This is a genomic window from Grimontia kaedaensis, from assembly GCF_023746615.1.
Classification (GTDB): domain Bacteria; phylum Pseudomonadota; class Gammaproteobacteria; order Enterobacterales; family Vibrionaceae; genus Enterovibrio; species Enterovibrio kaedaensis.
The window spans coordinates 1,380,795-1,438,465 of the sequence record NZ_CP082275.1; the positions used below are offsets into that span (position 1 = coordinate 1,380,795).

At 45.8% G+C, this 57,671-nt stretch carries 46 protein-coding genes and 3 pseudogenes (2 of these 49 cut by a window edge); 22 read left to right on the forward strand and 27 right to left on the reverse strand.

Going from position 1 to position 57,671, the window contains the following annotated elements:
• Positions 1-33 carry the end of a glycerophosphoryl diester phosphodiesterase gene (locus K6Q96_RS06445; protein WP_251878781.1) on the forward strand. The gene continues 705 nt to the left of window position 1, outside the view, so only the last 33 of its 738 coding nucleotides appear in the window; its start codon lies off the left edge, out of view; it ends in the stop codon at positions 31-33.
• Positions 34-178: 145 nt separating this feature from the next.
• Entirely contained in the window at positions 179-655 is a 477-nt protein-coding gene (locus K6Q96_RS06450) for a Dps family protein (RefSeq protein WP_251878783.1), read from the forward strand.
• A 526-nt stretch (positions 656-1,181) separates the two neighbouring features.
• Here K6Q96_RS06450 and K6Q96_RS06455 read toward each other — a convergent pair.
• Entirely contained in the window at positions 1,182-3,161 is a 1,980-nt protein-coding gene (locus tag K6Q96_RS06455) for an ATP-dependent nuclease (protein ID WP_251878785.1), read from the reverse strand.
• 496 nt (positions 3,162-3,657) lie between these two features.
• Complete coding sequence (locus K6Q96_RS06460) at positions 3,658-5,796, reverse strand: helix-turn-helix domain-containing protein (RefSeq protein ID WP_251878787.1); 2,139 nt, start codon at positions 5,794-5,796, stop codon at positions 3,658-3,660.
• Between the two features lie 817 nt (positions 5,797-6,613).
• On the opposite strand from K6Q96_RS06460, the gene K6Q96_RS06465 reads away from it, so the two are divergent.
• The 6 genes and pseudogenes from K6Q96_RS06465 to K6Q96_RS06490 all read left to right on the forward strand — a co-directional run bounded on the left by K6Q96_RS06465 (position 6,614) and on the right by K6Q96_RS06490 (position 12,891).
• Entirely contained in the window at positions 6,614-7,552 is a 939-nt protein-coding gene (locus tag K6Q96_RS06465) for a transposase (RefSeq protein WP_251878789.1), read from the forward strand.
• Between the two features lie 95 nt (positions 7,553-7,647).
• Positions 7,648-7,860: pseudogene (locus K6Q96_RS06470) on the forward strand (alpha-amylase family glycosyl hydrolase); the annotation flags it as partial.
• 160 nt (positions 7,861-8,020) lie between these two features.
• Positions 8,021-8,248, forward strand: a pseudogene (locus K6Q96_RS06475) (transposase); the annotation flags it as partial.
• 681 nt (positions 8,249-8,929) lie between these two features.
• Positions 8,930-9,193: pseudogene (locus tag K6Q96_RS06480) on the forward strand (transposase); the annotation flags it as partial.
• Between the two features lie 166 nt (positions 9,194-9,359).
• Complete coding sequence (locus K6Q96_RS06485) at positions 9,360-10,322, forward strand: transposase (protein WP_251878791.1); 963 nt, start codon at positions 9,360-9,362, stop codon at positions 10,320-10,322.
• Between the two features lie 526 nt (positions 10,323-10,848).
• A complete protein-coding gene (locus tag K6Q96_RS06490; protein ID WP_251878793.1) occupies positions 10,849-12,891 on the forward strand; it encodes a GGDEF domain-containing phosphodiesterase in 2,043 nt (680 codons plus the stop codon).
• Between the two features lie 158 nt (positions 12,892-13,049).
• Here the strand turns inward: K6Q96_RS06490 and K6Q96_RS06495 are convergent, their stop codons facing one another.
• The gene (locus tag K6Q96_RS06495) at positions 13,050-13,574 is read right to left on the reverse strand and encodes an RNA methyltransferase (protein ID WP_251878795.1); all 525 of its coding nucleotides are present in this window, start codon (positions 13,572-13,574) and stop codon (positions 13,050-13,052) included.
• 300 nt (positions 13,575-13,874) lie between these two features.
• On the opposite strand from K6Q96_RS06495, the gene K6Q96_RS06500 reads away from it, so the two are divergent.
• On the forward strand, positions 13,875-14,318 hold the full coding sequence (locus K6Q96_RS06500) for a VOC family protein (protein WP_251878797.1): 444 nt from the start codon (positions 13,875-13,877) through the stop codon (positions 14,316-14,318).
• A 61-nt stretch (positions 14,319-14,379) separates the two neighbouring features.
• Here the strand turns inward: K6Q96_RS06500 and K6Q96_RS06505 are convergent, their stop codons facing one another.
• Together K6Q96_RS06505 and uvrB are read right to left on the reverse strand one after the other, a co-directional pair.
• Positions 14,380-15,414, reverse strand: coding sequence for a Tle-like phospholipase domain-containing protein (locus K6Q96_RS06505; protein ID WP_251878799.1), 1,035 nt, complete (start codon positions 15,412-15,414; stop codon positions 14,380-14,382).
• Positions 15,415-15,935: 521 nt separating this feature from the next.
• Complete coding sequence (uvrB, locus tag K6Q96_RS06510; protein ID WP_251878801.1) at positions 15,936-17,918, reverse strand: excinuclease ABC subunit UvrB; 1,983 nt, start codon at positions 17,916-17,918, stop codon at positions 15,936-15,938.
• A gap of 488 nt (positions 17,919-18,406) precedes the next feature.
• Between uvrB and K6Q96_RS06515 the strand changes: the two genes are divergently transcribed.
• Positions 18,407-18,976 (forward strand): hypothetical protein, encoded by a 570-nt coding sequence (locus K6Q96_RS06515; protein WP_251878803.1) that lies wholly within the window; start codon positions 18,407-18,409, stop codon positions 18,974-18,976.
• Positions 18,977-19,062: 86 nt separating this feature from the next.
• Here K6Q96_RS06515 and fhuB read toward each other — a convergent pair whose 3' ends face one another.
• From fhuB to K6Q96_RS06540, 5 genes are all read right to left on the reverse strand, one after another.
• Positions 19,063-21,042, reverse strand: a complete 1,980-nt coding sequence (gene fhuB / locus K6Q96_RS06520) for a Fe(3+)-hydroxamate ABC transporter permease FhuB (RefSeq protein WP_251878804.1) — start codon at positions 21,040-21,042, stop codon at positions 19,063-19,065.
• On the reverse strand, positions 21,039-21,974 hold the full coding sequence (locus K6Q96_RS06525) for an iron-siderophore ABC transporter substrate-binding protein (protein WP_251878806.1): 936 nt from the start codon (positions 21,972-21,974) through the stop codon (positions 21,039-21,041). The genes fhuB and K6Q96_RS06525 overlap by 4 nt, the downstream gene beginning before the upstream one ends.
• Complete coding sequence (locus tag K6Q96_RS06530) at positions 21,968-22,735, reverse strand: ABC transporter ATP-binding protein (protein WP_251878808.1); 768 nt, start codon at positions 22,733-22,735, stop codon at positions 21,968-21,970. Before K6Q96_RS06530 ends, K6Q96_RS06525 begins: the two co-directional genes overlap by 7 nt.
• Before the next feature lie 62 nt (positions 22,736-22,797).
• On the reverse strand, positions 22,798-24,948 hold the full coding sequence (locus tag K6Q96_RS06535; protein ID WP_251878810.1) for a TonB-dependent siderophore receptor: 2,151 nt from the start codon (positions 24,946-24,948) through the stop codon (positions 22,798-22,800).
• Positions 24,949-25,081: 133 nt separating this feature from the next.
• On the reverse strand, positions 25,082-26,005 hold the full coding sequence (locus K6Q96_RS06540; RefSeq protein WP_491899752.1) for a GyrI-like domain-containing protein: 924 nt from the start codon (positions 26,003-26,005) through the stop codon (positions 25,082-25,084).
• A 178-nt stretch (positions 26,006-26,183) separates the two neighbouring features.
• On the opposite strand from K6Q96_RS06540, the gene K6Q96_RS06545 reads away from it, so the two are divergent.
• The 4 genes from K6Q96_RS06545 to K6Q96_RS06560 all read left to right on the forward strand — a co-directional run bounded on the left by K6Q96_RS06545 (position 26,184) and on the right by K6Q96_RS06560 (position 29,451).
• Positions 26,184-26,960, forward strand: coding sequence for a siderophore ferric iron reductase (locus K6Q96_RS06545; protein WP_251878814.1), 777 nt, complete (start codon positions 26,184-26,186; stop codon positions 26,958-26,960).
• Positions 26,961-27,062: 102 nt separating this feature from the next.
• The gene (locus K6Q96_RS06550) at positions 27,063-27,821 is read left to right on the forward strand and encodes a hypothetical protein (protein WP_251878816.1); all 759 of its coding nucleotides are present in this window, start codon (positions 27,063-27,065) and stop codon (positions 27,819-27,821) included.
• Between the two features lie 108 nt (positions 27,822-27,929).
• Positions 27,930-28,460, forward strand: coding sequence for a hypothetical protein (locus K6Q96_RS06555; RefSeq protein ID WP_251878818.1), 531 nt, complete (start codon positions 27,930-27,932; stop codon positions 28,458-28,460).
• A 793-nt stretch (positions 28,461-29,253) separates the two neighbouring features.
• Positions 29,254-29,451, forward strand: coding sequence for a hypothetical protein (locus tag K6Q96_RS06560; RefSeq protein ID WP_251878820.1), 198 nt, complete (start codon positions 29,254-29,256; stop codon positions 29,449-29,451).
• A gap of 444 nt (positions 29,452-29,895) precedes the next feature.
• On the opposite strand, the gene sodN (K6Q96_RS06565) is transcribed toward K6Q96_RS06560, so the two are convergent.
• The 7 genes from sodN (K6Q96_RS06565) to yccS form a co-directional block, all read right to left on the reverse strand.
• Positions 29,896-30,396, reverse strand: coding sequence for a superoxide dismutase, Ni (gene sodN, locus K6Q96_RS06565; protein WP_251878822.1), 501 nt, complete (start codon positions 30,394-30,396; stop codon positions 29,896-29,898).
• A gap of 5 nt (positions 30,397-30,401) precedes the next feature.
• On the reverse strand, positions 30,402-30,596 hold the full coding sequence (locus K6Q96_RS06570; protein WP_251878824.1) for a hypothetical protein: 195 nt from the start codon (positions 30,594-30,596) through the stop codon (positions 30,402-30,404).
• Between the two features lie 16 nt (positions 30,597-30,612).
• A complete protein-coding gene (locus K6Q96_RS06575) occupies positions 30,613-30,978 on the reverse strand; it encodes a DUF2753 family protein (protein ID WP_251878826.1) in 366 nt (121 codons plus the stop codon).
• A gap of 1,566 nt (positions 30,979-32,544) precedes the next feature.
• Positions 32,545-33,045 carry a superoxide dismutase, Ni gene (sodN, locus tag K6Q96_RS06580; RefSeq protein ID WP_251878828.1) on the reverse strand — a complete coding sequence of 167 codons (501 nt, stop codon included), beginning with the start codon at positions 33,043-33,045 and terminating at the stop codon, positions 32,545-32,547.
• 5 nt (positions 33,046-33,050) lie between these two features.
• Positions 33,051-33,245 (reverse strand): hypothetical protein, encoded by a 195-nt coding sequence (locus K6Q96_RS06585; RefSeq protein ID WP_251878830.1) that lies wholly within the window; start codon positions 33,243-33,245, stop codon positions 33,051-33,053.
• A 232-nt stretch (positions 33,246-33,477) separates the two neighbouring features.
• Positions 33,478-34,656, reverse strand: coding sequence for a methyl-accepting chemotaxis protein (locus tag K6Q96_RS06590; protein WP_251878832.1), 1,179 nt, complete (start codon positions 34,654-34,656; stop codon positions 33,478-33,480).
• 157 nt (positions 34,657-34,813) lie between these two features.
• Positions 34,814-36,988 carry a YccS family putative transporter gene (yccS, locus tag K6Q96_RS06595; protein ID WP_251878834.1) on the reverse strand — a complete coding sequence of 725 codons (2,175 nt, stop codon included), beginning with the start codon at positions 36,986-36,988 and terminating at the stop codon, positions 34,814-34,816.
• A gap of 253 nt (positions 36,989-37,241) precedes the next feature.
• On the opposite strand from yccS, the gene helD reads away from it, so the two are divergent.
• Complete coding sequence (helD, locus tag K6Q96_RS06600; RefSeq protein WP_251878836.1) at positions 37,242-39,326, forward strand: DNA helicase IV; 2,085 nt, start codon at positions 37,242-37,244, stop codon at positions 39,324-39,326.
• Here the strand turns inward: helD and K6Q96_RS06605 are convergent.
• Positions 39,323-40,774, reverse strand: coding sequence for an HD domain-containing phosphohydrolase (locus tag K6Q96_RS06605; RefSeq protein ID WP_251878838.1), 1,452 nt, complete (start codon positions 40,772-40,774; stop codon positions 39,323-39,325). The two genes, helD and K6Q96_RS06605, sit on opposite strands and share 4 nt — an antisense overlap.
• Positions 40,775-41,116: 342 nt before the next feature.
• Positions 41,117-41,611: a hypothetical protein gene (locus tag K6Q96_RS06610; RefSeq protein ID WP_251878840.1), complete on the reverse strand. Its 495-nt coding sequence runs from the start codon at positions 41,609-41,611 to the stop codon at positions 41,117-41,119.
• A gap of 534 nt (positions 41,612-42,145) precedes the next feature.
• Here K6Q96_RS06610 and K6Q96_RS06615 point away from each other — a divergent pair.
• The 3 genes from K6Q96_RS06615 to K6Q96_RS06625 all read left to right on the forward strand — a co-directional run bounded on the left by K6Q96_RS06615 (position 42,146) and on the right by K6Q96_RS06625 (position 44,421).
• Positions 42,146-42,877, forward strand: a complete 732-nt coding sequence (locus K6Q96_RS06615) for a PilZ domain-containing protein (RefSeq protein WP_353621779.1) — start codon at positions 42,146-42,148, stop codon at positions 42,875-42,877.
• Between the two features lie 158 nt (positions 42,878-43,035).
• Positions 43,036-43,653, forward strand: a complete 618-nt coding sequence (locus tag K6Q96_RS06620; RefSeq protein WP_251878844.1) for a chemotaxis protein — start codon at positions 43,036-43,038, stop codon at positions 43,651-43,653.
• 33 nt (positions 43,654-43,686) lie between these two features.
• Entirely contained in the window at positions 43,687-44,421 is a 735-nt protein-coding gene (locus K6Q96_RS06625; protein ID WP_251878846.1) for an oxygen-binding di-iron domain-containing protein, read from the forward strand.
• Between the two features lie 69 nt (positions 44,422-44,490).
• Here the strand turns inward: K6Q96_RS06625 and K6Q96_RS06630 are convergent, their stop codons facing one another.
• Both K6Q96_RS06630 and K6Q96_RS06635 read right to left on the reverse strand, forming a co-directional pair.
• Positions 44,491-44,901, reverse strand: coding sequence for a BLUF domain-containing protein (locus tag K6Q96_RS06630; RefSeq protein WP_251878848.1), 411 nt, complete (start codon positions 44,899-44,901; stop codon positions 44,491-44,493).
• 81 nt (positions 44,902-44,982) lie between these two features.
• Positions 44,983-46,605, reverse strand: coding sequence for a VRR-NUC domain-containing protein (locus K6Q96_RS06635; protein ID WP_251878850.1), 1,623 nt, complete (start codon positions 46,603-46,605; stop codon positions 44,983-44,985).
• Positions 46,606-46,656: 51 nt separating this feature from the next.
• Here K6Q96_RS06635 and K6Q96_RS06640 point away from each other — a divergent pair, with 51 nt between their 5' ends.
• The 3 genes from K6Q96_RS06640 to K6Q96_RS06650 all read left to right on the forward strand — a co-directional run bounded on the left by K6Q96_RS06640 (position 46,657) and on the right by K6Q96_RS06650 (position 51,909).
• Positions 46,657-48,126 (forward strand): bifunctional NUDIX hydrolase/phosphatase PAP2 family protein, encoded by a 1,470-nt coding sequence (locus K6Q96_RS06640; protein WP_251878853.1) that lies wholly within the window; start codon positions 46,657-46,659, stop codon positions 48,124-48,126.
• 158 nt (positions 48,127-48,284) lie between these two features.
• Complete coding sequence (gene ydiJ / locus K6Q96_RS06645; protein ID WP_251878855.1) at positions 48,285-51,338, forward strand: D-2-hydroxyglutarate dehydrogenase YdiJ; 3,054 nt, start codon at positions 48,285-48,287, stop codon at positions 51,336-51,338.
• A 157-nt stretch (positions 51,339-51,495) separates the two neighbouring features.
• Positions 51,496-51,909 (forward strand): VOC family protein, encoded by a 414-nt coding sequence (locus K6Q96_RS06650; protein WP_251878856.1) that lies wholly within the window; start codon positions 51,496-51,498, stop codon positions 51,907-51,909.
• A 48-nt stretch (positions 51,910-51,957) separates the two neighbouring features.
• On the opposite strand, the gene aqpZ is transcribed toward K6Q96_RS06650, so the two are convergent.
• A complete protein-coding gene (aqpZ, locus tag K6Q96_RS06655) occupies positions 51,958-52,647 on the reverse strand; it encodes an aquaporin Z (protein WP_434802165.1) in 690 nt (229 codons plus the stop codon).
• Positions 52,648-52,981: 334 nt separating this feature from the next.
• Between aqpZ and K6Q96_RS06660 the strand changes: the two genes are divergently transcribed.
• The gene (locus K6Q96_RS06660; protein WP_251878860.1) at positions 52,982-53,137 is read left to right on the forward strand and encodes a YhcB family protein; all 156 of its coding nucleotides are present in this window, start codon (positions 52,982-52,984) and stop codon (positions 53,135-53,137) included.
• Between the two features lie 55 nt (positions 53,138-53,192).
• Here the strand turns inward: K6Q96_RS06660 and K6Q96_RS06665 are convergent, their stop codons facing one another.
• The 5 genes in view from K6Q96_RS06665 to K6Q96_RS06685 are tightly spaced (at most 59 nt apart) and all read right to left on the reverse strand, a layout consistent with a single transcriptional unit that may run on beyond the window.
• Positions 53,193-55,472, reverse strand: coding sequence for a YgiQ family radical SAM protein (locus tag K6Q96_RS06665; RefSeq protein ID WP_251878862.1), 2,280 nt, complete (start codon positions 55,470-55,472; stop codon positions 53,193-53,195).
• A 7-nt stretch (positions 55,473-55,479) separates the two neighbouring features.
• The gene (locus K6Q96_RS06670) at positions 55,480-56,715 is read right to left on the reverse strand and encodes a site-specific integrase (protein ID WP_251878864.1); all 1,236 of its coding nucleotides are present in this window, start codon (positions 56,713-56,715) and stop codon (positions 55,480-55,482) included.
• Positions 56,716-56,724: 9 nt separating this feature from the next.
• On the reverse strand, positions 56,725-56,988 hold the full coding sequence (xisR, locus tag K6Q96_RS06675; RefSeq protein WP_251878866.1) for an excisionase family protein: 264 nt from the start codon (positions 56,986-56,988) through the stop codon (positions 56,725-56,727).
• The gene (locus tag K6Q96_RS06680) at positions 56,985-57,368 is read right to left on the reverse strand and encodes a hypothetical protein (protein WP_251878868.1); all 384 of its coding nucleotides are present in this window, start codon (positions 57,366-57,368) and stop codon (positions 56,985-56,987) included. Before K6Q96_RS06680 ends, xisR begins: the two co-directional genes overlap by 4 nt.
• A 59-nt stretch (positions 57,369-57,427) precedes the next feature.
• On the reverse strand, positions 57,428-57,671 hold the 3' end of the coding sequence (locus K6Q96_RS06685) for an Atg14 domain-containing protein (protein WP_251878870.1). 749 nt of this gene lie beyond the right edge of the window; only the last 244 of its 993 coding nucleotides appear in the window; its start codon lies beyond the right edge, outside the window — the gene reads right to left on this strand; it ends in the stop codon at positions 57,428-57,430.

A 57,671-nucleotide genomic window follows, 5' to 3' on the forward strand; every position in this document is an offset into this window, starting at 1 on the left:
CACCAATTCCCGTCGCGATACCGCAACGGCTAAAACCCCCACGCTCAGTGATAGGTATGACAGATTGAATCTATAAACACCAACGATTATACCTATCACTTCTCACGTCATAAGATATCTCCATAGACATTAAGGCGACGCACCATTTGCGGAAGCCAACACAAAAGGGGATAGGGTTATGACAAGCATTAATATCGGCATTCAAGAACAAGACAGAATTGAAATTGCAGAAGGGCTAAAACGCCTATTGGCGGATTCATACACCCTGTACCTGCAAACACACAACTTCCACTGGAATGTTACGGGTAAACAATTCCGTGAACTGCACCTGCTGTTTGAAGAGCATTACAACGCGCTGGCACTGGCGGTAGATGAAATTGCAGAGCGAATTCGTACCCTTGGCGTTGCTGCACCGGGCACGTACAAAGCGTTTGCAGAACTGAGCGCGATTGAAGAAGTAGAAGGTGTACCAAGCGCTGATGACATGGTGGATATTCTCACCAAAGGTCACGAGCAAGTGGTACGCACTGCAAGAAGCGTGTTGAAAGTAGCCCAAGACGCAGACGACGAATCTTCCGCATCACTGGTCTCAGACCGTATGCGAGAGCACGAGAAAACCGCCTGGATGCTCCGCGCCATGCGTGAAAACGGCTAAGCCGTAAAGATTAAAAGCAAGCAATGTTGTGTAAGACAAAAGACCGCCGGGAGGCGGTCTTTGTGTTTTGTTGGGGCGTTTGGTTCCTCCAACTTTTTAAGGGGGAGGTTAGGAGAGGGGTTGGGTTTAGAAGTCCTTTGGGACAGAAGTAAGTTGGAGTCTGTACCCGCAGCAGCCCAATTCGGATATCCTCAGATTGGGCAAAACGAAGCAGACGATTTTGTTCTTCGAGAGCATTGGCTGCTGAGGCAGCCAAAAAAGAATGCTATTGCCTATTAACCGGAGCAGGGCTCATATGTGTTAGTTACCTTGCCCTGAAATGTTCCACTGTTTAGCTTTCTGAGATTCTCCAGTCTTCATAAATCCTAAGCACGCCTAAATTTCGGTCCACATGAGGTCAGCGTTGTCTTTTACTACTTTTCTAAAAAGTCTGTCCATTTACCAATTGAAGCCATCTAATGCTCCGTACTGCAGCATATTTGGTGTGCAATGAAAGTTTTTCCGACACCTGCGCCTTGTTAGCTTTTTACACGTCAAAATCCAGGATCGTAGAAAATGTTGTAATTAGATCTTGAGGTAATAAATCAGGATAATCCCCTAATATAGATGTCACAATATGCTTCATTAATCCTCCTGCATGATGATTTTTGGGTCGTAGAAAGGCAAATTCTGATATCACACGTTCTTCCAATGCATGGTCATCCATGTGTAAATACTTTCTATTAACATCCAAACTCATGCCGTTGAGATACGAAATGTTCTCATAATCATCTGGTAGGTTTTGATTAAAAATTATATCTTGAACTATGTTAATAGTGGATTGCCATTTAGACTGTTCCCATGCCCCTATATGAGTATAACGGTCGCCTTCGTTAATGATTTTCTTATCAACACAAAATTGGTGATTTTCCTTTATAACGGTAGCTGTAAGTAACACAGGATCGAGAACCAGCGTTTCGATGCCATCCCTAATTCCGGGAGATAAAACTTGAATCCTTTCGCAGGGCTCTCTATTGCCATCCCAATCAACCAGACCGAAAACACTAGAATTGCCATTTTCAATTAGAGCGGTAACAATACGCTCTACTTGAGCGCAACCAGAGTTCTTCTCGACTCCTGATGAGTCTGTTCTTCCAATTTCAATAAACGAAAGAGACCTTTCTGTGTTTAGCCTTTGTTTATATGCTTGATAGAGTTTTTCATAGATGAACGCATCTGTTTTGCTTTCAACAAATATTTGCCTGCGACCATCAAATGATATAGACAGTGTCGGCACACCAGCAGTTAAAATAGATAATGCTCTAGATCGAGGAATTTTCTCTACTAAAGGTCCAGATGGATTCATTTCATACAATGTTTCTTCTGGAGCAAGAGCGACCGTAGAAGGACTATGTGTGGTTAGTATTACAGACACCCCTTTACCGTCAACCAGTACATCCTGGATAGTTTTAAGCAAAGAGACCACCATAGAAGGATGAAGTGGCGCATCAACTTCATCCAAAAGTAGCAATTTAGGGAAATGCTTTTCTTGGCGTTCATCGCTAGCATTGTAAAGGCACAATGCGAAAGACATTAATACCTTTTCACCCGAAGACAAATCTTGAAACCTCATTTCGACATCTTTTGAGAGCTTATTAAGTTTTGGCTCATATGATGAAACTTCATGTAGAGGTGGTGGCTCTACACGAAAATCAAGGTTGCAAACCTCCAGTATTCTATTTACAAAGTCCCATGGTGGCTCTCCGTGCTTATCAACAAACTGCTCTTGATTTAAATACTTGAGGCCTTCGTCATTTTTTGGCGGGTATTTTTCTAGTCTATCATTAAGATGAATTAGGTCTCTATATGTTGAAAATAATCGGCCGAAAGCTTGTTGAAATGCATCAACCTCACCCCATAATAGCTTCCTGTTACTAAAAAATTTTGACTCTGAGGTTTCCAGGAATATATCAGGGGTTTCTTGGGAGATTTTTTGAGCGGCTTTTTTCCACTGTTCGTCACCAATATTTCTCAGGGTTTGACTGTAGATTTTCTGAGCACTTTTATTTAGCAATTTCTTTAAACTCTCATATACGGTAGAGGCTTTTTGTGAATTAGCTAGTAAACTCTGTAACTTTTCCTCGTCAAGCGATCGAATCTTGGTGAGGGTAGTACAGTGTTCGGCAGGGATTCCCCAGGAAATCAATTGTTGCTGGACTTGCTTCAGACTGGTTTCTTGATGGGCTCTAATTTGTTGAAACCAATTAGAGCGCTGAGTTTGATGCTGAGACGGGTGAAACACTCCAGTATCCTTTGGAATAATGGTATTCCAATCAAACAGTAGTACATCTGACTGAAAATTTGGTGCTAAAGTAGACCGAACATATCCTTCATTTATTGCCTGCAATAAGTGGGTCTTACCCGAGCCATTACGTCCAGTAAGAACGACTAACTTCGGTAAAGTGGTTTCAGGTAGGCCAGTTATTGATTTATGAACACCATTGAAAGAAATCTTATTATTGGTCAATTTCAAATACTCTTATATTTGGGTGCTAACATTTTTTCAATCCCAAGGTGGGATGTAAACATATCACTCTGGAATATTTCACACATCTGCGAGACACAATGGTTAAATGTAACCTCATGTTTTTAATATAGTATCATGATTTATTACTAAATCATGAACATGAAGGTGCGGCTAATTTGGATATTTCAACACACCTCACGTTGCCATACGGAAATCTATCGAAAGCTATTGAGGCGAGACTTATGTGGTTTGCTGTCGCCAACTCAGTTTGGAGCAGAAATGAATTAGGGTCTAAGAGCTAAGTAGCGTAGTTTGAATTAGCTGGATGTAGGTAAATGACTTTGTAGTTCGAAAGTATTGACTAAAGGTGCGGTACTCCGGCTAATTATATGTAATGAAGAAATTAACGATTCAGCTATTCCGGCAGTAAGACTAGACTAGCTGAATCACTCTTTGTTAGTAGGGCTTGGCTTGAACTAATTACTCCCTGTTAACCTTAGTTAGTATTAAAGTATTCCCTCATAGCCTTTTTAGATATAGAGTATTTGATTAGATTCTCACTTCTATCTCTATCTATCAAACCCTTATCCTCATCTAACTTCTTGGCGCGTTTGGCGATAAGGTGCGAAGAAATATCAAGCTCTTCTGATAAGTCTCTAGCGTATTTCTTTTCGTTACTACTATTGAGTTCATGTAACACTCCAAGATCTATCGCAGGTAGTAACTTTGCCTTATCAATTTTTTCCAACTCAGTTTTAATGTCATCAGATACAGACTTAACTTTAACTTCACTATGACACTCATTACATCTCATTTTGTTAAACTCTAGGAAAGGTAATTGGTCATATGGATAAGATTTCCCACATACAGGGTTTATGCACTGTATGTGCTTTGACTCTCTTAAGAACTCTTCAAAGATACTGTCAAAGCTAAAAGGACGAGCAATAAAGTATTTTCTGAATTCGCTACCAGAAGGTTTACCCCACCTCATGTTCTCAAGCAGCGCTAAGCCATAATTCAAGCAATAAACTGAAACTTTTTTCCCATCACGATCACTCATTTCCGTATACTTTGATATAAAGAAGTTTAGTTCTAACGTCCTTACAAACTTTTCTAAGTTAGGAGAAAAATTAAAATGGCTTGTATACGGATTTTTTTTGTCTGATTGGTAAACGGCACCTTTGAGCTCACCGATTACAATCTGTTTTCTAATGTTTTTAAGTTGACCTATAAAAATATTAAGTAAGTCTTTTTGCTGTAACTCTGAAACTTTTTCATCGAATGACAATAAACTATTCGTTGTCATGTCAAAGAATGAAGATATAACCTTTTCGTAATATTTTTGAGCGGCACTTTCAATGGATGATTTGTTTATTTTTCTTCCTGTTGAAACATGTGTCTGATGGCAATAATAAAGAATGTAACCAATAATCCTAGGAACATTCATAGTGCATTTGAACAATAGATCCATGTAGTCATCTAGACTATTAGAGTTATTAATCTCAAAAAATTCCTCAATTGATTTAGTACTGAAATATTTTATTCTATTTGTAATTAGCCTCTTAGTAAAATCTAGAGATAGCGACTCCATTGTATTCTTGTCATAGTTTGAGTAAAGGTTATAGAAGTCTAAATCAATGATATCAACTTTGCCTTTGTCAATATCACCAAAGTAGATACGATTTGGATATGCAGCCACCTTGAAGCAAATAAATTCATCTCCCCAGTTGTTTAAGGGAGCTAATACAACATTTACAAAATTCTTAATTGTTGATTCATCTACTTCTGAAAAGTCATCTAAGAATATAACTAACTTCTTTATTTTTAGATTTCCTAGAACATCTCTCACTTCGTCTAGAACATCTTTTATCTGGAATACCTTCAGTAAGGTTCCTGAGATTTGCTTCTCCCAAGACTCAATCTGTTTTGCTCTCTCCGAATGGTTAATTCCGCCACCTACTTTTATCTCAGCATTTCCACCCTTATTGTCAACCATTAACCTTGAGTCAGAATTTAATCTGTTTGAAGTCGATGTTTCCTGTTCCCCTCCCATTGAAAAAGTACTAACGAAGTCATTAATTACAGGTAGCTCAATTGATTTAAGGTGTTCGTTATTTTCGATTTTACCAAGAAGGTTACGGACTCTTTCCTTTACATTATTTGTTTTGCTTAATCCAAACTTATTCGCAATCTTACTAACATAAGAGTCAGCTTTTATTTCTAATTCTTTTACTATGGACTTCAATATGCTTTGTATAAACGCTCTTTCTACTAGGTATTTTCCAATGACCTCTTCAGGAATTTTTCCTTTTAAATAGTCTAAGTTCTGATAGTCACTTTTAGTGCTTTCGAAAACAGTCTTAGTGTCTATGTAACAAGGAAGGTAATCGTTTCTTTTTCTATATTCACTTTCCAACCTAAGAATAATCGTGGACTTTCCTGTTCCTTTTCTTCCAACTAAGAAAGTGGTGTTATCGGAAAGCATCATTTTATAAACTTGATTTTCAGGTAGAAGGTCGGTGTACAGAGTCTCGATTAAAGATCTGTCTTGTTCATCTCTAATCTCAGCTCGCTTGAACCTTTTTAAGGAATCGGCTGCTTTGTAGAATTCATCGCGATTCGTCTCAGTTAACATATTCATCAAATCCTAGTCTCAAAGTAAAGCACATACTTAACCCAACAACTGCAATTTATATCTGGACAAAAAATAACCCAAACTTAGTATTAAAACCCAAATAAAGGGCAAAGGTAGCCTAAATCACTATTCCACATCAAAGTCGTACAGATACCGGTCGATAATATGAAGTCAACCTCATAATGATCTACTGTACTTTTAGAGGATTCAATCGAAAAAAATACCCTAATGTTTAGAGTTTTCAAGGACTCCATCTATCTGCTTCTGACTTTAGAACATATTGGTCAATATAAATATTTGTTTAGTGAAGAGTAACTAATCTAAGTGGTTTAGGGGCACTATTGATTTACAGGTTCAATACCAAGCATTTAAAAAGTGCTTCTCCTAATTACAGAACGCATCACCCAGCTCCCTACCTGCCTCAACACCCAAACACTTCACAAAGCTATATACATAAACATGGACGATATTCTATCCATAAGGCCGTACAAATACTGCGACTCCTATCAATAAAACCAACAAGTTGCATATTGAGAGGTTGGTTCAGGGAAGGCATAAGCAGGCGAGGGCATAAGAGCCAAACCCTATCTTGTCCTTCCCCTTAGGAGGGATTTAGAAGGACATATATGGAGAGGTTTAGAAGGACAGACACTTTAAGAAAGGGATTTAGAAGGACAGACACTTTAAGAAAAGTCAAAATTGTCAGTTTCAGCCCTGCGTGAACGTCACCCCATACCTGTATATTTATCCAGCGATAAAAGGCTGACTAAGTTAGGGTATGTGAATACGACGCCGATCTGAAATATCCGAATTCCTTATGACAACTGCACGTGCCTCACTGATTAATGTTGATGCCACACCTTACTATCACTGCGTATCCCGTTGTGTCCGGCGCTCTTTTCTTTGCGGCTTCGATGACGCACAGGGAAAGTGCTTTGAACACCGTCGCGGATGGATAGAGGAACGACTTCTAGCATTAGCCGATGCCTTTTGTATTGATGTGTGCGCTTACGCAATTATGAGCAACCATTACCATGTCGTTCTGCATATCAACATAGAGAGTGCCAAAGCGTTATCACCGCTAAATGTCGCAGAGCGGTGGTTAGTGTTTCATCAAGCTCCTGTCCTTATCCAACGCTTTATGCGGGGTGAAGCAATGTCTGAGGCAGAAAATGAACGATGTATGGAATTCATTGAAACATGGCGAGAGCGCTTGACCTCCATCAGTTGGTTTATGCGCTTGTTGAATCAATACATTGCGGCAGAAGCAAACCGTGAAGACCAGTGCACCGGCCACTTCTGGGAGGGGCGTTTTAAGAGTCAGGCATTGTTGGATGCAAAGGCGTTGGCGGCAGCGATGGCTTATGTTGACCTCAATCCCATTCGTGCAGATATCGCTGATTCGCCTGAGTCGTCTGAGTACACGTCGGTCAAAGCCCGAATCGAAGCACTGAGAAATAACCAGGTTAATGCTGAAGGTTTACATGTATTCGCGGGATATCCGCGTAAAGACCAGCCAGACGGTATCCCCTTTCGATTATTGGACTATCTGGAGTTGGTTGATTGGACGGGCAGGCAAGTTCGTGATGATAAGCGTGGGCAGATAGACGCGAAACTGCCGCCGTTACTGGAACGCCTTGGTGTTGATCGGTCCCTTTGGCTGAGAAGATTTAGAAGGACAGACACTTTAAGAAACGGATTTAGAAGGACAGACACTTTAAGAAAAGTCAAAATTGTCAGTTTCAGCCCTGCGTGAACGTCACCCCATGCCTGTATATTTATCCAGCAATAAAAGGCTGACTAAGTTAGGGTATGTGAATACGACGCCGATCTGAAATATCCGAATTCCCTATGACAACTGCACGTGCCTCACTGATTAATGTTGATGCCACACCTTACTATCACTGCGTATCCCGTTGTGTCCGGCGCTCTTTTCTTTGCGGCTTCGATGACGCACAGGGAAAGTGCTTTGAACACCGTCGCGGATGGATAGAGGAACGACTTCTAGCATTAGCCGATGCCTTTTGTATTGATGTGTGCGCTTACGCAATTATGAGCAACCATAGCGAGGATTTAGAAGGACAGACACTTTAAGAAAAGTCAAAATTGTCAGTTTCAGCGCTGCGTGAACGTCACCTCATGCCTGTATATTTATCCAGCAATAAAAGGCTGACTAAGTTAGGGTAGGTAAATCTGACGCCGATCTGAAATATCCGAATTCCCTATGACAACTGCACGTGCCTCACTGATTAATGTTGATGCTACACCTTACTATCACTGCGTATCCCGTTGTGTCCGGCGCTCTTTTCTTTGCGGCTTCGACGACGCACAGGGAAAGTGCTTTGAACACCGTCGCGGATGGATAGAGGAACGACTTCTAGCATTAGCCGATGCCTTTTGTATTGATGTGTGCGCTTACGCAATTATGAGCAACCATTACCATGTCGTTCTGCAAGGATTTAGAAGGACAGACACTTTAAGAAAAATCAAAACTATCAGTTTCAGCCCTGCGTGAACGTCACCCCATACCAAGGATTTAGAAGGACAGACACTTTAAGAAAAGTCAAAATTGTCAGTTTCAGCCCTTCGTGAACATCACCCCATACCTGTGTATTTATCCAGCAATAAAAGGCTGGCTAAGTTAGGGTAGGCAAATCCGACGCCGATCTGAAACGATTTAGAAGGACAGACACTTTAAGAAAAGCTGGATAAATCATCTAAGTCTCTATTGCCTCAATAATCAAATATCGATAAAAAATATGTATATAAATGTGGGCTATATTCTATCCATAAGTCCGTACAAATATTGCGACTTCTATCAATAAAACCAACAAGTTGCATATTGAGAGGTTGGTTCAGGAAAGACATAAGCAGGAGATAGCATAAGAGTGAGAGGATTTAGAAGGACATATATGGACGCTCCCCGAACGTCAAGCCAAACAGAGGATTTAGAAGGACAGACACTTTAAGAAAAATCAAGGTTTAGAAGGACAGACACTGTAAGAAAAGTCAGAATTGTCAGTTTCAGCCCTGCGTGAACGTCACCCCATACCTGTGTATTTATCCAGCAATAAAAGGCTGACTAAGTTAGGGTATGTGAATACGACGCCGATCTGAAATATACGAATTCCCTATGACAACTGCACGTGCCTCGCTGATTAATGTTGATGCTACACCTTACTATCACTGCGTATCCCGTTGTGTCCGGCGCTCTTTTCTTTGCGGCTTCGATGACGCACAGGGAAAGTGCTTTGAACACCGTCGCGGATGGATAGAGGAACGACTTCTAGCATTAGCCGATGCCTTTTGTATTGATGTGTGCGCTTACGCCATTATGAGCAACCATTACCATGTCGTTCTGCATATCAACATAGAGAGTGCCAAAGCGTTATCACCGCTAAACAGAAAGGATTTAGAAGGACAGACACTTTAAGAAAAGTCAAAATTGTTAGTTTCAGCCCTTCGTGAACATCACCCCATACCTGTGTATTTATCCAGCAATAAAAGGCTGACTAAGTTAGGGTATGTGAATACGACGCCGATCTGAAATATCCGAATTCCCTATGACAACTGCACGTGCCTCACTGATTAATGTTGATGCTACACCTTACTATCACTGCGTATCCCGTTGTGTCCGGCGCTCTTTTCTTTGCGGCTTCGATGACGCGCAGGGAAAGTGCTTTGAACACCGTCGTGGATGGATAGAGGAACGACTTCTAGCATTAGCCGATGCCTTTTGTATTGATGTGTGCGCTTACGCAATTATGAGCAACCATTACCATGTCGTTCTGCATATCAACATAGAGAGTGCCAAAGCGTTATCAGCGCTAAATGTCGCAGAGCGGTGGTTAGTGTTTCATCAAGCTCCTGTCCTTATACAACGCTTTATGCGGGGTGAAGCAATGTCTGAGGCAGAAAATGAACGATGTATGGAATTCATTGAAACATGGCGAGAGCGCTTGACCTCCATCAGTTGGTTTATGCGCTTGTTGAATCAATACATTGCGGCAGAAGCAAACCGTGAAGACCAGTGCACCGGCCACTTCTGGGAGGGGCGTTTTAAGAGTCAGGCATTGTTGGATGAAAAGGCGTTGGCGGCAGCGATGGCTTATGTTGACCTCAATCCCATTCGCGCAGATATCGCTGATTCGCCTGAGTCGTCTGAGTACACGTCGGTCAAAGCCCGAATCGAAGCACTGAGAAATAACCAGGTTAATGCTGAAGGTTTACATGTATTCGCGGGATATCCGCGTAAAGACCAGCCAGACGGTATCCCCTTTCGATTATTGGACTATCTGGAATTGGTTGATTGGACTGGCAGGCAAGTGCGTGATGATAAGCGTGGGCATATAGACGCGAAACTGCCACCGTTACTGGAACGCCTTGGTGTTGATCGGTCCCTTTGGCTGAGAACATCCTCAAACATTGAAACTGGCAACATGGTAGGGACAGAAAACGCCATCAAAGCGGCATTACCATTTTTTCAGCGCCAAAGAGTCTCAGGGATACGTTTACCTGACAACTGATCATCCTCTCTCTATTCCATCTTTTAATAATCAGGCCGTTGCCTGATGTTTTTGCTGACTATGACAGAGCTAAATCAAGCCAAACGTCGGTTTAGGCTTCGAAGCTAAGTCAGAACGTCGTAAATATTCGTTCATTTAAGCGGTTAACCTAATCATGGAGGCACTACTTTTTATTATTCTTAAGATGTCTGTCCTCTTTTCTCTCCGTCTTTTCTCTCCTTTAAAGCATGTGTTAAAAAAGCACCTTTAAAGATGACGAAATAAATCAAAATACTCAAAAACAATGCATACCAGATATGTTGAATTCTCATTAATTGAACGCCTTATTTCTCGACGTGATTTAACATTCAAGAGGTTGGCTTAACTCAGGACGAGACTTGATCAATTTATGATCTCCATAAAAAAAATAGTGCTTCTTCAGAGCTTTTCAATGCTTTTCATGTACCTGTTCTTTGCGAGCCAGACATGGGAAGAACTGTACATATCCCTTACTTTTAATGCGGCTGTTTTTAGCATCGTGTTCAGCATGACCTTCTACAGATACAAAAGGGCAGTGCACGATATCTGGTTAGTCCTTTCTGGTTGGTCTTATTGTCTGTCTCATCTTTCATGGTGGCTCTACTATGAAACCTTGAATGAGAGTTTTGAATACCTGGCATATTTCTTAATGTTAATGATGCTTGCTTGTGTTCTTCTTTTTGTATTTAGTGAAACGAGATATATCGAGGGTATTCATCGGATGCAAGGATACCTAAGTAATGTATTTTTTATCTTAGTATCTATTGTTATTTTCCTTTTTACTGTCTTTCATGATCTATTTTATAGTATATATTCAAGAAATGGACTGATTGAATTAACGCTGGTCATTGCATTAACAACTTCAGTCATTTCTGTTTTAGCTGGTGCAATATCTCTTTTTATTAAAATGTCACCGTCTACATATGGTGGCTTATATATTGGAATGGCAGTTTTAATGGCTCTCTATGCTACCGCATTATCTGTGCCATACTTTACTAATTTTGATGAGTTTTATTATTCAAAAGTGTCTGAAATGTTACTCAATCAGGCAATTGTTTTAGTTTGTATTTTCCTCCATAGAAAAAGTATACCTTCAAAAATAGGAAATACGAAAAATAGATGGGATATATTATTCTATTCTTCAACAGGAATGTTGATTATCGCAATGCCATCAGCATTCATTTTTAACTATATCCATAATAGGGAGCAACCAAATAATGATGTAATGATCGCTATTATAACAATAACAACGATTATATTACTTTATAGAATAATTAAACTACTTTTCTCTTTAGTTAAGTCTAGAGATGCATATCTCTATGATTCTCATCATGATGATCTCACCAAGTCCTACAACCGAAGAGGACTCTTTCATCAACTGCAATGCTCTAATGCACACTACGTATCCGTTTTGTATGTTGATATAGATGATTTCAAATCAATCAATGATGAATACGGACACACGTCTGGAGACGAGCTTCTCATTTATATCTCACAAAGAATCAATGAGATTGTTAAATTGAACGTGAAAGATAGTGAAAGATATATATTCTTATCAAGAATGGGCGGCGATGAATTTGTCATTGCTAGTATCAATAAATCATTCAATTTAGGGGGAATAGCAAAAATACTCCATACAGAACTCAGGGGATGGTTTGAAATAAACGGTTATAAACTCTACTCCTCAGTAAGCGTTGGTGTGAGTGATTGGTATGACTTTGACGATATAGATAAAGCTTTTCGCGCTGCAGACTTAACAATATACGAGGCGAAAAAGCGTCGACTAGGCTTGTTGCATGAAAGTGAAATTGAAGACCAGTCTTCACGTCAAATCAAGCGTGAGTCGTTACAACATGCATTTTCAAATAAACAGCTATTGGCATATGCACAACCTATTTATCATCTTGATTCAGGTGCCATTTCAAGTATTGAAATACTTGCCAGGATGCGAAATACCAGCGGTGATATATTATCCCCGCAGCACTTCCTTCCTCAGGTCTACGAAAATGAACTTGAAGCGACACTAACCAGTTTATTACTCGAGAGAATACCGACTAAAGATATAAAAAATGTCTATGTGTCGGTGAACATCCCACCAAAGCTGTTGAAGGATATCTCTGCCGGTAAGCGGCTCAATGAACTGTTCGAGAGCGTGGGGCTTGAGCCCAACATGGTCATTCTGGAAATACTGGAAGAGTCTATCGATACCGAGCAAATGTCTTCTTCAGTAAAGTGGCTTAAAGAACAGGGGTATACCGTGGCGCTTGATGATTTTGGTACAGGATTTTCCAATATTTCCCGACTCAGCAAACTGCCACTCGACATTGTTAAGCTCGATAAATCGCTCTTCGATGTGCTGGATGAAAAGACAAAGGTCCTTGCCAAAGACGCGACAACAATGGCACACCATATGGGATTGAAGGTTACGGCAGAAGGTGTCGAAAACATCGAGCAGCTCAACTTTGCGCGAGAAATTGGTGTTGATTATGTTCAGGGATTTTACTTCAGTGAACCATCTCCTATTGATAAGTGCCTGATGCATATGACTTAGTCAACTTCATCAATTCCTGAAAATTCCTGTCCAACACTCAGAATTAAGTGGCACAAAAAAGCGAAGAGTTCCTCTTAGAGTTTTAGAAAGACATATATGTCCTCTTTCCTCTGGAAAGGCCGTCCTGTAACGGCCTTATTGCTATCTGAACGGGTGGTTTATGCCGTCTCGGCAGAAGATTTCACCTGTAGGCGATTGCGGCTATCGCGGCTTTGACGAATCAAGTCATCCCCGGCCTGTGTGGTGTCTGACTTGGCTAAGCGGTCATACAACACCACGTTTACGGTTGCGGCGAGGTTCATACAACCTACTGTTGGCACATAAACTACATGATCAGCGCGGTCTGCAATAGATTGATGCAGAGAGTGATCTTCAGGGCCGAAAACGTAAATGGCTTTCTCTGGATGTTCAAACTGAGGCAGAGGCGTCGCGCCCAATGCCAGCTCCACACATACCACTTTCATGTCTGATGGCAGGTTATCGAACACACTGTCGACATTGGTCAGTGGAATGTTTTCCATTGCGTCTTGCGTGTCGGTATAGAACCTTGCTGCGCGGTCATATCGCTCTCCCGTGTAAACGACACTGTCTGCCTGATAGCATCCGGCTGCACGCATCACGCCTCCCACATTGGTTGGGCTTTTGGGATTAATAAGGCCAATGATTACGCGCGGTTCTGTCATGGAATGCATCTCTCTGTGCAAGTTTGTATTTCTGGTAATGTCTGAAAGGGCAGCATTCTAGCAAATATTCGAGAAGGATGGCGATGAGGGGGTAATCAGTGATTAACCCAAGCCAAGCTATGCCAAATATCGTTAGCAAAAGTTACGATCTGGCAGGACGACAAAAAGACGTGCTACAGACTCTGCAACAGGCACAGTGATTGTGAAGTCCGCATCGCATCATGGTCTGACTAAGTTGTGAGGGCAGGGCAATTTCCTATGATTAATGAGCTGTCACTCAATATCGAAAGGAGCTGTACGATGATCCAAGTGTTGGCCATCGACCACATTGTTTTGCGAACCACCAAACTGGCAGAGATGTTGCGGTTTTATACCGAGGTGTTGGGCTGTGCGGTTGAACGTGAAACCCCGCCGGAAACTGGCTTAACGCAATTGCGTGCGGGCAATGCACTCATCGATATCGTGGTGGTAGACAGCAGGTTGGGTAAAATGGGCGGCGGTGCGCCCACACAATCAGAACGCAACATGGATCATTTCTGTCTTCAGATCAAATCGATGACTGAACAAAGCATTCTTGATCACCTCGACGCACATGGGATTGCCCACGAAGACTTTGCCAGCCGATATGGCGCGCAAGGTTACGGCAATTCCATCTACCTTGAAGACCCAGAGGGCAACGTGGTGGAACTGAGATGCCAGCTTGAGCAATTCAACGCCGCACTACCCAGCCAATCTAGGGTCTGATGATTAGCGCCAGCGCTTCCCTTACAAAGGTTTTTGTTCCAGGGCGCTGGCGTTAAGGTGATTACTTTTCAAAGATATCCGCGTTTAAGCTTGCTAACGAGCTCCCGGCATAGTTGATCAAGAAAAAAATCACGTCAGCCGTATCATCCGTCCAGTCAAAATAAACCAGTGATCGCACGCCATCGATATCGTTGTCGATACTGTTGTGATCATAGATGTCACGTCGATAGAAAGGTTCAGCGAGAAACTGTAGCTCTTCTTTTAACGGTACGGTGAAGTGCATTGTGAAGGAGTTTCTCGCAATCGGTAGTGGCAAGAAGCGGTCTGAAGAAAGGTAGAAAATGGTGCCATATTGTTGTGTTGTGGTACCTGCTGTATCGGCGTCCTGCTGTAAGTCCATGTCGGAGACAAATTCCCCTTCAAGGTTGTAGTTGATAATGCCTTTGGCATTATCGCGCCACTTGCTTCTGGGATATCCGTCGCTTTCAATGGCATTTTTAATTTCCTTGATGACCGCTTTGTTGACACCTGTGGCGTCAAAGACGATGGCTGGTTTTCCCGTTCTTATGGCGGCCGCTGTTGCTAATCCTCCGCCTAGAGAGTGCCCTGTAAAACTGACGTTATAGCCACTGTATTTGTTGGCGAGATAGGCAGATTCACGAATCACGGTTTCAAATTGAGGCGGCACATAGCCAATGGAAAGCAGTCCGTCGTTTACCCAATCAGAGCTGCCGACTTCACTGCCTCTTAATGCCACGACGGCTTTATTTGCCTGTATATACACCGCCAAATGAAAACCAATGCTTTGGTCTTGGATGATTTCGCGTAACTGCCAGCCGGATGGTGCGCCGTGGGATTGGTAAACATGTTCAGACAGTTCCATGTAGGGCAGCGCCTCTCTGGCGAGGTTGACCGAAGGGGGTTGGTCGGTTTTATACAGTGTGGTCGTGGCGTTTGTTGTGTGCGTATAGTTGGGGGAAAATACGCTTATCCAAAAAGCGCCGATGGCACCGAGCTCTTCTGCGGTGGTGGCATTAACTGCCGGTGAAGCAAGTCCCAGGTAGATGGCAACAGTTAACACAATATGCCTTTTCATCTTGTTAGTCCTTCCTTTTTGCAAGTTAAGTTCAACTGACGATGGTGCTTGTGTTTTTATTGTTGCGAAAAAGTTAATGTTAAGTTGTGGATCTAATCTGTCTTAATCCTGTGACGCTATTCTAAGGTCGTACACTTTTTCTGAAAGCTGGTTAGGTGGAGGCTCTTTTAAAACAGTGGATTAAGTGATTATTCGGACGTCGCTTCATACTGCTGACTAACGGAATGACAGATGGAAGTAGCAAAATCGACTGAGATAGAGGAATGTCTGGGCGAGTGTATGGGTTATTCTTTGAATGAATATCTTTAGCTTATTCATTCAATATAGGTGGGATGCGCCTTAACGGCGCATCATGGCTTCTCACATTGATAAAGGATGTTTAAATTCAGCTGATAGACCTTGGTCGATACTGGTGCCATTCCAAGCAATGTGTGGAAGAGGTTGTCCTGTGAGAAGGGGATGTCTTTGGCATTCTCTTTCAAGCAGGTTTGATCGACCTTGTTTTCGTTTTAGATCGAAGGCTACATAAAAATATATTGTCGATACAGGGCATCAAGCTCTTGCCTTAGCGCATCGGTGTCAGCACGTTTTTGTGCATCTTTTTCCGAGCAAAGCCTGAATAGCTCTCGCTCAGTGTGCGTGATGCGATGGCAAAGCTCTTCAAGCGTGGCGCACATGGACGGGTCTTTGTTTTCTATGTGGACGTTTATTGTCGGGTCAATCGTCCGGTTTGAGCTCTTAGGCTGCAGTTGATGTGCTTTGTTATAGGCGATCTGTTTTACCCGGCGGCGGTTGGATTCATCCATCGCGCTTTTCATCGCAGGGGTGATTTTGTCGGCATAGAGCACGGCTTTACCATTGGCATTACGGGCCGCGCGGCCAATGATTTGGATGAGCGCCTCTGTGGAACGCAGAAAGCCTGCATGATCCGCTTCAAGTATTGCAACCAAAGACGCTTCCGGAATATCCAGTCCCTCTCTCAGTAAGTTAATACCAATCAGCACATCCAATTCGCCGCGTCGGAGTTGTCGAATGATCTCAACGCGATCTTCGGTTTTGACGTCGCTGTGAATGTACTGGCAGCTAATGCCTTCTTCTGTGTATCGCTGATAAAGGGCTTCTGCACTCTGCTTACTGAGGGTAGTCACTAACACCCGCTCTTTGCGTTCAATACAGATTCGAATGCGGCGCAGCAGGTCTTCCTGAGTCTGTGCCAATGGCACTATCTCGATTTCAGGGTCTAGCAATCCGGTTGGCCGTATCACCTGATCGATGACCACACCACCGGAGCGTTTTACTTCATAGTCGCCGGGTGTTGCTGACACAAAAATGGTCTGCGGCTTTATCTTCTCAAACTCTTCAAAGGCGAGAGGGCGGTTGAATTTGGCAGAAGGCAGGCGGAAGCCATAATCAATCAGTGTGTCTTTTCGGCTTTGATCGCCTTTATACATGGCGTGGATCTGCGGCACCATAACATGGGATTCATCAATAAACAGCAGGCCTCCCTTGGGGAGATAGTCCATCAGGGTGGTGGGAGGAAGGCTGGGGTCACGACCAGTCAGATACGACGCATAGTTTTCAATGCCTCCGCAGTAACCTTGTAACCGCAGCATCTCCAAATCCCGTGTGGTGCGCTCATAAAGTCTTGCTGCTTCTGCGACTTGATGGTTGCGACTGAGTTCGGCAGTGCGTTGTTCAAGCTCAGCTTCTATCGCTTTACAGGCGCGGGCAATTTGTTCCGGCGAGGTGGAATAGAGGGTCTTTGGCGAGACATGATAATGTTCCAGGTCACCCAGAATTTCGCCCGTGGCGTTGTCCACTCTCAGCAGTTGAGTGATGGTTTGGGTATTGTCCAGCATCACCACTATCGCGTCTTTTTCAGAATCCGCCGGGAAGATATCCACTTTATGCGGACTGATGCGGTAACTCCCACGAGAAAGAGGCTCACCGCCGGGTTCGTAGTGAAGTTTGGCTAACTGGTTCTCCAGTGTAGTGAGGTTCAACCGTTCTCCGGGTTGAAGCGGAATCTGGAGCGCGCGGTAGTCATCTGGTGAACCTAAACCATAAACGGAAGAAACCGACGCTACCACAATCACGTCTTTTCGCTCAATCAGCGCTTTGGTAGTGGAAAGCCGAAGCCGCTCAAGTTGTGCGTTGATGGCGGAGTCTTTTCTGATAAACCTGTTACTGCCCGGAATATAGACTTCCGGCTGATAGTAATCGTAATAGGAGACGAAATACTCCACCGCGTTTTTGGGAAAGAAGGCCAACATCTCATGGTAGAGCTGCGCAGCCAGTGTCTTGTTGTGGGCAAGGATAAGGGTAGGGCGCTGCAAACGGTGAATAATGTTTGCCATGGTGAATGTCTTGCCAGACCCTGTAACACCTTGGAGTGTTTGGTGGGTTTTCCCTTCCTCAATGCCGGCGATGAGTTTGGCAATGGCTTCCGGCTGATCACCGGCCGGTGCGTTCTTTGAGTGGAGCAAAAAGATTTCCTGACCCATGCCTGATTCCTTAGTCAATAAAGGTAATCATCAAGTAAAGAGCGGCGTGCAGGGAACTGTCAAACCGTATGGTGTGCTAGGTTTGGGAATGTTGATTGGAATGGGTCTCTGTTCGGGGTGTGGATTGTCTGACGTGTAATTTCTGGCAAAGCCGCTCAGATTTTTGTACATCCTCGCGTAAATATCTTAGATGTGTAGTCAGTGTTTGATTTGATGTATCGATACACCAATGCCTGTCTGATTGCCTTTCCTTTACTGTTTTCCTTCATTAGCTTATTCACTGATTGAACACTTGGTGAGGTCAGAGTGGGGAACCGTCTTCGTGTCAATGCGGTGCCTTCGAAGTATGAAAGACAGTCAGTCTGCCAACGCTTCAATGTATCTAGCGCAGCCGGATTCGCTGGTTGTGTGTCTGATTCATGCGGGAATGCAGGCCTATTTTTCATTTCTACCTGTCTGCATTCTCTGCACTGTAAAGAGGAATGAATATGCGTCCGTTTTCGGGCTTTACCCAATCATTAAAAACCAGGAAAAGTTGTTGTGTCTTGGCGGCAGGTTTCTCTCTGTCGATCCTATTCAGCCATGCCGCTAGCGCTGAAGAAAAACTTCCTTTCTTAATGTTTAACCCACCAAGCTATGTGACGAGCATCATGACGGGCTCTACTAACTTTGTGGGTGAAGATGTCAGTGACATGAGCTTTTTGGTGTTTGTCGGTGAAATTAATGACATCGACAGCAATGGCGTCCACCCGGTGAAATTTACCCTTCCATCAGGCGATTACTTTGGGGTGGAATATGACTCAACACTGACAAGCTTGAATGGTCGTAGTGTGAGTAATGCGGATTGGGAATACAGTTCAGTCGGGGGGCTTCATACGTTCACTTACATAGGAAACGGCGGCATTTTCCCTGGCAACACGTATTCCTTTGTGGGTATAAACGCGACCTTTGTCCGCCCGCAGCGAGAAGAAGTGACATTGCAGGTCGACCTGGACCCAAGTGCAGGTGGTCAGGTAAGTTCACCAAGGCCTAGCGATTCGGATGTGCTTTATTACTGATACTTCCAAATAATTGCCATGGAGGAAGTGATAACACAATGTTGATGGCTTGAACGAGAACCAAGCCATCATTACGTTTGCGAAGTTCAGCGCCTTATCGATTTGTTCCTAACTAATATATAAATGAAATAGCTTCCTCCCAGCACTGATACCAAGGTTCCCGCTGATATTTGCGCGGGGTAAACAACGATTTGTCCCAGAAAGTCAGCCAGCAACAACAACACTGCACCCACCGCACCAGAAAAGTAGATTTGCTGTGTTACCTGCCTTGCACCAAGCATAACGGCGATGTGCGGGGCGAGCAGGCCAACAAAGGAAACTGGTCCCATGGTTGTGGTGACAATGGCACAGAGGAAGGCTACGAGGATCAGCAAAGTGATGTAGGCAAGGTTTAGGTTTAACCCACGTGCAGCGGCAAATTGTCTTCCTGATGAAATCAAGGTGATCCAACGTGAAAGTACCAATACCAGTGCCATTGATACTGCAACACAAACTACCAGCGTAATGGCTTGGTTGCTTTCTACACGGTAGGTTGAGCCAGAGAGCCAGCCAAGCAGGACATATTTGTCGTCGCCGACACGGGTCAACGTAAATTGAACCAGCGCCTCTAACAAAGCGGTAAGTGACAAACCGGTCAAGATGAGAATAGAGGGGGCGAACTCATGTTTTTTCCCAAGAAAAAGTAGTACGACAAGCGCGCCAACACTACCCAACATCGCCACCCAGGGACTCATACCATGGATTGAGTAACCAAACACCAAGCTGGCAAGGACTAACGCCAACACTGCCCCGGCCGATACCCCCAAAATATCTGGACTTGCAAGAGGGTTAAATACCAGCCTCTGAAGCACAACGCCCGCAACAGCCAAGCTTATGCCAGAGGCAATGGCGGTGAGTAGTCTTGGCCACTTCAGTGTCCATTCAAACCCATCTGGTATTTGTAATGCGTATCCTGAGGGACTGGAAGCCCAAAAAACGCTCAGTAAGATAAGGAAAGTCATGGCGAGTCCCAGCCACTGTAATGCACCATTTTTTAACTTATCTGGGCCTGTTGGTAAGGTCAGCGAAAGTTGATCCTGTGCAGATAAACGGCGGCGGGCAAGTATGACAAGAGCTGGTGTTCCAATTACCGCTGTTGCTGTACCTGTGGGTATCATGTCCAGCGACCATTGCCCTAAATACGTTGCTAATGTATCGGTCAAAGCAAGAAATGCTGCGCCGAGTATGAAGCTGGCAACCAATTCTGTTCTCGGACGGGTGAATCCGATATAACGCGCGATGTTTGGGGCAATTAACCCAACAAAGCTGATCACTCCAACAGCGGTAATGGAAACCGCCGCGAGCCAAACACCTAAGGATATCAGGAGAAAGAATGCCCAACTGACATTCAATCCTCTCGCTGCCGCTCCTTTACCACCTATACTGAGAAGCTGCAAAACGCGTGGAGCAAAGAAAATCAGCAAGAAAATAGGCGTAAGCCTGATAAGAAGCCAGTCAAATACTTCCCAGCCGTTTTGCCCTAAGTCGCCCGCGCCCCATACGAAGAGATTTTGAGCGTATTGATCGTTGAGAAGGATGATAGCCGTAGCTATTGCACCTAACAGTAAATTGACTGCCATACCTGCTAGGACGATAGGAATGCCGCTCAGGTTGTTGATACCCACTATGGTAACGACCAGCACCATGGCTAAAAGTGCCCCAAGCAATGCCATGAGCAGAGAGTAATCGCCTGCCAATGAAGGGGCCAATATGCTGAGCAGTACAAGCCCCAACCAGGCACCTGAAGAGGTGCCAAAAGTGAGGGGGGACATCATGCGGTTTTGCGTTAACTGTTGAAACAGACTGCCGACTAATCCTAGCGCTCCACCTACGGTAATGGCCATCATCAACCTTGGAAGGGAGGCTTCAACAAATGCCAGCCATTCGAAGGAGTCTTGCTTATCAAGGGTGCCGTTAAACCATTCTGTGTAGAGCTGACCAACAGAGCCAAACTGGTGTTGTCCAACGCCTAGATGTAATAAAGCAGCGCCAATAAACGCTGCCATTAAATAACCCCATCGTTTCATGGGCGTTCTGATAACGTCAACAATGCCTCTGCAAGTGCTTCAGCATTATATAAAATCGACATAGCGCCGCCGTAGCTCCAGCTTGCAGCAACAGGCGCCACATCATTGCGTTTAACAAATGGCATATTTTTCCAGATGGGAGAGCGGTTTAACCTTGCCTGCTGGTCAAAAGGTTCAAAATACAGAGCAATACCATTTCCTACTTTCTTGAGGTTGGTAATACGCTTCTGCGTAATTCCCCATTGTGTGCTTTCCTGAGGCATGGCGTTGTTGAAACCCAGCTGCTGCAAAGCAAATTGTGGGATGGAGTTATCGCCATAGACGTAAACAGAGGTTGCGCTGGCAAATCGAAAAGAGGTCACATCAGGTTTACCGTTTGGGTAAGCATCAGAAAGCTGTTGATTGAGCTCTTTGAGCCTTTTTTCCATGCTTGCTAGCTTCTGCGTTGCTAACTCGTCTTTGCCGAGCAAGTGCGCGATACGTTTGAAGTTCTCAATGGCTGCTTCGGCGTTATTATGGTCTTCACTGTAGGTCTGAAAATGAAGTACAGGCGCAATCTTTTCCAATCGTCTCTGCAAATCTTTTTGCGGTGAAGCAATTAATATAACGTCAGGTTTAAGGTCACGCAGTAGGGTGAAATTGGGCTCTACTCTTGTCCCGATATCCACGGATGTTTCTGGAATTGAAGGTTGTACTACCCATTCCTCATAGCCTTTGATATCAGGCACGGCGATAGGTGTGACACCGAGCTCTAATACCTGTTCGGTAATATCCCAATTCAATGCCGCAACACGTGTTGGCACTGCAGGAAGGGTCTTTTCACCATCACTGTCGGTGACTTTATGATCTGCCCAGACAGCAGTAGAAGTGATGAGTGTTAACACCAGTGCGGTGAGGTTTGGTTTTTCCAATAAAAATTTAAAATTCAGCATACTACTGCAACCTTTGTTGTTTTTGATGGGTGGTCTAACAGGCGAATATTGGTATCAAAAAGCGTGGAAAGTGAGGCTTCATCTGTTAGCGTCCTTGTATCTCCGCTGTAAACGACGTTTCCCTCTTTCAGCGCCACGATATGGTCGGCATACCTTAGGATTAGATTGATGTCGTGAAGAATAACGATCACCCCTTTTTCCTGTTCACGATTAAGCGACTGGAGCATATCCATTACATGGTATTGGTGCTGCACATCAAGTGCTGAAGTGGGTTCATCCAAGACCAAAAGGGGGGATTGTTGAGCGAGTAACATGGCGATCCAGGCTTGTTGGCGCTCTCCGCCTGAGAGTTTCTCCGCTGGGTGATCGGCGTACTGCCCAATCTGCGTGGCGGCCATTGCAGCTTCAATAAACTGGATATCTTCCGCTTTCATGCGGCCAAAAGTGCCGCGCCATGGGAAACGTCCAAGCTTAACCAGTTCGCGTACTGACAGCCCCGAAGCTTGCGGCAGGTGTTGAGGCAAAAAGGCGATTTCTCTTGCCAGTTCCCTGCTGGTGTAACCAGTGAGACTGTTTCCATTAAAATCGATTGTTCCTGCGGACGGCTGGGTTTGCCCTGCCAACAAATCTACCATTGTCGATTTACCTGATCCATTGTGCCCCATAATGACGGTCAGCTTATCGCTAGGAATAGAGAGGGAAGGAATGTTGAGAATATCTCGACACTCTCTTGTCACTTTTACATGGTTTAGTTGATACATATTTCTGAGAACCGTAGAAAGCAACTCACGAAGAGTTGCTTCTACTTTGTTTAAAGACGTCGTTAAAATTCGTATTTAACGTTCAGTTCAACCGTTTGTTCAGCACCGAACCAGCAGTTGGTTTGGTTGTAGCAAGAGTAGTATTCCTTATCGAACAAATTGTTCACTACCAAATTAGCCTGTGCGCCATCCAGTGAGGTGCTTGCGCTACCAAGGTCATAACCTAGAGATAGGTCTGCCACGGTATAGGATGGAACTTTACCTTGCGTGTTGTTGGCATCCATTTGCATTTCACCCACATAGCGAACGCCACCACCGATACGTGCACCATCCAGCGCACCGGATGTGACGTAATAGTTACTCCAAATGTTGGCACTGTGCTCCGGTACATAGATAGGTGTGGTGCCAACAAGGCTCGTATCAGAGGCTTTTTTTACTTCCATATCGAGGTAGGTATAAGAGGCCAGCACATCCCAGTTTTCAGCGAGATAGGCCTGTCCTTCTATTTCTATACCTTGAGAAGTCACTTCTCCCAGTTGGATCTTTGCCCTAAATGTTGGGTCATTTGGATCAGCAGCAATTGAGTCATTCTTCGTGATGTGGAAATAGGATGCAGTCAGGGTATTCGACATGTCTTCTGACATATATTTAACACCGACTTCGAACTGTTTACCGGTTTGAGGCTTCAGGCTGTCGCCATTAATGTCTGTGCCTGCGGCGGGTTCAAAGCTGGTGGCATAACTGGCAAAAGGTGACAGTCCATTGTCAAACTCATATAAGGCACCTAGACGGTAAGAAAACTGATTATGATCTGAGGTGTCTTTGCCATCATAGGTAGGCGAAGAGCTTGTCTTATCGTCATGTGATTTGAAGAGGTCATATCGTCCACCTGCCAACAGAACGAGTCGGTCATAGCGCATTTGATCTTGGAAATAGAACCCCAGTTGTTCAAAGCCAATGTCATGGCTTTCTGAGTAAGCTTCGGTGACTTGGCTTCTGTCCAATAGGTTGTTGTTCGGGCGATAAGCATTAAAGGTGTAGAACGCGGCGTTGCCCGCATACTCTTTGTAGACAGAGTCGCCCTCTAAATCTTGATAATCCAAACCTAATAGTAGGTTGTGCTCCAACACACCCATGGCCACCCAGCCAGAGAGCTGGTTATCAATGACGTAGCTTTTGTAGTCTTCATCGGTGGTGTAGATATTTCGAGTCAGCAGTCCTGTTGATGCTGTAAAAGCGGTGTCGCGGTGGTATGTGTTTTCTTGATACAGAGATGCATCGGTGTATCGTGCGTTTTGTAGGAATGACCAATTATCGTTGAACTCGTGATGCAGCTTGTAGCCAAGCATGAGGACATCGCGTTCGAAAGAGCTCCAATTCACATCACCCATAGAAACGGATGGTGACTGTCTTTCCAGTACAGCTAGCGGCATGGATGAGTTGATACCCATTTCAGGGTCATTCTGATAGTAGAGATTGAAATTAATCAGGGTGCGATCATTAACCTGCCAGTCCACCGAGGGGGCGATAACGTAACGCTCTTCTTCAGCACCATCCACCTGACTGTCTTGCTTACGAGCCATTGCTACCAATCGGTAAGAGAGGTTGCTGTCACCAATCTGACCGGTTGAATCCACCGAGGCTTCAAGCAGGTTACGCGAGCCCGTTGCTGCATTGACAGATGTGCTGTCTTCTTGCTGTGGTGACTTGGCGATAATGTTGACCATACCACCCGGTGGCATTGAGCCATAAAGAACGGAAGTGGGCCCTTTGAAAATTTCGATTTGCTGAATAGCGGAGGGATCAATTTGCGGATGTAGGTTCCAGCCCGTTAGGTATGGCAGGATTAAACCGTCGTAATAGTTCTGGTTATTGTTGCTAAAACCACGAATAGAGAAGTTGTCATACATGGTAACAGCAGCGCCTTTTTGCTCTGTTACAACGCCAGGTGCATATCTTAGCGCCTCATTGACCGTTTTAACGCCTCGTTGCTCAAGCAGCTCGTTATCAATTACCGTTATGCCCTGGGGCGTCTCCTCTGGCTCTAAAGCGGTTTTAGTTGCTGTGTTTCGGTAAACCTGTCCAAGAACGGTGATGGTCTCTAGTTCCGCGCTATCAACAGTATTCTGTGCATCTGCGTAAAGTGGGGCAGAAAAGGCAGTTAAAAGTGCGACAGCGATGGATGAATGCTTAAATTGAGTCGTGGTGTCCATATTATCCTCAAATACCAATGCCAATTAATGGTAATAATTCTCATTTGCATTGTATGGAGAGGCGAAAAAGATAGTTAACAATTTGGTGCAACTTAAACACAAATTAAGGGCGAAATACGCTTTGGGTCTGCCGCTAAACTTTCTGGATAGGTACCCAATATTCCATGTCTGCGTGAGGTGATAGAGGCTCATAATTGCTCGGATAAACCTCTAATTCATAGCCATCTATGCCTCGATATCCAGAGCTGGGCAACCAATGAAGAATAAACCACTCCAAGGTATGAGGAAGGCGTTCAATCGGCCCTTTGTGTCGAACTGCCGCGTATGTTTGTTTCGGCACTGTCAGCGCTTCCAACCTTTCAGAAATGAGGCTAGGTAACTCTGGGATAGGAATATGAGGGTCAAGCTCAACACCAGCCCAGTATTGAATCTGGCTACCGTCGAAATTGGCTTTAGTGATATCTACAACACCGAGTAATTGGCCTACCGGTTGGTGAATACCGCTGGATTCAGCTTCTAAACTTGCCCAAAGCTGAGGGACAACCTCAGCAAAATTGGGGGCGAGTGAAAATAGTCCGTTTATTTCACCTCGAACGCCTTTCAGCAAAAACGTATCTTTGGTGTCGATCCTTACTTCAACAAACGAATATGTATTCTTTCCCGGGTAGTGAATTTCGGAAACTTCGATAGGTTTTTTTAACCCGATGCGTTGTGATTGCTTTCGATAAACACTTGGGCTTTGACCGAAGAGTTGTTTGAAAGCGCGGCTGAACGCAATTTCGGAATTAAATCCAAGGGAGAGGGCGATATCGATGACGCGTTGTTCCGTGTCCAGCAGCATTTCGGCTGCGACACTCAGTTTTAATTCTCTGACATAATGTGCAACGGTTAACCCGGTTTCAGACTGAAATACACGTTGAAGCTGCCATCGCGACCAGCAACTCTGTTCCGCAATTTCCTCTAGAGATAATGTCGCATCGAGGTTGTTATGTATGAATGACAGCACCTTGCTGATGCGATTAAATGTCGATACAGACCTTTCTTTACGTTGTTCCACCGCCACGATAACTACCAACAATGATGATTGAGTTGCACCTTGACCGATGAGGGGTAACAAGTGTACAAGTAAACTAATCGTAATGAGAATTATTATTATTTTGCACCATATTGTTAGGTTTCTCAATTGTTATTGAGCTACCGTGTTGACCAATTCGCCCCCAAGATTTGTATTGTGTATGTTTCCTGACTGGCTAAAGCTTTTTTGGTTTCGCCCTCAATCACCTGCTATTTATCAACTGATCTTTACTCATTCAAAACAGGTCTCTCCTTACTTGAAAGGATCGTTTGGAGACTTACCCCAAAGCTGCATATCTATTGAGAATCCTACGAGTAGTGCATCTATTCGGGAGGTTTATCGAGAAATTGAAGGGTCGAATCCAGAGGCCGGCGGAAGTTACTGGCTGACACGTACTTGGGATCTGCTTTGTTGGCAGCCCATTTACCTGAGTTTTCTCTCGATTTACGGATTGAAGTCATTGCCTGATTTCACGCAATTCGGCCAGTTCAAACGAAACCGTCTTGTGGCGGGCTATCGTTTTGCTTCTGAGGAGCATTGGCACGGAGAACCTGAAGAGTTGATTCCGCTGGCGGCAGAGCAATTGTCTGAATTGTTCGAACAGTATCGCGCGCAAATCAATGATTGGGCGAGAATTAGGCCGGGGTTTACTAACCACCTGTTGGCTGATTTGATTTTAAGTTGTTTGATTAAACTACAAACGCTAAGACCCGAACTGGAAAGTGATTACATAGAAGAGCAAGCGGCACTCTGGCTCGACGCTTTTAAGTTGCCTAAAAAGCACTTGATAAGTCTTAGTCGAGACGAAGCCACGGGAAAGCTTAGACATATGCGAATCAGTTGTTGCTTGGTTTATAAGTGCAAGAAAGGAAGCCTCTGCTCGGACTGCCCTAGGCGAAATACTCGCCAAGCATTAACTCGCGTTAAAGAAAGCTAGTGATACCGCTCAGGCGGCATCTTAGAAGTGGTTTTCACCGTAACGTCTTATTTATGAACGATAGTTGTAATAAGAATTACGATAGTTTGGTGAAAGGATGCTGTGGCTCGCTACAGTGGCGAGTTTATTCAATGGATTGAAAAGGATGATGCAATGTTCGGACACGTGCTTTCTTCGTCATTTAACTTTGCTTTCAATCATTTAGGGGTACTTTTCCGCGTAACAATCATTCCTGTTATTTTAAGCGTGGCGCTGGAATTGGCAGCGTTCTCCTTCAACAGCGAGAGTATGGTGTGGGTTGATTATGCATTATGGAGCGTGCTCAACACTATTATTGCCGTCAATGTGCATCGTCTTGTGTTGATGGGGCCAAACTCAGTGCCGACGTTCGGCCGCTTTACGATTGGCAAAATTGAGATTTGGTTTTGGCTTCATTACATCTCGCTTGGTATTCCTGTTCTGCTTGGTTCTTTTCTGTTTGCTTGGATTGGCCCGCTTTTGAGCTTGTTGGTGATTGTCGCCATGGTAGTCGGTTGTCGTGTCAGTCTGGTTTTCCCTGCCATTGCAATGGGAAAAGGCGTGTCTTTTCCTTATGCCTGGAAACAAACGGCGCAAAAAACCTTGTTTATGATTTTGGTCGTGGCGGTTGCACCCATTGTCTTCGCCATCATATTTGTTCCTGTGATGGCGCTGGTTGTATTCATTGCGCCAGATTCCTCGCCAGTTTACTCGATGGTCAGTACCAATATCGTGATCGCTTATGTGACGATTCTGGCGGTGATAGCGCTTTCATTCGCGTATCAGGATCTAACCGGTGACGACCATTCAAACTTTTCACCTGAAGCGTCTCGGGAAGAATAACGACATATTGTCGAAAGTGATGCTGTTGGTGTCGCATTGGTTGAAGCGACAGTGAAGGCATTGCGAACAATGAAATTAGCGCTGGAAAAAACAGCCAAAGAGGTATGAATGTTTGAATTTAAGACTGGCGATTGGGTGTTCACCACGCAATCTGGTGTTTGGCAGATCTACCGTATTGAGCTTTTTAAAGCGTTCAGCCCTTCACGCAAGGCACTTGAAGATAAAACGTTGGTATTCGCGAAGCGTTTTATCGACGATACGGGTAAGGCCGCATTTACTCAGGAATTCTTCTCTCCCAACTCGTTATTCCCTGTAAAAGGGGAGGCTGAACACGACTTGGATCTTTGCATCAAGAGTCATCCCAAGCTCTACGCTAAATTTCTCCGTTACAAGCCTGAACCGATTAATACGGTTTTTCATTGCCGCGTTGAAACGCCAGAACATCAGTCTACGGAAGATATTGCGGACATGTTCCCAAAAGACGTGGAATTTACCCAATCAGAAGCAATGAAGTTTGTTGATTCGCTGGGTCTGAAATCGAACAGTTATCCGCTTTGGACCGTGGAATTTGTTTCCCGCGGTACAGTGTTGCGCGATGGATATGTCCGCTATGTTTTCAACCGCGTGCTGGAGTTCTGAGATCAGAAGCACTGTGTATGGGAAATTATTACTCTAAGACGGCTCCTAACTGAGGTGTCGTCAATGGCTTATTATCATTACTATGACAGAAAACCTACTTTAAGACGGTTGAAAGCGGAAATACTTCTGGAATGATTGATTTTGATTTCTTTGTATGAAAATAATTTATTCTATTTCTCAATTTTGGTCGGTTTTTATTTTGGTGTTATTTGGTGTAACGACTCTCTCCTTCTTTCTATTTTTCCTTTATTGTATGACTAAGTAGACAATCAAGAGTGATTTAATATATTACAGGCAGTCATCCATTCTTACTCTTTTACTTATCGCCTCCGACGTTTGGTTGCATGTCTATGGATTCTCACTTAAAGTGGCTTCTTATTTTAATATATTGTGTTTTGTTTTATTAGGGTTATTTAATGCAATTTTCACTTCATTTTATCTCATTACTTTGATTTTACAGGTTTTTTAAATCTAATTTTCGGCATAGGGTTTTCCTTTGTGGATTTTATTACATCCTTTGTAATTTTTCTGCTTCTTATTAACTTATTGTTTTATTTATTTAAACTGATTGTTTTTGTTGATATGTTCTTGTTGGCTTTGAAAGGTATGAAAGCGTGAAGTTGTTTTTTTCTTAAATATGAAACTTAATTTTTAAATTAGTAAGGTTATAACATAAATTCTGGGCTTGGTTGTAGTTGGAATAACGTTTAAACGTTTATCAGGCTGCGTATTATGATATATTTCCAACTCAAGCCCGGAACTTTTCTTATTATATTTAGAAGGATATGAAATAATGAGATCTTTAATTATTGTATGTATGCTGGGCATTGTTTCAGGCTGCACAAGCTACAGCACGACGCTAGCGAACGAAAAAGGGCATACCACTGATTGCCACGCAAGCGGGTTCGGATTAATCAGTTCAATGGTAGCGAAAAGCAGTTACGACGAATGCGTGAAAAACGCCCACGCTAGAGGATTTGACGAAGAATAATGCAGTATCTGATGACTGCCATTATTGAATAGGAAGTAACTAGTTAAATTAAACGACTTGAACGACGAGCTGTGTTTGTTACCGCACGACAACTCATCATGTCGAAGATCAGCGATCGGACTTGACGACTGCCAGGACTCTATAGAGTGTTTGGCGTTCATCAATGAGTCCGATCCTCTCACTGCTTATGCTCTCAGGATGGTCTCCCACGAAAGTGAAGAAGCTGTCCAAGACGGTTTTGCGGTAGCGCTTTACTATCCAGCCCATACCGGGGTGGTTGAAGAAAAACACTTGGTTTTTCGACTTGGGCCACCACCTGGGCTGTAGAAGGCCGACCACGTAATCATTAGTGTTGAGTGTCGGGCTCATTGAAGAGCCAGCAACACGCATAATTTTCAGCATTTTCTCTACAATAAAAAAGCTTATATTCAAAGCATTAAGCATTTAGGGCTTGAGGTCAGGATACACAGTTGGCAACTCCGGGAGATAAGGACAGTCTGCCTTATAGGTTTTCACACCTTTGGTTTCCCAGAATATCTCTGCAAAGCGGTTCACTTTGTCCAGCAGTTTCAGTGCCGCATCCTTATCCGATTCCTGCTTAACCACTGACGCCAGCATCATGATTTCATGGGTGAGGGAATGAATTTCTGGAAACTGGTCAAGTTGCGGTTGCTTGAAATAATCACCCCAGATAATACGAACTTCCTCTTTTAGCTTTTTACCGTGCTCTTCTTTCTGTTCAATCAGGCGGGCAAACGTCGCTTGCTGCTGCTTGGACAGGTCTTTTTCTGGTAGCTCGTTGAGCAGGTCAATCATACGGATCATCGTCAGCACGGCGATTTGCGCGTGGACAGGATCATAGATTTTGCAGGGAATATCGCAGTGGGCAGAGACTCTACCTAAAGGAATTATTTGGTCTAGACGTTCAAATAGAGAGTGCAGCATGGCGGTTATCTCCGTGATTGGGATTTCTTATCCAAATAGTTGATGGCAAAGATGACAAGCGCGCATCCAAGTACAATTGGCATCAGCCACAGGAAGTGAATGAAATCAGCAGTCCAATGCGCGTGGTCGTGGCCTTTGTGGGCAAGGACTTCTGCGCTGAACAGAAGTAGAAAGGCAAATAGGGTGACATTCTTGAACATGGTTTCCTCCGGCTGCTCAAGCAGCGTGTTGGGTAGCTTTTCTGAACACGACTAACTCGCTAAGCCCTGCTGAATAGGCTTTGAGGAGTTCGACAAAATGCTGGTGGTCTGGTGACACTTTTCTTAGCTGAACTTCAATGATTTCTAACGGCGATTCAAGGTGGAATCGAGCGAGTTCAGATTGTTCTGATTGCTTATAAACGGTGGCGAGGTTGTGATGACAGGCAAGCCAGGCTGAGAGCTTTTCGCGGTCTGTGAAAAGAGACTCACTGTTCTCATCCAGCAAAGTGAGTGCATCGAAGTAGCTGTCTTCTGCATGCTCCATCTCATCAATGGCGAAGTATTGGTTTCCCGCCAATATCAAATTTCTCCAATCATCCATATCAATGCGCCTCAATCATAATGATAACCATTCGCAAGTGATAATTATTATCGATTTGAGTGGAAAGTAAAGACAGTTCCAAGGAGAGAGCAATTGAAATGCCCAAAATGTGACGCAGATTCGAGAGTGGATGATTCGATGAAACAGACAAAAACAGCACACCCCGGCGCGTAGATTGCCGGGGTGTTAGTATTTAACGCAGTCTACAAAAGCGGAGCGGGAGCAGCTAATTCCTGCACCTTTAGTTTGTTTAAGTATATGGATGCGAGTCTTTCAGGTTATCTGGATTTATGGCATGGAATGCCCAACTTTCCTCTTGGTGCTACATTATTCCTTTTCATTTAACATTATTTTTATGGTTTTTATATGATGGGATAAATAATAGGTTTGAAAAGTAATGCTTGACTTACCTTTCTTTTTTGTCTTGTTTGATAGGCAATTTGTCATAATCTACTGCTTTTTCAAATGATGGAGTAAATAACCTGGCTTCCTACTTTTAGTCTTATTAAACCGAATTTTCGTAATAAGTGACAATGTGAAGTGAGTGGTAAACTTGGTAGCCAACGATACTGGCCACTTCACATGATATAAGGATTTACTATATAACCTTATGCGAGTCTTATGTGAGGCAATTCAAAAAACCCTATTAAACAGTAGCTTGAGGGGATATTTTTTAGAGTATCAATTAAAGTAATCACTTTGTGATTAATTCTATTGTGAAGTAATTTATGTATATTTAAATGAATGCTCCTTAATATTTTAATAGTGCATATTGAATGCACTTTATTTTTTATAAGCTGTTCCTATGTAATAATTCTAAATTTGTTTTGTCGCATTTTTGATTCTTTCCATAGTGGTTTAATTAAAGTATTGTTTAGTTGCTGGGGCTGATTATAAGTGGTATTTATCAGGCTGCGTAGTATGGTATTATTTAATTGGCCCCAGCACTTGTTGTTAATTAGTATGGAGGCTTCGCATGATTAGATTATTCACTATTGCCTGTTTGCTGGGCTTAATATCTGGATGCACCAGTTATAGTACCTCATTAGAAAATGAACGAGGGCATACGACTGAGTGTCACGCCAGCGGATTTGGATTAATAAGCACATTGATCGCAAAGAGTTCTTATGACCAGTGTGTGCAAAATGCAAATGAAAGAGGTTTCGAAGAGCAATAACTTATCGGTGTATCTTTTTCCTAGGAAACTGAGCTGGGTATTCTTCACATTTCGTAGCTCTTTGTGCTTGAGTTCAATGGGTGGATTTAACAATAGTCATGACACGGTAAATTGATTGGTTGCCGTCAATAAGCCCAATGCTCTCGGTGCTAATGCTAAAGATGTTGCCTCCTTTGAATGTTAAGAAACTATCAAGCACGATTCTCTCAAACCTTTTCACCATCCATCCCATGCTCGGGTGGTCGAACAGGTAAATCTGACCGCGTTTCTTCGGCCACCATTTGGGTTGGCGGATGGCAATCACGTAATCTCTGTGTTGAGTGTCGGGCTCATTGAGGAGCCCGCAATACGCATGATTTTCAGCATCTCAAAGGTTTCGCTTTGGGCACTTAGGGCTTGAGGCCAGGATACACAGTTGGCAACTCGGGGAGATAGGGACAGTCTGCCGTATAGGTTTTCACGCCTTTGGTTGACCAGAATATCTCTGCAAAGCGGTTCACTTTATCCAACAGTTTCAGTGCTGCGTCCTTGTCTGATTCCTGCTTAACCACCGACGCCAGCATCATGATTTCATGGGTCAGGGAGTGAATTTCCGGAAACTGGTCAAGCTGTGGCTGCTTGAAATAATCTCCCCAGATAATGTGAACTTCTTCTTTCAGCTTTTTACCGTGCTCTTCTTTCTGTTCAATCAGGCGGGCAAACGTCGCTTTCTGCTGCTTAGTCAGACCTTGTTCTGGCAATTCGTTGAGTAGGTCAATCATGCGGATCATCGTCAGTACGGCGATTTGCGCGTGGACAGGATCGTAGATTTTGCAGGGAATATCGCAGTGGGCAGAAACTCTGCCGAAAGAGAATGTGTGGTCGAGGCGTTCCATCAAAGTATGAAGCATGGTGGTTATCTCCGTGACTTGGATTTCTTATCCAGATAAGTAATCGCAAAGGTGATGAGCGCACAGCCAAACAGGATCGGCATTAGCCACAGAAAATGAATGAAATCGGCTGTCCAATGCGCGTGATGGTGGCCTTTGTGGGCGAGCACTTCTGTGCTGAACAGAAGCAAAAGGGCAAACAGTGTGATGCTCTTGAACATGGTTTCCTCCGACGCTCAAGCAGCGCGTTGGGCAGTTTGTTTAAACACGACCAATTCACTGAGTCTGGCGGGATAAGCTTTTAGAAGCTCAACAAAATATTGGAATGCCCGAAATGTGATGCAGATTCGAGAGTGGATGATTCGATGAAACAGACAAAAACAACACACCCCGGCAATCAAATTGCCGGGGTGTTAGCTTTTAATGCGGTCTATGAAAGCGGAGCGGGAGCGGCTAATTCAGTGTGAACTGACCAACTCGCTGCTTTAACACTTCATTTGAATTGACGAGATTTTCGTTATCTCCCCTGATCTGCTCACTGAGCGTCACGATGGAGTCTTTTGAAGCTTTGATGTTCAACATCGATGTATTTAAGTGCTCGATTTGGTTGATGAGTTGATCGAGCCCGCTGCTATTGTCCTCTGCCGAAATCAGTGAGACCACTTTTTCAATAGAAACCACCGCTTCTTCCACCGTTTGGTTGGAGCTTTGGTAATGAGAGATGATGTCTAACAGCTCTTGTTTCTGCGCGGTCAGTCGCTCGCTGATTTGCACCACCGAACTACGGATTTCTCCGACGATCTTGGTGATGTCTCCTAGGCTGTCTTGCGTCGATAAAGCCAGTTGACGCACTTCATCTGCAACAACGGCAAATCCACGTCCTTGGTCACCGGCGCGGGCGGCTTCTATCGCCGCATTCAAAGACAAGAGGTTAGTTTGCTCCGAGATGGACTTAATGACCTCAACAAATTTTTCAATAGACTCTGCCTGCGCTTTCAGCTCAGTAAACGACATGTACATCTGCTCAACGCTATTGGCGTAGTTATCTAATTGCTGAAGCGAAGACATATTTTTGGTGCTTATATCTACCAAATCACCCCTTACTTGCTCGGTGGAAGAGGCTGTCTCTTTGAGGGTTTGCACCATAGAGGTAGAGAATGAACTGAGAGAGGAGAGGTTTGTACTGGCAACTTCGTAGTTTTGGTCCTGCTCTAAAAGGTCTGCATTGATGTTTTTCACCTTCATAAACATAGCGTCAGACAGTGTTTTTGATTCGACTGACGATTCATCAATGGCTTGAAGAGTGTTGCGGATATTGATTCTGAAGTTTTCTATAACACGCAGAAAGTCGGTCATTTCACTGTTCAGTGAGGATTTCACTTCGTTTTTGACACTGAGGTCATTTCGCTCGAAGTTTTTCAGGTATTCCTTCGTTTGTTCCAGAGAGTCGACACCCCATCTTTTCTCATCAATATCATGGATGAGGAGAACACCGACAAGGACGAGCTGGATGATGACTGAATAGATATTTTCGGTTAATAGCAAAGCGTTGACGAGAAGAAGCACAATACCCACCCAGTGGATGAGCCTCATTCTTGTAAATAGCGATTTAAAGCCGTTTTTTGATGACATAGACCTTCCTCAACACAACTGGTGAATCTCATGTTATTTAGCCTCCCTTTACTATCTTCTCTCGGGGGAGGCTCATTTTTGAGACGCAAACTCACCTCAGTGTAGTTGAGCATTTTAAGGCCTTCAAAATACGCATTTTTGTTATTTGAAAGCCGAATCAGGACTTCGAACTCTTTAACGCTTTTTTCGCCAGTTCATCGGTCAGCTTGTGCATTTCCGGCATGATACGGTGAACCAAGTGAAGCTGCTGCAGCACCATGCGGGCTGAGCTGCTTTCTTCTTCACGCCAGCGTTCAAGGTGTTTGCCGAGCGCTTCATCCAGACACGGCGTTTTCTCGAAGGATTCGCCTGCCAGCTTGGATACCAGACAATCCAGTTCTTCGTGAATGCCACGGTGCGCTTTGGAAACTAACTCGTGAATGCTGTCGTCGTCCATTTGCATGCGGTGTGCACCCAACGCAGAGATATAGCTCAACATGGCGTGGTTCAAACAAAGGAAACGGAAGCTCTCGTCGGTGGCAGTTCGGTACCGGCCGGGCTCTGCCAGCATATTACTGATAGCAGTCGTAAGCTGTGCATCGCCATTGTGCGCTTCACGACGGGCGACACGGTAAGCCATGTTGTCACGCTTACCAATGCGGTATTGGCCGATGATCTGTGCCAGATAATCACGGTTAGCAGCGACAGAATCTTTCATGATCCCGCGCAGTCGGTGAGCCTGCCAATCCGGCAACACAAAACGCACGGCCAATACGGAAAGGGCGCAGCCAACTAAGGTATCGCCAAGGCGTGGCAGTATCACGGCGTAGCCTTCACCTAATTGGTTAAAACACATCAATACCAGCAGGGTAATAAACGCGGTGGCGGCGGCGTAGTGGGTGGTTCGGAACGCAAAGAACAACACGCCGAACAGTACCATTAATACCAGTTGTCCGGTCAAATCCGGGAACAGGGTCAGCAGCGGTAAACCCACTAACAAACCTATCAAGGTACCGGAAATTCGTTCGGTGAGCTTGCTGCGCGTGGCGGAGTAATTGGCCTGACAGACAAACAGGATCGTCAACAAAATCCAGTAACCGCGTGTGAGGTCAAAGCCTTGAATAATGCCGTAACCTACTGCTAAGGCGAGGCTCAAACGCACACCATGACGGAACAGCAGAGATTTCGGCGTTAACTGGGCGCGAATGCGCGAAAGCTTGTCGCGGAAACCGTGAGCATCATAGTCGGCGATCTCTTTGTCTTCATCCGTTTGTGTGGCATCCGGGTTACTGACGTTGGAAAGCTGGCGCTCGACGGTCGCCAGGTTTCGGAACAGGAAATCGAGCTGTGGCAGTAATGGTGTCCATTCTGGATTGTTCTGCGCTTTCACATACAGCAGGGACTCGTTCAGTTCATCCAGCGCTTTTACGCTCTCTTCGCCGTGTCGGTAAGGCTGTCCTAACGTCAGACATTGAGAAACTTCCAAACAGGCTTTGGATTGCAGGTGTAAAAGTCTCTGTAGGCGGAACAAAACATCGCTGTGGAAGAAGACTTCTGCCAGTTCCTGATAGCGGTAGTGCGAGGAGTTGGCGCGCTCGTGAATATCCTGCGCCAGAAAGTAAATCTTGAGGTATTGACGGTTGCTGTCGCTCAGTCTGCCGCCACGCACACGGTTTAGCAGTGCGGCTTTGGCACTGTTTAGCGCGGTGACAACCAGCGCATTCTCTTTCGCATCACGTAGGCGCAATGGCTGTGGCTTTAAATCTCTACTTGGGTGGAACATCTCTGATTTCTGGTCGAGATAACCGGAAAGGGACTTAAACAGCGCAGCGAGGCTTTGTTGTACTGGCTGGTGCGGCCATAGCAGCAGCCAAATCAGTGAAATAACGCCGTAAAGCGCGGCACCTGCCAGCAGAAGTGAAGGTTGATACCAAAGGTTTTGTGACTCGTGCGCGCCGAGCATGGTGTAAACAGCAATAAGCAAGGATGCAAATGCAATGCTGGCATACCGCGCGCCTATCGCGCCCAACATGATAAAACCGAAGGTTGATGTCATGAGACCGGTAACAAACCACCATGGGTAATCAAAAAGGAGCTCAATGGAGAAGGCGGCGACGGCGAAACAGAAAAGGGTGGTGAGCAGCGCAGAGAGTCTGCCGGAGAAGTTGTCATCTGTTTCTGCCAATGCAGAGGCAATAATGCCAAGAACCAGTGGTGTGATGGCTTCCGATGCGTCATACCACCAACAGGGAAGGGCAACACCCACAAGGGCGATAAACACGCGGACACTGTAGTTAATGCGGCTGTTGGCCCAGTATTCCCTGAATGTAAGAGAAGTTTTCTTTGAAATCATTTCAATGCAGCGTTAAGGCAAGTGTGGGTAGGGGCTGTTAACCACCAAAAGTCAGCAGCCCCTAAGATAGCAGATTAAAGGTGTCATCCAAGGGACGAGATCAAAAACGAAGACTATTTCGCTTGGACAAGACAGGGAAAGCGTTCTTTTGCTTGATTTTCATTCATCTATCTAAACTCTTTGCGTTGTTGGGCTATAAATAACACCTGAAATTGATATGCTGTACATATAGACAGGAAAATAGAATCCAACCATGAAACTCACCGCCTCCAATCTGGCTCAGTGGTTTGTTCAGGGCGATCACTACAGTATCGCGCTGGACGAAAGCCAACTGGTTTTTGAATCCAAACAAATGACGCAAACCGTCCCATTTTCTATTTGGGATGGGCAGTGCCGCGTGTCTCGTGGCCTGGTTTGGGGGCGACTGACTTTCATTGTTTCTCCTGCGGATCGGCCCGCACAGAAAATCACGGTTTATGGTTTGCCCTGGAATCAGGTGCATGAGTTTGCTGAGACGCTCTCTGAGCACTATCAAGCGTGGTTGGGTAAGCAGCAAAACAAGTTCATGCTGGTGGAGCCGGAATTGCTTGCGCTGCGCGATGAGTTACGCGACTTCTCGGGTTTTATGCGATTTGAAGACTTGAAAGTGTGGCAGGAGAAAGCGCAGGAAGTTTTTAAACGGTGCGGTGTGTTGCCGCAAGTGATGGCGACAGCCAATCCTGCGCTTTATCAATCACTCTATGGCTGGCTGCAAAACGGTGAAGCACAGCGCAACGCCAGAAATACTGCATGGCGTGATGAAGAGTTGGAACGTTGGTCAACCTGGTTTGATGGCGTGGAATCGTCACCGTTGAATGACTCACAGCGTAAAGCGGTGTTGATGGACGATAACCACAACTTGCTGTTGGCGGGTGCAGGTTCGGGTAAAACCAGTGTACTGATGGCACGGGCGCAGTATTTGGTTGCCAGTCAGCAAACGGAACCTTCGCGCATTTTAATGTTGGCTTTTGGTAAGAAAGCCAGTGAGGAAATGGCAGAGCGTTTGACAAAAGCGGGTTTAAAGGGCGTGGAAACCTCGACTTTCCATGCCTTTGCGCTCAAGGCAATCAAAGAGATTTCCGGTCAGGACGCTAACATTGCACCGATGGCGACGGATGAAGAAACCAAACACAGCTGGATAACCTTGTGGTTGGCGGAAAACTTCGCACAGCCTGCGGTTGAAAAGCGCTGGCTCAAGCATTTGGCGCAGTGGTCCATCCCGGGTTTATCGGCAGAGCGTCCGCTGGCGGAACAGGCTCACGAGGCTAAGCTGCAAAGATGGTTGTGGCGACTGGTGGATTTGCTCGCGCAACAAAGCCAATCAGTAACCACGATAAAGGCTTCGATCAAAGGTGACGAAAAAGCCGAAAGTGAACTGGCATTGGTTCAGCCAGCGCTGAAAGGCTACCTCGCGGCGCTGAAAGAACAGAATGCTTATGACTTTAACAGCCTGATCAAAGAAGCCACGAAGGTGCTTTCCAGGAAAAGCGAAACCTTTGGGGCGCGATACGACCACATTATGGTCGACGAATATCAGGACATTTCCCCAGCGCGTCTTGCTTTGCTCGAAGCACTTTGCGGCGGCAAACGAAACCGAGTGCCTTCACTGTTTGCAGTGGGGGATGACTGGCAGGCGATTTACCGCTTTGCAGGATCGGATGTCAGCCTGACCACGGGTTTTATGACCCGTTTCCCTTCAGGTGTCATTCGTTATCTTGATACCACTTATCGCTTTAATTCCCAGATTGGTACTGTCGCCAATACCTTTATTCAGGTTGACCCACAGCAACTCAGTAAACCGCTCGACAGTGCACGAGAGCAAAAGAAAAAAGCCGTGCATTTGATGCCCTCGGATGCGATGGAATCGGTATTGGAGAAGCTGGCAAAATTCGCTGGCGACAAACCTACCAGCCTGCTGTTGATGGGGCGTAATAACGCCAACAAACCAGAATCTCTCGGTGAGTGGCAGAGTCAGTATCCGAATCTTTCCATCAGCTATGTCACCGCACATGGCAGTAAAGGTCTTGAGGCGGATTACAGCTTTATTCTGGATGTGGATGATGGCACGTTTCCGGCCAAATCATCGGGAGAAGGATTAGAGTCTGCATTGTTGTCAGTGGAAGGTGAAATGGAGCATGCAGAGGAGAGACGTCTTTTCTACGTTGCTCTGACTCGCGCAAGACATGAGTGCTGGGTGTTCTCGCACCCGGAAAAACCATCTGTATTTGCCAAGGAGTTATGGCAAGGAAATTATCCTGTCACTTCTAAGCTATCAAAGAAAGTGCTTCAGGCGGTTTAAGCCGCCTTCACATCTTCATCTTTGTACTGGTGAGCAATATCGACAAAGGTATGTTCGCAAGTCAGAAATGCATCTACCACGGCAGGGTCAAAGTGGGTGCATCGTCCCTCCAGAATAATCTCTTTGGCTTTTTCATGGCTGAATGCGGGTTTGTAGACGCGTTTAGAAATCAATGCATCGTACACATCAGCCAGCGCCATTAATCGACCCGAAAGCGGGATCTCCTCGCCTGACAATCCTTGCGGATAGCCTGAACCGTCCCATTTTTCATGGTGAGTGGCAGCAATCTCGCGGGCTATGCGCAGGAAAGCAATGCCATCACCACTTTTCTCAGTAATGCCGAGTGCATCTGCGCCCAGTTGGGCGTGGGTTTTCATGATGGTGAATTCTTCGTCTGACAGCTTGCCGGGTTTAAGCAATATTGCGTCAGGAATACCGACTTTACCGACATCGTGAAGCGGCGCTGATTTGTATATCAGATCGATGGTTTCTTCGGTCAGGTAGTTGGAATATTTGGGCTGACGCTTCATCACATCTGCTAAAGCCTTAACGTAGTGTTGAGTGCGCAGAATATGTGCCCCGGTTTCGTTATCCCGCACTTCTGCGAGGGTCGAAAGCCCGACAATGGTTGCGTCCCGCGTGCGATTGATTTCGTCATAGCTGTCTTTGAGATCGCTGAACATCTTATTGGTGTAGTAGGCAATCACGCTCAGCTCACCAGCTTGGTTCAGTGGCACTTTTTCTTCGAAGTTGCCGGATGCTGCTGCGGTCATCGCATTGGTCTGGCGGGTGAGCTGTTCGCTTATCAGCGCTGATCCGTTAAAGGAGATGAGTGCGATGTATGCCAATACTACGCCTGCGACATACATGAATTCTTTCAGAATGCTGTCGATATCAGCAATGGTAACCTGATGTTCTGTGTGCCCAACAAGCCACAGTAAATCTTTGGTCACGACTAAGCCTAACAGCACAGTCACCATGACAGTCAAAAACATCGCGCCAAGGCCAATTTGTCCTGCCAGCGGTTTGATGTTGTCAGGCATTTGATTCTTACTGATGTTGTGTTTGGAAAGGTTACGGGCGTTCGAAATGGCTAAATCGAGATTAATCACAATACCAAGCAGGACCATGCCGAAAATGACCTTGAGATTGCTATCGAGAGGAAAATCGTAAAGTGCGGAGTACCAAGCGGCAAAGCCGATACCCACAATCGCGAATATGCCAACATTGGTTGCCAGACTGGCTTCACCGTGTTTGACGGTGCGGATAATCAGGCGGGCAAAGTAGAGCAGGATAAACACAGTCGCAGTCTGGATGAAAAGTACGGCCGTAGGCAAGGCATCGATAAAAGGGCAGACCCGAGCGCCATATAGGGTGAAAATAATCACGGCTGTGACGTAGTGGAGCACCGCACGGGTTGGCGACTGATAGTGTGTGGTATCTGTCATAAGTCCCTTTGCATTCTGATAGGGTCTGTTGACCTTTGGTGGTTAAGTTTTGTTCTCGCGAAAAGCGTTTTAGGCGCGGCGAGGTGTGTGCCGCCTAGTCATTCTAAGCAAATACACCTCAACAAAGCATAAAACGCTTTTAGCAGAACCCTTCGGGCAGCGTTTAAGGCGACTTTCTCCTGCGTTATCGGCTTCTCATGTAGGCCAGCTAAACATCGATGCCTCTGCCTTGCATAAAGTCGCCGCAAACTGCTGCAAAAATCATCACCAAAGGTCAACAGACCCTAGGTATCTCTAAAATTCTAGTCTTAATAATGAGACCTGTAAGGCGGTGAACTTATTTCACTGATTTTTAACGCCACATTGCATCAAGGTGCGCTCGGCAATCATCTCGGTGATCAGCACATGATAATGAAAAGGGCTTTGTATATTGAAGGCAGTGGTTTCGGGTTGAGTGAGGGCTTTTCCAGTGAGATGACTGAATGCACTGAATACAGATTTGGAAGATTGACCCGTGGCAGCAATACCGAGTTGAGCACAGACTGAAAGATTATTAATGAGCGATAGCTGCATCGTTTTTTCGTTGTCATCCCGCACTGACATGACGGCAAAATAGTTACCTTCCCGGATCCACAGCTCGCCGTTTTTCAGCGGCTGCTTCTCGCCACCTTCTGTCGTGCTCCAAGGTTCATTAAACCCCATCGCTGAAAGTGAACTTTTCATTTGTTCTGAGTCTGGGAATGGCTGACTTTCACCACTTGGTGTGTTTGCGAGCGCCACTGGCCCCAGAAATAAAGTCACGATAAAACACATTGTTGTAGACAAGCGATTAGCCATAAACAACCTCTGAACCGTCGCTTATTTTCACAAAGCTTATGCCTGATTTGGTCGATTAATTTATGCAATCAGGCACAGCGCCCCTTAATGCCAACAACGGCGGGGAGATAAAAACCTTTAGAAATTAATTGATGATGTTGTCACAAAAGAGAATTAAAAGTCGCACTTATGAAGTGGCTTCTTTTGATTGAGTAGTAGGAAAAACCCTTGAATAAACAAGGTGAATTGATAGAAATATCAATGAGGAAATATGCAACTATCACTTTGAAATAATGCGGTCTTTTGCCTATATGTTAATAATGCAATACGCCGTTCAGGCAGTGTTTGTTGCGGCACTGTTGTAAAAATGTCCAACAGTTTTTATCTGCTAGGTCGATAGCAAGGCAAGCGAGTGATACCCAGAGCAACTGAAAGTTCCTCCAACAAGGTGTAATGGGGCTCTTTCTGTTCAAGCAGTATTCGCGGGTTAACAGCCATCCTGTTTTCAGTGTATTTGGTATCTAATCAGAGCAGCATTTCCGGCGAGGATGTTAAATGAATACAAATTCGGCTCAAGCAAAAAAGCCGCCGGCCAAACCAAAAGAAAGAATAATTATGGGGCTTCAAGCCATGGATTTTATCCAGCATGGCACAGAAGCTTCTTTAGAAATTGTGACGCCTCTAGGGCTACGTCTTAACTTCAAAGCTAACTTTATTGGCTTTGATGATCAGCAACATATTTTCTTCACTATGCCTCGTCTTTCGAAAAATGATTATGAAGAGTTTTTCATGCAAGGTTTCAACGTCGATATCGAAGGTATTTCTGAACAGGGTGAAGGGGCATTGGTTCGTTTTAGAACCCGAATAGAGCATGTGGTTTTTCGCCCAATTCAACTTCTGGTGTTTCCTGTACCGCAGCAGGCAAAACTGGTTCTATTGCGTAACGAAGTCCGCTACGAACTGAGACTGCCCGGTGATATTCAGATGTCTAACCGCAAGCTACGGGTGATCCTGACTGACGTGTCGTCAGCGGGTTGTGGTTTCAGCTTTGATGCGATTTCTCCTGAGTTCGATGTGGACACCAAAATCGTTTTAGAGGTGGTTAACAGCACCAGTGGTGATACTTATGCTCTGAGTGGAGCCGTGAAGAACTGCCGTAAAAAGCGGGGTAAACAGAACTACGGTATGGTCTTTGATGAACCCGGAAAGGCGAACTGTCGCCGATTGCTGTCGAACCTGATTTACGACGGTACTAAGTACGTATTCAAGAGTGATAGAAGAGACTAATTACCGGTACGTAATAAGAAAAACATCGCTGAGGCGGTGTTTTTTTATGGCTGAACCCGGTGAAACCTATCGAAAGCTGCAGAAAATATGTCTCACTTATGAATAGACATAAATAGTTGTCTAAACTGACAAAAGATTCCTTTAAATCAGATATCTCCATGATAGACATAAACGCAGACAGTCACTTTGTGACAGCAGCGGTGGTCGCGGCAGAGTTGTATAAAGCACGGGAAATCGCCAACGATATTTCTTTAACGGCGAGCAACGCTAGAGCGCTGGCATTGCGTGCTGGTCAGGGTGCCGCTGGCTTCAGAGCCATTACTGATTTTATCGATCAGTTGGCGGAAACCACAGTAAGAACCTCAGACACCATCAACCTTAAAGCCGTTACTATCAGCCGGCTAGCGACCATATCCGTGCGCCATGAACGGACGATCGTTAGCTTCAGCAAAGCGGCGACAATCAGCAAAGACTCTGCTTATGTTGACAGCATTCAGGCACCGCTTGAAAAGATGAAAACTGAGCATGCGCAACTGAATCGCCAATTTTATCGAGAAGTGTCGTCGCTGTCGGAGTTGCTGGAAAATCTGGCTCGTGAAATCAAAACGGCATCTGTACTGTCTGCTATGTCACGCGTGGAAGCATCACAATCCGGAAGGAAGTTTGAAGAGGGACTCAACGTTGTCGCTGACAACGTTTCTAATGCTGCAGAGCGAATCCAGACACACGTCATGCTGTCTCAGTCGTTGTGTCGTGAACTGGCAGAAGAATACTAATTTAAGGCGTTTAACGCTTCGGAGACAGATCGAATGATCACCAAGGAAATCTATTCTGGGGATACCCACCAATGGTTTATGTTTGGCCGCGACCCTTCGAAACCAGACAAAATCATTGATACCAACCAGTACATGCTCCGAACGCAAAGTAACGCGCTTCTAATGGACCCCGGCGGCATTGAGATTTTTTCGGCCATGCTGGCGTCTGTGGTGAAGCAGGTGCCCATTAATGAGATTGGGCATATCTTTGCATCTCACCAAGACCCGGACATTATCTCTTCGCTCGGACTTTGGGATTCTGCGTTGTCTGGAGCTAAACTCCATGCCCCTTGGCTTTGGGAAGGCTTTGTCCGGCATTTTGGCATGGAGCATATCGAATATGCGCCGATTGTCGATGAAGGTGGCCGCTTGGTATTGAATGGTGTGGAGATACGTTTTGTTCCAGCGCATTACCTGCATTCTTCAGGCAATTTCCATGTTTATGATCCTGTTGCGAAAATTCTGATGAGTGGTGACGTGGGTGCCGCGCTCGAAGCGGACGACGCGCCGATGGAAGTGGAAGATTTTGAAGAGCACATTCCCAAAATGAAAGGCTTTCACCAGCGCTGGATGCCATCTAATGCAGCAAAAAATGATTGGATTCGCCGCGTGAGGGAATTGGAAATAGACATGATGTGCCCACAACATGGTCGGGTTTTCACTGGTGATAACGTCGGTAAGTTTCTGGATTGGTTTGAGCGTCTGGATGTGGGCGTAGCTGTCAAATAGTACCTGTCGGAGATAAATAGCAAAAGGGGTGCCTCGGCACCCTTTTTTAATGTCTATCAAACTGATTAGCTACTCGCTGAATACTAAAAGGAGATTGAGTGCTTCACCAGGGTCGATTTCGTGGCCAGCATCGTCATCAAAGAAACGGTTAAATCCTTCCAGTCGCGGATCATCATTGTTGATGTGGTGAAACCCCATGCTCCATTCTTTGAACTGGCGCTCGACGATAGGCTTTCGCATCATCTCGACGATGGAATAGTGGCGATGATCCTTGCAGATTTTGGTGAACAGCGGCGCAAGAACACTTTCTTCCCCTTCGATCACCTGAATAAAATCCCCGTCTTTGTACAGCAACATCCCGGTCACGCCGAGCTTTTCGTTATTTTTCCGAATGGCTCCAAGCATTTCAGCGAATTCTTCATCAGTAAAAGGGTGTTCGGCGCTGCTGATGTAAACAATTTGCTGTAAGTTATCGCTCATCTCGAACTCCTATCTCCATCGATGAGGTTTGTTTTCTATAAGTATGTATTAACTTAAGATTTTTGCCTTAAAAATGAGAATTCAGTTTTCTGTAGAGACGTAAAGCGTAAGGCTGGAAAGGCCCTGCGCGCTGAGAAAGTTCAGCCAGCGCACCTGATGATGCTGAAGTTTGTCGCCCGGACCTTTTACTTCAACAAATCGGCAGTTGCCGTCTTTCACCATAAACAAATCGGGGTGTCCAGCGCGGTTGGATTTAGTGTCGAACAGGATTCGCTTGATACAAGCGATAACCTGCAATGGTGTTATTGATGATAACGCGGCCTCTATCATGTCACGCTCTGCCCATCCCCAGTTTACCCAATCATTGCTGATACCAAATTTGGCATCGTAAACCGCTAAGAGATCGTACTCTCCTCGTTCAAAGGCCTCGAAACGCTGATCAATCATTTCTCTCCGAGCTTCGGTGAAATCTGAGGTGTACATATCGCGTGGCGAGCGTTGGAATGGGTTAAGGAAAGCGCCGGGAATGGGAGCGAATATGATGTCCCAAAGGAGCAAGCCGAAAAGGGCATTCAGCAAGCTGTTCTCGCAATACCATACTTGCCAGCCTTGCTGGGCGTAATAACGCGCTGATTCCAGCTCTACACGCTCATTAAGTGCGATGGCGATGTGTTCAGAGTCGAATGATTCTCCAATTCTTTCGGGTGAAGGGCAGGCGGTTTTCTTAGCAAGTTGCCTTGCTATACGCGCGGCGACATCTGCTTCGTCTTCATTGATGGGAGAAGCCAACATGGCCTTCACTATGGTCGAGGCTTCCTCAAACCGTTCCTGCTTTATGGCGATGCGTGCCAGCCGCTCTCTAGCTGGTGGAAGTGAGCACTGTAAAAAAAGCGTTTCAGCGGCGGTTTCATCTTTCTGTCTCTCAAAATCCCTTGCCAGTTTGTTAGCTAATCGCTCCCACTTTCGGGTGAGTGGTGGCCAATCTGGTTTCTTTGGCAGTCTTTGACTCACTTTTAATGCAGAAGTGAGTTGTTTTGCTTCTGTATACTCCCAGTACAAATCAGCAAGTGATGACAAGAAAAGCCAGTCAACGATTTGTTCACGCGACGTAAAGAGCCTGTCTTCTAAACGAAGCTGGACTTTTTCAAAGCGGTAAATACCTAAATCGTTGAGAACAAACTGGCTGATATCCTGACGTGAATTGCCAAAGTAAAGCAGTAAAAATAGCGGCAATACATCGTGCTGGAGACATAGAAATCGGGTTGGCAAAGGTAGGATTGCATCCTCACTGTTTTCGATGATTGCGGCGACAATTTCCGGCTTCTTTAGGGAAGCTTTTAAAGGCAGGTGTGCGTAAAGGGCAAGCAGTTCTCCTTTCGTCATCAGGTTCGTCACAACGTCAATCGGCGGGTTGGCCGTATCAGTGAGAAACTCTTCTTCAGATAACGTAGTGATAGCGCTTTCAATATCCGGAATCTCTGGGTAATGAAGCTTGTCGCTGCGAAACCAATTCCCTTTTCTCGTAAGCATTCGAACCAGCAGTAACTGAGCATTTTTCGGCAAAGTTGAAAATGAACGCAACCAGTTCGCCTCTGACTCTGTCAGCAAATCGTTATATCTTTTCGATACTAATTCGACGATGGATAAGAAATTATCCAGATAGTAGTGCGGCGGCAGAACAGGCGGGTTAGTTGGCTGGCTCATGGCTTCCTTGTCGGTTTGAAACGAAAATGATTTTATAGGGACAAACAGTTAGTGAGCATAACACGACTCATTTCAGGGATGCTTTTTCTCTCCATACTTCTCCTAGTATTTCCTGGAAAGACAACCAGCAAAGAACACGCGATTAACAGTACGTTGCCGATCAAAGCTGCAGATTGCTTAATCGTCGATAGCGACAAGAACATTCTGATGATTGATGAAGCGATAAGCGGGCGATACTCGATACCTGGTGGCTCAATTATCGGTGAAGAAACGGCGGAACAAGCCGCAAAGCGCGAAGCTTATGAAGAAACAGGCTTACATGTGAATGTTGGCAAGCAAATCGCCCAGACTTATAACTCTGTTATTTTCGCCTGCAAGCTGGTTTCACCGTCGCCGTACTTTATCGACTCACAAGGACGCAAGGTGCTGATGGCCTGGTCGGCACCGCATTTCGGTAAAGAAGTCACGCGTGTGCTCATGATGCCCAACAACAAGGCGGTGCGAGACAACTATCGTTTCCCTGAACATAAGTGGATGTTCAAAGGTTGGATACCGGAAGTACAGCCGAGTGAGTTTGTATTGTCTGCTGGCGAGCGCTCAGTGCTGACGCCGTTCTACAGGGCGCAACTCATTTGGTTGCAAACTTTGCATGAATGGAAAGCCAAGAGTTCGGGAGTTGAGGCTTTCGTGACCACTACCATTGCGTTGGGGAGTTTGTTCACCCCGTTCCTGTTTCTCGCAACGTTGATCTACATTCGAGCCTACCATGGGCATCGTGCTGCCTTAATATATGGGGCTGGGTTGCTGGCCGTTTCTATCTTTGTGTTGATTTTGACCACTGTGGTGGAATTGCCAAGGCCTTACTTTATCGACCCTGTGTTTGGTGAACAGGACACGCTTGGTTATACGTTGCCAAGTACCATGGTCTCTCTGACAACGTTCTTTTTCTGCTGGCTGCTACTTAACTGGGACAAAGAAGTGTATCCGCAAGGGAGGAAGCGTTTCTCTCTGTTGGGCATGTTTTTTGTCGCTTTCATTAGTGGCAAGGTATTGTTTCAAGGAGAGCATTATCCGTCAGACATGGTCATGGGGTTGCTGATTGGTTTTGGTTTCGCGGTCGGATTTAGGCGGCTCAAAGATTGGCGTTTTGCTAATAGAAAGCGTGCGTTGATATCTGCTCGTTTCTGGCTGATAAGTTTTGTGGCTGTCGCGACCATAGGGATTGCGATTCACAAACCACATATTGTTTATCTCTCAGCATTCTGCCTTGGAACTTACTGTTCGATTTTGTGGCTCAAGGCTTTTCCGTTGTATGTTTCGGCAGTTCGACGCCCGTCAAAGCTGACATTTTTCATGATCTCTCTTGCGGGGGTGTTGGCAATTATCTTGGCGGAGAACGCTATTTCCTCGCGTTATGCGGTGAATACCATCATTGTGGCTGTGAATTGTGCGGCTGCATGGGGTATATCCGTTTGGTTACTTGTGGTGACGCCACGTATTTTTCATCAATTTGTTCGGTGACACGTAAACGATTGCGCAGCGTGTTTTTAAAGGGATTTCTCTTAGGATTAACTCTTTGAAGCAGGTCACACCTGAGGTAAAGTTATGGCAGTCGTTAGTTTATAAGATTGCCAACGATCGTATGGAAATAGATCGTACAAATGGCTTCAGGGAGCAAGATGTTACCAGCACTTACACACCAGCATACGCTCGATCCCATCGTCGGGCGTTTTCTTGATGCTTTAAAAGAGAAAGGTTTCCAGGGTGAGACGGAGACCTTTTATGCCAGCCGCCTTGCAGTCGCAACCGATAACTCGGTCTACCAGCTTCTTCCTCAGGCGGTGGTTTTTCCCACTTCAACGCAAGACTTAACGCTGTTAGGCGAGGTCTGCAAAGATGCCGACTTCGCTGAGATTAAATTCTCTGCTCGTGGCGGCGGTACAGGCACCAATGGGCAGTCACTAACTCAACATATCGTTGTCGATATGTCGCGTCATATGCGTAAAATCCTTGAAATTAACCCTGATGAGGGTTGGGTGCGCGTGCAGGCCGGTGTTGTCAAAGATGCTCTGAACGATGCGCTTCGTCCGCACGGCTTTTTCTTCTCGCCTGATCTTTCGACCAGTAACCGCGCCACAGTGGGTGGCATGGTCAACACAGATGCATCAGGTCAGGGTTCATTGCGCTACGGTAAAACCTCAGACCACGTTCTGGCACTGAAAGCGGTGCTGGCAGATGGTTCAGTATTGGATACCGAACCCCAGTCTATGGCAGATGTGACGGGTAACACCCGTGATGATTACGCAGGGGAAGCACTGCGCCGCGTGGCGGAAATCTGCCAAAGCAAACGTGCGGAAATCGACGCAAAATTCCCGCCACTGAACCGATTCCTGACAGGCTACGATCTGAAAAATGCGTACCAGCCTGAGACTGAAACTTTCGACATGGCACGTGTGCTTTGTGGTGCGGAAGGTTCTCTGGCATTTATCACCGAAGCCAAACTTAATATCACGCCAATCCCTAAAGCCCGTACTTTGGTTAACGTGAAGTACGATAGCTTCGACTCAGCACTTCGCAGTGCGCCTGTGATGGTTGAAGCGAATGCCTTGTCCGTTGAAACGGTGGATTCTCGCGTATTGAATTTGGCACGTGAAGATATCGTGTGGAACACGGTGAAAGACCTGCTGACGGACGTTCCTGGCAAGGATATGCAGGGCATCAATATCGTCGAGTTTGCTGGTAATGATGTAGAGGAAATCGACGCACAAATCGCCTCACTGTGTGAGCGTTTGGATGTGTTGGTCGAAGCCGGTGATAAAGGCGTGATTGGCTATCAAGTCTGTAACGACCTGGCCTCTATCAACAAAATCTACAATATGCGCAAGAAGGCCGTTGGCCTGCTCGGAGCTGCCAAAGGTGCTGCGAAGCCAGTTGCCTTTACGGAAGACACTTGTGTGCCGCCTGAAAACCTCGCGGACTTTATTGTCGAATTCCGAACCTTATTGGATAGCCATAACCTCAACTACGGCATGTTCGGTCATGTTGATGCAGGTGTATTGCACGTTCGTCCTGCGCTTGATTTGTGTGACCCTGAGCAAGAGCGTCTGATGAAGACGATTTCCGATCAGGTTGTGGCGCTGGTGGCGAAATACGGCGGCCTGATGTGGGGTGAGCACGGTAAAGGTTTCCGCTCTGAATACGGTCCAGAGTTTTTTGGTGAGGAGCTTTTCAACGAGCTGCGTAAAGTCAAAGCGGCGTTTGACCCTCACAACCGCATGAACCCAGGGAAGATTTGTACGCCAATCGACAGCAGCGATTCGCTGGTAAAAGTGGATGATGAAAAGCGCGGAACCTTAGACCGCCAAATCCCAATTACCGTGCGTGACAGCTTTAAGCAGGCGATGGAATGTAACGGTAACGGCTTGTGTTTCAACTACGACACCAGCTCGCCAATGTGTCCGTCGATGAAGATCAGCTATGACCGTCGTCATTCGCCAAAAGGGCGTGCGGGCATCGTGCGTGAGTGGCTGCGTCTGCTCGCAGAGCAGGGTGTTGACCCAATCACCATGGAAAAAGAACTGATGGAGAAAACGCCGTCAGTTCGCCAAATCTTCGCGCGATTCAAGAACACCTGGCTTTCAAACAAAGATGACTACGATTTCTCTCACGAAGTGATGGAAGCGATGAATGGTTGTTTGGCATGTAAAGCCTGTGCGACTCAGTGTCCTATCAAGGTTGATGTGCCGAGTTTCCGTTCGCGCTTTATCAATCTCTACTACAGCCGCTATCAGCGTCCTGCGAAGGACTATCTGGTGGCAAATATCGAAGGCATGCTGCCTTGGATGGCGAAAGCGCCTGTGATTGTCAATGCCTTCACTCAACCTAAATGGGCGCAGTCTGTCACTGAGAAAGCCATTGGGTATGTGGATACGCCTGCGTTGTCCGTACCTACCTTGTTGGAATCACTGGACGGTCACCATGCCACCAAGTTTGACTTGGATTGGCTAAAGGCTCTGAGCGAGGAAGAGCGCTCCCGCTATGTTCTGATTGTTCAGGACCCGTTTACCAGCTTCTATGAAGCGGATGTGGTGAAGGATCTGGTGACGCTGGTTGAGAAGCTGGGTAAGAAGCCAATGCTGGTACCGTTTAAACCAAACGGCAAAGCGCAACATATCAAAGGCTTCCTTAAGAAGTTCGCTAAGACGGCCCGTAACACTGCTGATTTCTTGAACCAATTGGCAGCCTTGGATGTGCCAATGGTGGGTGTCGATCCAGCGCTGGTACTTTGCTACCGCGATGAATACAACGAGATTCTTGGCGATAGCCGTGGTGACTTTCAGGTGCAGACGGCGCATGAGTGGCTGCTGAATGTGATTGCTGAAGTTCCAGAAAAAGAGAGCCCAGACAAAGATGCTTGGTATCTCTTTGCGCATTGTACCGAAAAAACCAAGATGCCGAATGCGGAAGCAGAGTGGGGCAAAATCTTCCATCACTTTGGCGGTAAGCTTGAGGCTGTAGCTGTGGGTTGTTGTGGTATGGCAGGTACTTACGGCCATGAATCGGACAAGCTGGAAAATTCGAAAGGCATTTTCGGTTTGAGCTGGAAACCACGCCTTGAATCTTTGCCACCTTCGCGCTGTATGGCGACAGGTTATTCATGCCGTAGCCAGGTGAAACGCTTCGAGAGCAAGAAGCTACAGCACCCGGTTCAGGTGTTGGTGAATCTGGTTTAATCCAAATTAAGCGTGAACAACAAGGGAGCCATAATGGCTCCCTTGTCTTTTTGAATAAGCGTTAAATCCTCAAACGTCTTAATTATTAGGCGAGGTGCATATGGGTAGCTGATAGTCTGATTGATAGACATTCCATACAAATGGAAAGGAGTCAGGCATGAGCACACTTCAGCCACATGTGACGTTCCATGGTGTTTGTAGAGATGCGCTGGGCTTTTATAGTCATGCGCTCAATGGAGAAATCAAAACACTCTCAACATTCAATGACTCTCCGGTGGAGTTTCCGAATCATCTGTTGTCCCGGGTGATGCATGCGGAGTTTGCTTCACCAGAGGTATGCTTTTTTGCTTCTGATGGGCTAGACGATTCTTTGGCTCAAGGGTCGGGAGATGTCGCTTTTCATGTCAGTTTTGAGGATGAAAAAAGGCAGAATGAAGTCTTTATGGCGCTTTCTGAAATGGGGCAGATTGTGATGCCACTGGACTACACCTTTTGGAAAGTGCGGTTTGGGATGGTGACAGATAAGTATGGTATCCGATGGATGCTGAGTTGTCCCACAGAACACGTATAGAACAAAGCCCCGAATTGTCGGGGCTTTATTATCATTCGTATTTGTTAATTAGTCTTCATTTGGGCTCAGCCAGCGATAAACCACACCGGCGATAAAGGCACCAATCAATGGGGCAACCCAGAACATCCAGAGTTGTGCCATTGCCCAGTCACCAACAAGCAGTGCAGGCCCCGTGCTTCGTGCAGGGTTCACTGAAGTATTGGTGATTGGAATACTGATAAGGTGGATAAGAGTCAGTGCCAGACCAATCGCCAATCCAGCCATCCCCGGGTTGGCAAGCTTGTGGGTAGCGCCCATGATGACAATCAGGAACATAAAGGTCATCAGCACTTCAGTGACAAAGCCGGAAAGCATGTCGTAACCGCCAGGTGAGTGATCACCATATCCATTCGATGCCAAGCCCCCCGCTAAGTCAAAACCAGGTGCGCCGCTGGCAATAATATAAACAACATACGCGCCCACAATACCGCCTGCGACCTGAACTAACATGTAAGGAATCAGTTCTGCGGTAGGAAAGCGTCCACCTGCCCATAGGCCAAATGAAACCGCTGGGTTGAGGTGACAACCGGAAATATGGCCAATGGCATAGGCCATGGTCACAACGGTCAAACCGAAGGCGAGGGCGACGCCTAAGAAGCCGATACCAAGTTCCGGAAAAGCGGCTGCGAATACAGCACTACCGCAACCCCCAAGCACCAACCAAAAGGTGCCAATAAATTCTGCTGTCAATTTCTTCAACATTTCACGATCTCCCTAGTTGTATTTAGGACGGCACGTGAGAAAACCAGACTCATGACTATCTTGCCATCTGAGCTATTTAGATCTGGGTAAACGCTTAAAAGTAGCACTCTATGCTTTATTTAGAGTGTTATTCATAATTTGATACCCCAACGTGCCATCAAACGTACCTATGACCTGTATGCTGGTTCGAGTGTCACAATTCAGCGGCTTCAAGCGTGGCCTCATTTACAATTGGGTAGTTGTTACGCTGGGAACTGATATGTGTTAGCTTTAAAAATCAAATGGATGGTTGTAAGAGACGATCTGAACTATCTCATTAAGAGGTATCAGAATGATTAAAATTGGATTTATTGTTGGCCTGATCATTATTGGCGTTTTGGTTGCCAAGTTCCTCGATGAAAAGTCCCAGAAGAAGTTTTTGATTGGCGCTGTTTCTACAGTCGCATTGGCTGTGGTGTTGTTGGTGCTTTCAGAATTAACGCGTTAAACGTTAAACCGAATAAAAAAAGCGAACCTGATGGTTCGCTTTTTTTGTTAGAAGATTATCTCACCGCCTGACGGCTTCTGTTGCCGGCAGGGCGTTTCTTTCCACCTTGTGCTGGTTTACCGCCAGCATTTGAATGTGCTTTTGGCTTACCACCTTGTGGCGTTGCTTTGCCATTGGTTGGTTTTTTGCCTGCTGGTTTGCCGCTACGCTGGTTAGGTTTACGAATATCTGGCTGGTTCGGGTGTTTAGTTGCAAAGCGTTTAGCGCCATGACGGCTTGAACCACGGCGTTGTGCGGGTGTCATTTCCGCTTCTGTGCCTTCACGAGGGACCAAACAACCCGGACGGTCGCCAATCAGGTGACGTTTACCCATGCTGATCAACGCTTCACGCAGCAGAGGCCAGTTCGCTGGATCGTGGTAACGCAGGAAAGCTTTGTGCAGACGGCGCTGACGCTCTCCTTTCGCTACGAACAAATCGTCACGCTTCTTATACTTCACGCGTTTCAGCGGGTTGGCTTCCGAATGGTACATCGCTGTCGCATTACACATAGGTGATGGGTAGAAGTTCTGTACCTGATCACAACGGAAATCATTTTCTTTGAGCCACAGTGCCAGATTCATCATGTCTTCGTCAGTACAACCTGGGTGAGCCGCGATGAAGTAAGGGATGAGATACTGCTTCTTACCCGCTTCTTTCGAGTATTTCTCGAACAGTTCTTTAAAGCGGTCGTAGGCACCCATGCCTGGCTTCATCATCAGATCCAGTGTGCCTTTCTCTGTGTGCTCAGGTGCGATTTTCAGGTATCCACCCACGTGGTGTGTCACCAACTCTTTCACATACTCTGGTGATTCAATCGCCAGGTCATAACGAACACCGGATGCGATAACCACTTTCTTCACGCCTTCAAGCTCACGCGCTTCGCGGTAGAGGTCGATCGTGTGTTTGTGGTCAGTGTCCAGCTTTTCACAGATTTTCGGGAACACACAGGAAGGACGACGACAGTTTTTCTCTGCGCGTGGGTCTGAACAGCCCAAGCGGTACATGTTTGCGGTTGGGCCACCCAAGTCAGAAATCACACCAGTAAAGCCCGGCACTTTTTCTTTAATTTCTTTAATTTCGTTGAGGATGGAATCCTTTGAACGGTTCTGGATGATGCGGCCTTCGTGTTCGGTAATCGAACAGAAAGAACAACCACCAAAACAACCACGCATGATGTTGACTGAGGTTTTGATCATCTCATACGCGGGGATTTTCGCATCGCCATAGCTAGGGTGAGGAACACGCGCAAACGGCAGGCCGAATACATAGTCCATTTCTTCTGTTGTCAGAGGAATGGGTGGCGTGTTGACCCAAAGTTCACGCTCACCGTGCTTTTGCACCAGCGCACGTGCGGAATAAGGGTTGGTTTCCAAATGCATCACGCGGCTTGCATGCGCATACAGAATACGGTCGTTTAGGAGTTTTTCGTATGAAGGCAGACGAACGAAGCTATTTTCCGCATCATGGCGGGAAGGACGAACCATCACAGGCTTAGGCGCTTCTTCTTTTACGTCGCCCTTGTCAGTCGCGCAGGCCGTTTCCGTTACATACGGGTTTGGCATCACCATGGCTTTGCCTGGCTTGTCGATGCGTGAACTGTCGATTTCCTTCATGTCTTCCGGCACTTTTTTCAGCATCACTGCGGTGCCAGGAATACGGGTCATATCTGCGATATTTTCGCCACGAGAAAGGCGGTGCGCCACGTCAACCAGCGCACGCTCGGCGTTACCGAACAATAAAATGTCAGCTTTGGCGTCGCACAGTACTGAACGACGAACTTTATCTGACCAGTAATCGTAATGCGCAAGACGACGAAGACTGGCTTCGATACCGCCCAATACAATAGGAGTCTCTTTGTACGCTTCTTTACAGCGTTGCGAGTAAACGAGCACGGCACGATCTGGACGCTTACCGCCCGCGTTACCTGCCGTGTAAGCATCGTCATGACGAGGTTTACGGTCAGCAGTGTAGCGATTAATCATGGAATCCATGTTGCCGGCTGTTATACCGAAGAAGAGGTTAGGCTGGCCAAGTGCCATAAAGGCTTTTTTATCCTGCCATTCTGGCTGCGAGATAATGCCTACACGGAAGCCTTGCGCTTCAAGTGTACGACCGATAACCGCCATACCAAAGCTAGGGTGATCGACATAAGCATCGCCAGTGACAATGATGATGTCACAGCTATCCCAGCCGAGCATGTCCATTTCTTGTCTGCTGGTCGGCAGAAAAGGAGCAGGACCAAAACACTCAGCCCAGTATTTTGGGTAGTCTCGTATATCTTTGAAAGTTCTCATTTTAATTCTATTTTGCCTTTTTTCGGGGCATGTAGGGGACACTTTTGCTGAATCTATGGTTGAGCTTTTCGAGCTGTTCAGCGGTGTGTTCTTCCACCCAATCACCATACGTTTGATAAATTTCTTTCGCTGATGAATGCCCCATTTGCTTAGCAATAAACGTCGGGTTTGCACCGGCGCTTAACATCCAACATGCGTAGGTATGTCGCGTTTGATAAGGACGGCGATATAGGATGCCAGCCCGTCGAACGATCCCGCGCCATTTATCATGAATGGCCGTGTTGAAATAATAGTCTCCAACATCGGGTCGAGTTGCATTAACCTTGGGAGAAAACACCGGTCTTATCGTTTGGTTTTCAAACGTGAAGGTGTCTCTTTGGCGAACCCGTATCTTCAACGGCCTGAACATGCACGTGAGCTCTCGCTGACGGATCAGCGCATCGAGCGCAGGCTGGAGCAGATTGATGATCCGTTCACCGGATGCGGTTTTCGGAACCTTAAATTCGCCTTCCAAAGTGATATTGCGACATATCTTCACCGTTCCCATCGTCAAATCAACATCGTCCCAAGACAGGGCCATGAGTTCACCGTGGCGAATGCCAGAGTAGACCGCAAAGGTAAACAGGTTGTTATCCTGTTGGTTTTTGCAGGCATCGATCAATCTGGTGAACTCATCTTGCGACAACGGGTTCGGTATCGTGCGGGGCGATTTTAGTTCCTTGATGCCACGAAGTACACGTTGATCACAAAATTCATTCAAAATCGCGTAACCAAATACTGATTTTATCGTGTTCATGTACGTATTCACGGTGCGAGGCTTGCGTGTCTCCATCCAATACTTTCGAAGTGTAAGGAGATCTTTCTGTCTGAGCTCACTCACCCGGTTATCTTCTCCGAGTATGACGAGCGCGGCACTGAGGCGACTGATGTAGTTTTTTAGGGTAGCCGGGGTCGTGTCAGCACTTTTGAGCTCTAACCATTGTTGGAAGAGTTGCCGGACGGTGAGGGTCTTGGTGGTGGTATCGAGGATCGCACGTTTGGAAGCGGGAAACTGCTCGGCGTAGTTAAAGGTACCATTGCGAATAGCGTGACAAATCGCCGCTCGCTTTTCACCAGCTAGCTTTATGTTCTTGGGCGTATCGGGGCAGCCCAACGATTCGCGGCAACGTTCGCCCCGGTACATAAACCAGATACGAACCTTGCCGCTGTGGACTTCTACGCCAGTGGGATAAGGCTTTTTCACGTTTCCCTCTTACTGCGGATGGCTCTCAATCCATTTTTCAATCTCCGCAAGGTTGTAGACCACTTTGGCTTTGGTTGCGGAGACCTGTCCGGTCGTAGACACCTTGCGATAGTGTATCCCCTGGAGCCAGACCTTTCTGCGATAGCTTTCCAAGGCAGTGTTCGTGAGCGAGTAGGTTGCACAGATGATGTCTTCACCGACCCATCGTGTTTTAGGAAGGGCAATGACAATCTCTGAGCGGGGTTCGTCTCGGGTTTGGAGGAGTGCAGTCATGTGTGATTACCTCTGATCAGCGCTTCGAGGCGTTGTTTGCCTTGAAGGTTGTAGTGAAACGTTTCGACTTGCTTATGTGAGTGGGACGCTTGGTCTAAGCGCCACTCTCCGTACCGAGATGATTTGAGTCCATGCAGGTTGGCGGTTCTTCCGACCTTTTGTGCAGACACACCTAGCACCTTAGCTATCTCTGTGGCGGTGTAATGCTTGTCGGTCGTCGGCACGTTACAGAGTGTTCTCACTAATGTGCTGACGGCATTGCCCGATAAGCGGCAGGCATTGAGAAGGCGCATCGCCTCATCAATCGCACAGGCTTCGCAATACGCGTGAGTGTTTATTTGAACCACCATGTCGTGCTTTCCACATTGAGTACATTGCATGGGCAGCTACCTCCTTGATAGAAAGTAGCGCTCCGGTACGCGCTTTAGAAGGGGCTCAATTACGCGGCTATCTTTGAGGCGCAGTCGTAACCATCCCAACTATCAACACCCGCCGCTTCCAAGGCTGAAAGCAGCGCATCACGTGCTAATAGGTGTTCGTATTCTTTAAGAGGAATCTCCACCATTTCTAGCGGCGCTTCTATGATGTCTTCTTGAGGGGCACTGCCTGCGAGCGCTTCTTTTTGCTCTGCCAGAAGATCCAGTTGCCTAATCGCATCCGATTTCGCTGATACCGCTTCTTTA

Coding starts and splice junctions, on each gene's coding strand:
- K6Q96_RS06450 (WP_251878783.1), top strand. CDS start 179: ATGACAAGCATTAATATCGGCATTCAAGAACAAGACAGAATTGAAATT.
- K6Q96_RS06460 (WP_251878787.1), bottom strand. CDS start 5,796: ATGTTAACTGAGACGAATCGCGATGAATTCTACAAAGCAGCCGATTCC.
- K6Q96_RS06465 (WP_251878789.1), top strand. CDS start 6,614: ATGACAACTGCACGTGCCTCACTGATTAATGTTGATGCCACACCTTAC.
- K6Q96_RS06485 (WP_251878791.1), top strand. CDS start 9,360: ATGACAACTGCACGTGCCTCACTGATTAATGTTGATGCTACACCTTAC.
- K6Q96_RS06490 (WP_251878793.1), top strand. CDS start 10,849: ATGACCTTCTACAGATACAAAAGGGCAGTGCACGATATCTGGTTAGTC.
- K6Q96_RS06495 (WP_251878795.1), bottom strand. CDS start 13,574: ATGACAGAACCGCGCGTAATCATTGGCCTTATTAATCCCAAAAGCCCA.
- K6Q96_RS06500 (WP_251878797.1), top strand. CDS start 13,875: ATGATCCAAGTGTTGGCCATCGACCACATTGTTTTGCGAACCACCAAA.
- K6Q96_RS06505 (WP_251878799.1), bottom strand. CDS start 15,414: ATGAAAAGGCATATTGTGTTAACTGTTGCCATCTACCTGGGACTTGCT.
- uvrB (WP_251878801.1), bottom strand. CDS start 17,918: ATGGGTCAGGAAATCTTTTTGCTCCACTCAAAGAACGCACCGGCCGGT.
- K6Q96_RS06515 (WP_251878803.1), top strand. CDS start 18,407: ATGCGTCCGTTTTCGGGCTTTACCCAATCATTAAAAACCAGGAAAAGT.
- fhuB (WP_251878804.1), bottom strand. CDS start 21,042: ATGAAACGATGGGGTTATTTAATGGCAGCGTTTATTGGCGCTGCTTTA.
- K6Q96_RS06525 (WP_251878806.1), bottom strand. CDS start 21,974: ATGCTGAATTTTAAATTTTTATTGGAAAAACCAAACCTCACCGCACTG.
- K6Q96_RS06530 (WP_251878808.1), bottom strand. CDS start 22,735: ATGTATCAACTAAACCATGTAAAAGTGACAAGAGAGTGTCGAGATATT.
- K6Q96_RS06535 (WP_251878810.1), bottom strand. CDS start 24,948: ATGGACACCACGACTCAATTTAAGCATTCATCCATCGCTGTCGCACTT.
- K6Q96_RS06545 (WP_251878814.1), top strand. CDS start 26,184: ATGTTTCCTGACTGGCTAAAGCTTTTTTGGTTTCGCCCTCAATCACCT.
- K6Q96_RS06555 (WP_251878818.1), top strand. CDS start 27,930: ATGTTTGAATTTAAGACTGGCGATTGGGTGTTCACCACGCAATCTGGT.
- K6Q96_RS06560 (WP_251878820.1), top strand. CDS start 29,254: ATGAGATCTTTAATTATTGTATGTATGCTGGGCATTGTTTCAGGCTGC.
- sodN (WP_251878822.1), bottom strand. CDS start 30,396: ATGCTGCACTCTCTATTTGAACGTCTAGACCAAATAATTCCTTTAGGT.
- K6Q96_RS06570 (WP_251878824.1), bottom strand. CDS start 30,596: ATGTTCAAGAATGTCACCCTATTTGCCTTTCTACTTCTGTTCAGCGCA.
- K6Q96_RS06575 (WP_251878826.1), bottom strand. CDS start 30,978: ATGGATGATTGGAGAAATTTGATATTGGCGGGAAACCAATACTTCGCC.
- sodN (WP_251878828.1), bottom strand. CDS start 33,045: ATGCTTCATACTTTGATGGAACGCCTCGACCACACATTCTCTTTCGGC.
- K6Q96_RS06585 (WP_251878830.1), bottom strand. CDS start 33,245: ATGTTCAAGAGCATCACACTGTTTGCCCTTTTGCTTCTGTTCAGCACA.
- K6Q96_RS06590 (WP_251878832.1), bottom strand. CDS start 34,656: ATGTCATCAAAAAACGGCTTTAAATCGCTATTTACAAGAATGAGGCTC.
- yccS (WP_251878834.1), bottom strand. CDS start 36,988: ATGATTTCAAAGAAAACTTCTCTTACATTCAGGGAATACTGGGCCAAC.
- helD (WP_251878836.1), top strand. CDS start 37,242: ATGAAACTCACCGCCTCCAATCTGGCTCAGTGGTTTGTTCAGGGCGAT.
- K6Q96_RS06605 (WP_251878838.1), bottom strand. CDS start 40,774: ATGACAGATACCACACACTATCAGTCGCCAACCCGTGCGGTGCTCCAC.
- K6Q96_RS06610 (WP_251878840.1), bottom strand. CDS start 41,611: ATGGCTAATCGCTTGTCTACAACAATGTGTTTTATCGTGACTTTATTT.
- K6Q96_RS06615 (WP_353621779.1), top strand. CDS start 42,146: ATGAATACAAATTCGGCTCAAGCAAAAAAGCCGCCGGCCAAACCAAAA.
- K6Q96_RS06620 (WP_251878844.1), top strand. CDS start 43,036: ATGATAGACATAAACGCAGACAGTCACTTTGTGACAGCAGCGGTGGTC.
- K6Q96_RS06625 (WP_251878846.1), top strand. CDS start 43,687: ATGATCACCAAGGAAATCTATTCTGGGGATACCCACCAATGGTTTATG.
- K6Q96_RS06630 (WP_251878848.1), bottom strand. CDS start 44,901: ATGAGCGATAACTTACAGCAAATTGTTTACATCAGCAGCGCCGAACAC.
- K6Q96_RS06635 (WP_251878850.1), bottom strand. CDS start 46,605: ATGAGCCAGCCAACTAACCCGCCTGTTCTGCCGCCGCACTACTATCTG.
- ydiJ (WP_251878855.1), top strand. CDS start 48,285: ATGTTACCAGCACTTACACACCAGCATACGCTCGATCCCATCGTCGGG.
- K6Q96_RS06650 (WP_251878856.1), top strand. CDS start 51,496: ATGAGCACACTTCAGCCACATGTGACGTTCCATGGTGTTTGTAGAGAT.
- K6Q96_RS06660 (WP_251878860.1), top strand. CDS start 52,982: ATGATTAAAATTGGATTTATTGTTGGCCTGATCATTATTGGCGTTTTG.
- K6Q96_RS06665 (WP_251878862.1), bottom strand. CDS start 55,472: ATGAGAACTTTCAAAGATATACGAGACTACCCAAAATACTGGGCTGAG.
- xisR (WP_251878866.1), bottom strand. CDS start 56,988: ATGACTGCACTCCTCCAAACCCGAGACGAACCCCGCTCAGAGATTGTC.
- K6Q96_RS06680 (WP_251878868.1), bottom strand. CDS start 57,368: ATGCAATGTACTCAATGTGGAAAGCACGACATGGTGGTTCAAATAAAC.